This is a genomic window from Shewanella sp. DW31, from assembly GCF_015767295.1.
Classification (GTDB): domain Bacteria; phylum Pseudomonadota; class Gammaproteobacteria; order Enterobacterales; family Shewanellaceae; genus Shewanella; species Shewanella oncorhynchi.
This window is the reverse complement of the sequence record NZ_JADWMP020000011.1, coordinates 1-57,671: the sequence shown is the minus strand read 5'-3', so window position 1 is coordinate 57,671 and position 57,671 is coordinate 1. Positions and strand designations below refer to the sequence as shown.

Genomic DNA, 57,671 nt, shown 5'->3' with positions numbered 1-57,671 from the left:
ACTCACGCCGCTGATTAAGCTGAATTTGTCCTCGAGTACTCGCTGGGCGTAGTCCGTTAATTGAGTGCGGTCCATCACACTCGAGCTTAAGTTCACATAGACTGAGGGTTCGCCGGAGCCGTTGTCTTTTGAGACGACAGGATCTTTTGCATCTTCTGGGAGCCTGCGTTGGGCGCGGGCCACTGCATCACGCACATCGCTGACCCCTTCGGTTAAGTTCCAACCGAGGAGGAATTTAACTGTGATACGCGAGCTACCGTTACGTGTGGTCGAGGTGATTTCGTCAATACCACTGATCCCTGTTAGCTCATCTTCTAAAGTCTTAGTGATCTGGCTTTCCATAATCGCCGCCGACGCACCCGAGTAACTGGTGCTGATGGTGACCACAGGGCTTTCGACGTCGGGCATTTCTCGTATCGACAGTTTAGTGAACGACACTATGCCGAATACACATAGCAGTAAGCTTAAAACGATGGCAACGACAGGGCGTTTAACCGAAACATCGGATAACCACATTATTTCGTCTCCGTTGCTTTAGGACCTGAAAGCTCTGTTGCACGGGCTGAGGCTTTATTATCGAGCGTGACTTCATTGATTTGCAGGCCATCGCGCATATTGACTAAGCCCTGTACCACGACTTTGTCACCTATGTTTAAACCGCTTTCGATTAAGACTTGGTTATCGATACGTGCCCCGAGTGTCACTTCTGTGCGGTGGGCAATGTGGTCGGCGCTAACTACGTATACGTAACGTTTAGTTCCTGAATATTCAAGAGCTTGCACTGGCACCATAGGTGCTGAAATCGCTGGGAAGGTGATGGTTGACGACATCATCATGCCCGGTTTTAAGCGTTTCTTTGGATTATCGAATAGCACTCGTACTTTGAGGTTTAAGGTTTCCTCATTGACGCGGGGATCGATAGCTACCATTTTGCCAGTAAAGATTTCATTCGGCCAAGCGCGACTGGTGGCTGATACTTGCATGCCAATACTCAGTTGCGATAGGAAATGCTCAGGCACTTGTAAGTCGAGGCGCATGCTGGACAAATCATCTAGCGACATCAACTCAGTGCCCATGCTGACCATCTTGCCTTCGCTGAAATTAATCAGGCCAGTATTACCTGCAAAAGGCGCTATCAGCGAGTGGTAATGTAAATCTGCTTGTGCGGAAGATAAGCGTGCTTGGGCGATATCAACACTGGCTTTTTGTGCGTCAATCTCGGTTTGGGTAATAGCGTTACGGCTGATCAGTTTTTCAAATTCTTTGAGTTTACGTTTTTCATCATTGAGGAAAGCATTGGCCTCGGCGACGGCGGCTTGGGCTTTCATATCATCGAGTTCGATCAGTAATTGGCCTTTTTTCACCGCTTGGTTTGAGGTCACTGCGACTTGTTTAATCTTACCTGTGACTTGCGGTGCAATGATCACTGCACGTTCAGCCGCGAGTTTGCCGATAAGAGAGATAGATTGCGCTAATGGATATTCAATCACTTCACCCGTGACCACAGGAACGGTACGCATAAGATGTGGCGCGTTCTCGGGTTTAGCCGCTTGAAGGACATCACTAAAACTCACCGCTGTGGCGATAATCGCAAGCAGGGCAATGGCAATAATGGTTTTTTTCATTGTAATTATTATCTCGCGCAAAGGCAGTTTAAAAAGGTAATCGCTCTAATGGCGCTATTCTAGTGAATAACGTACGCCAGTTGGGTAAAAGTTTGTAAAGGTAAGCGAACGAAAATGAAAGAAATTGTGTTTTTTGAGCATTGAGCACAATTCAACGAGAGTTTTGCTGTTTTTTTGTGCTGTTATTGCTTTTTAAAAGCTGGACGGACTTTAGGGATGGACTTCAGTTCGCGTTTTTTCAATCGGCGCTTGAGTCGTTTCAACCTGAGGATATTGGCTTAAAATTGCCGCTAATCGTCCATCGCGGCGCATACTCTCTAAACCTTGATTAAAATCCGTCACTAACTGCGGATGATCCGCTACAGCCAAAGAGATCCCTAAATGAAATACCTCAGTCGCTATGGGTTGGCCGACTTGCTCAAAGGCCCCCTCATATTCACTTGGTCCTTTTTTAATTAAATACCTCGCTAAGTTATGGCCAATCAAGACTAAGTCAATACGCTTTAAAAACAGCTTTTTGAGATTCATCTCATCCGAATTTCCTTCCTCTGTGGTGAGCCCCGCGGCGAAGATTTCTGGTGGATTAGCGTAACCGCGACCTATACCGATAGTGAAAGGTTTAAGATCTGAAAGTTGACTGAAACTCAGCGGTGAATCTTTACGTTTATAAAACACAATTTGTACGGGTTGGATAGGTGCGGAATATTGGGCCCATTGCTCGCGCTCTTTACGATACCAGAGCCCAATGATGCCATCAGCTTGGCCAGTTTTAACGAGTAAAGCCGCGCGGGTGAAGGGATAAAACTTGAGACTGGCAGTGTAACCTTGACGTTTAAAAGCTTCTTTGACGACTTGCGCAACGCCGCCCTGTTCAGGTAAAGCATCGGCATAAAAAGGAGGATAGTTAGTGGCGACTAATTGGAGTTCTCTGCCCGCAAATGCTGGGGGATAGAAGCTGAATAGAAACAAGCAAAAGCTAGATAATCTGAGTAATTTCTTCCCCATTTCTACTCCAGCACTTAGGTGAGTCGCACTTGGCTTGAGTATAGTCAGAGTTAATTAAAACAGGCGAACTTATGGATATTAAGATGGGTGCATATTGAGCGCCATACGATTGAGCGTTGTGCAGATTTAGATCCATGGCGGGCGCCCATTTTACCCTTGCTCATTCATGCCTTATTGCCCCAGCGGGGCGCTAGCTCATTCACGTATTGGCGCAAAAGATATTAGTGAGGCAGGTTATAGCGAAACCTGCTCACCCTGATACAAACCTCGGCGGAGTTTTCCTGCGTCGATAAGTAACAGCTCACCGGATTTACCATTCTTAATGCTGCTATCTATCGCAATGATTTTATTATGATAAAGCCCAAGTACTTGTTCCTGCGATGTGTGCCCTACGACGATATGATCGACCTTGAAATAGCTCAGTATGCTATCGATATCCGACTCTTTCAGTTCATCTTTAAAGTAGCCGCGATACCAAGTTGGACCATTGGTAAAAAACAAAAAGTTGAGTAAATCGTCTTGCTTCAAATCGGCTTTTTTATCATCTAAATGCTGACGAAATAATTGGTTAGCATCGCTGATATTTAATTTACGCTCGACCCATTCAGGGCTGATGCCGCCGTGCATAAACAAGATATTATTGATTTTGACTAAAGTATGTTTGCTGCGAAGCCATTGGCCTATTTCGGTGTCTTTGTTGTAGAGCGCATCGTAGCTGCGTTTGAGTAAATCTGCCGAGACTTGGTAGCGTTCGTTGACGTAGCGTAAGTCGCCGCGAAACACCATTTGCTCGTGATTGCCCATGAGTAGATGTAAGCGTCCGCCCGCAGCTTGGGCTTCTTGGTCTAAGGAATATAAAAACCACAATACTTCATTGACTTGATGACCACGGTCAAACATGTCGCCCGTCATCACCATATGACCGTCACCAAAGGCCCAGTGGTTATCTTTGTCGATAATCTGATGGGCTTTTAGCAAGTTAATCATTACATCAAACTGGCCGTGTACATCGCTAAGGGCGACAATTTTGCTGATATGGGTGAAGGTATCTGGCTCAACCGTGACAGTTTGTGTATGAAGGTGCGGTTGGGGTAATTCACCGCAACTGGCAGGGCGAGTTAACTGCGCCTTCGCAATCGGCGTTTGTTTTAGCTCACTCTGGCAAATCCAATAGGCAGTGTCCTTTTGAGCATCATCTAAAAACACATAAGGGCCATCGGTGATGCTGCTTTCTTGAATTTTTAACTCTGTATCAGTTTCACTTGCATTGGTCGTCAGTGAGATAAACGCAAGTGAGGTAAAGGGGAGTGCGGTGACAAGCCATAACAGGGGCGTGAATTTTCTCTGTTGCTTGAGTATCCATTGGCTGGCTCGGCTAAGTCGCGTCATAGATAGCGTGATTGGGTGAGCCCCGACTGGCATCGAATTGATTTGCATTAGACCGCATCCTTGTTCTTGTTTTAGTTATTCATTTTTTCATTTTAGACACTTGAGTTGATGAGTCTTCGAACGTGCAGCTTGACGAATTCAATTTCAAGCGCTTAATCCAAACGCTTAATCGCAAGTGCCTAATCTTAAGTACTTAATGTCAAGTGCTCAACCTATTGAAAACACTAAATCATACGGATAAGGCTTAACATCGGCAAGTCGTGGGGCGGGCTAAATTAAACTTGCCCGCCTCGTGATTCAGTTATTCCATCATGGCATTTCTATCGTGCATAACTGTTGTTATGGGTATTGGCAATTACATGGCATTGACGACGGTATAACTATCAACAAACTGCTCAAAACTGACGATTTTTCCGCTGTGTATCTTCCATAAATGGGCGACTCGAGCGGTAAAATGTTTGCCCGTTTTGACATAAGTACCTGAATAAGTGCCAAAGGCAAAAACCTTATCACCCTGCGCCACATAGTCTTCGATATCGACGCAATAGTTATCCCATTCTTTTTCGAGGCGGGCGAACACATTGGCGGCTATCGCGCTAAAACCTATGTAAGTGCCCGCATAGGGAAAACCTACCGCCTCTGTCCAGCGTGCGTCATTTGCCAGTGCATGCTCAAGATTTTTGGCATTTTCGGCAGAGCTGTGTCCTGCGTAAGTACTTTTGACAAGTGCAAGATTCGCATCAGTTTGCCTTGCTGTTTCGATAAGATTTAACTGAGCAGGCTCACTCACTAAAGAGTTTGTTGGAACACCATTAAGCGTTGGCATGATTACGACTCAAACTGTGCTTCAAGATGGCTTAACCACTGGGCGGGTTGGCCATAAAAGCGGTTGATATTAATGGCGGTTATGTTGCCGTCATCATCCTCTATAGCCATTGAAGGGAAACCTTGGGCACCTATCAGATTCAGTAATGCTCTGGATTCAACAATATGCTCATATAGCTTGTCTTCACCTTGGGCATAATGTTGCGCAAAGCCTATAGGGTCGAGCCCAAGTTCAGCGGCTAACCTTGCGAGATTACCTTCATCACTGGCGCTGTGACCATCACGGTAATGGGCCAGTTGTACTGAGTGTAGATAGGCCAAACTGTCGCCACCCATAGCATCGACTGCGAGCATGGCTTTAATAGGAGGCGCCGAGTCGAGTACGATTGTGGTATCGCGCAGCAGACCATCAAAATAGTTTTCCCCAAAAGGTTGTCCGGTTAGCTCGGCAATACGCAGATCGTGGGGCATAACATAGTCGCGCCAGTTAGCATCGATTTGTTTACGTCTTGGGCCCGTGAGCATACCGCCGCCGTGGAGCTTAATGGTAAAGCCTGCTTTTGCGGCGGCATCGAGTAAAGGCGCTGCGGCATAACACCAACCACATAAAGGGTCGATAATGGCGTGCAGAGTGCGCTCTTTGGCCGTTGCTGTGCTGCTGGTTGTGCTAGTTGGATGGGTTGTTGGCTGAGTCATAGTTAAACCTTTTGGCTTAAGTTCGTCGCGACATTAGCGACTTAAGCCCTTTGAGAACATCGATTAAAATAGTTAGGTTGGTACCGTTATTTAGCTAAAAAATGGCACGCAATCGCTCACGTGCCTGTCTTTAACTGTTTTCACTTAAATGCTTGTATCTAATCGCCTAGATAGATATGGCTGGGCTTACATAGGCCAGGTCATTTCGCCCATGTAAACTTTGGCGCTGATCTCAAGCCCTGCATCGGCTGGCATTTGTGGGTATAGCGCCAGCATCTTTTGGATTAATTCGGCGGAATCTTTCGAGGCTTTTGCAGCGATTTCAAAGGCTTTTACATATTCACGAGTAAAACCGATGGCGTGGGTATTAAATCGCGCTTCGCCTAAATAGTGCCCTGGGATCACTGTGGTCGGCAGCAGTTTTTCCATTGCATCTAAATGGGTTAACCATTCCTGACGCTCAGAGGCAGTTTGAGTGTCAGCCATCCAAACATGCGTGTTATCAAATACTTCTACGCCACCTGTAATAGTTTTTGCCGATGGCACCCACAGGAAAGTGTGTTTAGGGTGTTTATCATTAAAACCTTTGATAATCACTTGCTCACCGTCGATAGTAAAAGTGTCACTGTGAATCGCCTTAGGTAACACTAATTCGCTTGGCGCATTATCTTTTAAAATCGGCCCCCAGTAGGCGAGTTTGCCTTCCATTGAGGCTTTAATCGCATCGACTGTGGTTTGAGTCGCGACGATTTGTGCATCGGGGAAATTCTTTTTAATCACGGCTAAGCCGAAATAGAAATCAGGATCGCTATGGCTGATATACACCTGAGTCAGCTTTTTACCGCTGGCCTTAATGGTGTCGACCAATGTTTGGGCATCGTTATTTTGAAATTGCGCATCGACTAACATCATTTCACGCTCGCCGCTGATAAAGCTTGATGACACGGCAAAGATGCTGTTTTCGCCCGGATTAAAATGGCTCACTTGCAATGGCGCAGCATTGACCGTGCCAAATCCTGCTAGCAGTAAAGTGGCGGCTAGGCCGATTTTAGATGAGGCCTTCAATGTGGCGTTAACTGTGTTACGTATTGCATAGGTTGATGTGTTCATTTGGGGCTCACTTATAGTCACAGGGTGAAAGAGTAAAAGGTTCGATTTAGCATTCATTGATTTGCAGCTGCTGCAAAAAGTGAGTTAAGTATAGGTTGCAAAAATCAATAGATAAATGCGAGTATCTGCCCATGTTTGTTGCATTAATCGGATGAATTGCTGCGTGTACTATTGCACTCTTAGTTATTAACTATATAGCTATTAGCTATGTGGATACGCGAGTATGTGAGTGGGCCTTCGAGTGATTGAAAGTTATTGATTGATTGAATGTGAGTGGAGATAAATCATGGATAGACTCGAAGCGGCTAAGGTGTTTGTGACTATTGTTGAGCGCGGCAGCATGATCAGCGCCGCCAATGCCTTAGATATGTCGCGTTCTATGGTGACCCGTTACTTGAGCGAAATGGAAGAATGGTCCGGCGCTAGATTGTTGCATCGTTCGACGCGCAGTCTCAGCTTAACGCCCGCGGGTGAGCAAGTGCTGGATTATTGCCATCGACTGCTCGAATTGGCTAATGAAGTACCTGCGGTAAGCCACGCCGCTGTGGCGATTCCGCGGGGATTGCTACGTATTAGTTGCTCCCAGTTTTTGGCGCATCAGATTTTAGCGCCCGTGGTACAGCAATATTTAGCCAGTTATCCGCAGGCGAGCGTGAATTTCCACGTGAGCAGCCAAACCGTCGATTTAGTCGCCGAGCGTATTGATCTGGCTATTCGCATCACCAATGAACTCGATCCCAATCTTATCGCTAGGCGCTTAGGGGAGTGTGAATCTGTTGTGTGCGCTGCCCCGAGTTATCTTGCCGCGCGCGCCGCCGTGCTGCATCCTGAGGATTTAACTCAGCATAACTGTTTAACCTATTCCTATTTTGGCGATGTGATGTGGCGGTTTTATCAAAGCGATGTGGCTGCGAAACAGGCCCAGACGCAGAACTCCGATCCTAAGTTAAACCAAGGTCAAGTATTTAACGTGCCTGTGAATGGGAATTTTAGCGCCAATGATTCCATGGTGGTGCTCAATGCCACGCTGGCAGGTGAGGGGATCGCTATGCAGCCCGTTTGGGCGGCGAAACCCTATTTAGACTCGGGTCAGCTAGTGCCTTTATTAATGGAGTTTAAGCCGCAGTCCCTCGGTGTATATGGCGTGTATCAATCCCGCAAACATATGCAGCCTGCACTTAGGGTGATGATGGACATGCTGGTGGCCTACTTTGCCAGCTTGAATTGAAATCGTGCCAGTTTGAAATAGCACCTTTGAAATAGTGCCAAAGTCTACAGCACTCATAGCGTAACTGGATGCCATAAAAAAGGAGCTTAACCCTTTCGAGCTAAACTCCTCAGATTTACACTTGTCTAGATTCTAGATTCTAGATTCTAGATTTACTTTATCATGCGCTTGTATTTCAAGCGGTGTGGCTCAACCACATCGGCGCCATAGGTGTTTTTCAACCATGCCGAGTATTCTGTGTAGTTACCTTCGTAGAAGTTCACTTGGCCTTCGTCACGGTAATCCAGAATGTGGGTCGCGATACGGTCGAGGAACCAACGGTCATGCGAAATCACCATAGCGCAACCTGGGAATTCCAGAATCGCTTCTTCCAGTGCGCGCAGGGTTTCAACGTCTAAATCGTTGGTGGGTTCGTCGAGTAATAAGACGTTACCGCCCGCTTGCAGCAGTTTGGCTAAATGCACTCGGTTACGTTCACCACCAGATAAAGTACCGATGACTTTTTGCTGATCGCCACCACGGAAGTTGAAGCGGCCTACATAGGCGCGGCTCGGGATTTCCATGTTGTTGATACGCATGATGTCTTGACCACCGGAGATTTCTTCCCAAATGGTGTTCTTATCATTCATCGAATCGCGGAACTGCTCAACCGAGGCCAGTTGCACAGTATCACCCAGCTCAATGCTGCCGCTGTCTGGCTTTTCTGCGCCGGATAACATGCGGAACAGGGTCGATTTACCCGCGCCGTTGGCGCCGATAATGCCGACGATCGCGCCCTTAGGCACAGAGAACGACAGGTTGTCGATCAAAACGCGGTCACCATAAGATTTGGTCAGGTTATTCACTTCAATAACCTTGTCACCTAAACGAGGTCCGGGCGGAATAAACAGCTCGTTGGTTTCGTTACGTTTTTGGTAATCGTTAGTGTTCAGTTCTTCAAAGCGTGCCATACGGGCCTTACCTTTAGACTGGCGGCCTTTCGCGCCTTGACGTACCCATTCCAATTCCTTGGCAATGGTCTTTTGGCGAGCGCTTTCGGTGGCTGATTCTTGCTTCAGACGGGCATCTTTCTGCTCAAGCCATGAAGAATAGTTACCTTCCCACGGAATACCTTCACCGCGGTCGAGTTCTAAAATCCAGCCAGCAGCATTGTCGAGGAAGTAACGGTCATGGGTAATCGCGACCACAGTACCAGCATATTCCTGCAGGAAGTGCTCAAGCCACGCCACAGATTCAGCATCCAAGTGGTTGGTGGGTTCGTCCAGTAACAGCATTTCTGGTTTTTCAAGCAGCAAGCGACAAATCGCCACGCGGCGACGTTCACCACCGGATAATACTTCGATTTTCTCATCCCAATCTGGCAGACGCAGGGCGTTGGCGGCGCGCTCAAGGACGTACTCTAAGTTATGGGCATCTTGGGCTTGGATAATGGCTTCGAGTTCGCCTTGCTCTTTTGCAAGGGCGTCGAAATCGGCGTCCGGCTCGGCGTAGGCTGCGTAAACGGCATCGAGGCGAGTCAGGGCATTTTTTGCCTCTGCTACCGCTTCTTCAATCGCTTCACGTACGGTTTGATTCGGATCGAGTTTAGGTTCCTGCGGCAGGTAACCGATTTTCAATCCCGGCATTGGGCGCGCTTCGCCTTCAATTTCGGTGTCGATACCCGCCATAATGCGCAGTAGTGTCGACTTACCTGAACCGTTGAGGCCGAGTACGCCAATTTTGGCGCCGGGGAAAAAGCTTAAAGAAATATCTTTAAGGATCTGCTTCTTAGGCGGAACAATTTTACCCACCCGCAGCATGCTGTAAACAAACTGAGCCATTTTTCTCTATCTTAAGTGACTAATGATGCGACTAATTCTACTCGATTGCGCGCCGAACTCAACTCGACAATGAGCCAAGTTCAAGCACTCTCTGCAGGAATTTCATGTTTCAAATACTGGGATTGTGACCGCGTTCCGAGTAGAATACCGCGCAACCCTACCTATAAGAATTGGCAGCTGGAGTAAGCAATGCTGAAAAAAGATATGAATATCGCAGATTATGATCCGGAACTGTTTAACGCAATTCAGAATGAAACTCTGCGTCAAGAAGAGCATATTGAGCTGATTGCTTCTGAAAACTACACCAGTCCACGCGTGATGGAAGCGCAAGGTTCACAGTTAACCAATAAGTACGCTGAAGGCTATCCAGGCAAGCGTTACTACGGTGGTTGTGAGTATGTGGACGTAGTTGAAACCTTAGCGATTGAACGTGCTAAACAACTGTTTGGCGCAACTTACGCTAACGTACAACCTCATTCAGGTTCACAGGCAAACAGCGCGGTTTACATGGCATTGTTAAAACCTGGCGATACCGTACTGGGCATGAACTTAGCTCACGGTGGTCACTTGACCCACGGTTCACCGGTTAACTTCTCTGGCAAACTGTACAACATCATTCCTTACGGTATCGACGAGTCTGGCAAAATTGACTACGAAGAGATGGAACGTATTGCCATAGAACACAAGCCTAAGATGATGATCGGCGGTTTCTCTGCTTATTCAGGTATCGTTGATTGGGCAAAAATGCGTGAAATCGCAGACAAAATCGGTGCTTATTTATTTGTCGACATGGCGCACGTTGCCGGTCTTATTGCTGCGGGCGTTTATCCAAACCCAGTACCACACGCGCACGTTGTGACATCTACGACCCACAAAACCTTAGCGGGTCCTCGTGGTGGCGTGATCCTATCTGCTGCTGACGATGAAGACTTGTACAAAAAGTTGAACTCTGCGGTATTCCCAGGCGGTCAAGGTGGCCCATTGATGCACGTTATCGCCGGTAAAGCGGTGGCGTTCAAAGAAGCCCTAGAGCCAGAATTTAAAGTTTACCAACAGCAAGTGGTTAACAACGCTAAAGCTATGGTTGAAGTGTTCCTTGAGCGCGGTTACAAAATCGTCTCTGGCGGAACCAGCAACCACTTAATGCTAGTTGACCTGATTGGTCGTGACTTAACGGGTAAAGAAGCCGATGCCGCCTTAGGTAGCGCTAACATTACCGTGAACAAAAACTCAGTGCCAAACGATCCACGTTCACCCTTTGTGACCTCAGGTGTGCGTATCGGTACGCCAGCCATTACGCGCCGCGGCTTTAAAGAAGCGGAATCGAAAGAGCTGACTGGCTGGATTTGTGACATCCTTGATGATGCGAACAATCCTGCTGTGATTGAGCGTGTTAAGGGCCAAGTATTGGCACTGTGTGCACGTTTCCCTGTTTACGGCTAATTTGCCTATGCATCTACGTTTAGTAGATGAAGGGCCGAGATTGATCGCCGACTGACTTGATACTTGTCACATCAGGTACTTAGCATCAGGCACTTAACATTAAGTTGTTAAGCTCAGGTAGTTAACCTCAGCCCATAAATAGGATAAAATCCCATGGCCGCATCTCGCGGCCATTTTTATTGGTAAAATCTTAAGTTTAAATCCATGGCTTTTGACTGATATTTAACAGGTAAACCCATTAACGCTTTACGATCATTCACTGGCAGGAGGCTCAATGCATTGTCCATTTTGCAGCGCGACAGATACTAAAGTCATCGATTCTCGATTAGTGGCGGAAGGCCACCAAGTGCGCCGTCGCCGAGAATGCACCGAATGCCATGAACGATTTACCACCTTCGAAGGCGCCGAGTTAGTCATGCCTAGGGTGATTAAGCGCGATGGTTCACGCCAACCCTTCGATGAAGAAAAACTCCAAGGTGGCATGTTACGCGCCGTTGAAAAACGCCCCGTGTCTATGGATGAAATCGAGCAAGCACTCAGCAAAATCAAGTCTACCCTGCGCGCCACTGGCGAGCGGGAAGTGCCGTCAGAAATGGTGGGTAACTTAATGATGGAGCAATTGATGAGCCTAGATAAAGTCGCCTACATTCGTTTCGCTTCTGTGTACCGTGCCTTTGAAGACGTGTCTGAATTTGGTGAAGCCATCGCCAAGCTGCAAAAGTAGTCATCGAGTTTTGTCGCCGATAAGGCAGACGTGTACGAGCTATTGGCGTGAAAGCACAAATTTAAAAGACAGGTTTGTAAGACTGGTGAAAGCCGGAACCTTTAACAACAGGGTTGAACATGAGCTTGAACATAAGTTGGTCCGTACTCGATACCCAAATGATGAGCCGCGCGATTCAATTGGCGCGCAAAGGCTTTTACACCACAAGACCCAATCCTAGTGTGGGCTGCGTTATCGTTAACGATAACCAAATCATCGGTGAAGGTTATCATCAAAAAGCAGGTGAGCCCCACGCCGAAGTGCACGCACTACGTATGGCTGGTGAACACGCCCGTGGCGCAACCGCCTATGTCACCCTAGAGCCCTGCAGCCATTATGGCCGCACGCCGCCCTGCGCCTTGGCGCTGATCAATATTGGCGTTAAACGTGTGGTGGTGGCGGTGGAAGATCCTAATCCGCAAGTAGGTGGTCGTGGCATTCAAATGCTGCGTGACGCCGGTATTGAAGTGGATGTGGGATTACATCGCGATGAAGCCTATGCCTTGAATGTAGGCTTTATGAAGCGGATGGAATCGGGTTTACCCAGAGTTACAGTCAAATTGGCTGCGAGTCTCGATGGTAAAACCGCGCTGTCTAACGGTGTGTCTAAATGGATAACTGGTCCAGAATCTCGCCGCGACGTGCAGCGATTACGTTTACGTTCTTGTGCACTGGTCACGGGAATTGAAACCATATTGGCGGACGATCCCTCACTCAATGTGCGTTATCAGGAACTTGGCAGCTTAAAAGACAGTGTAACCGAGGCGCAATTACTGCAGCCATTAAGAGTCATACTCGACAGCCGCGCCCGTTTGCCGTTATCGGCCGCCTGCTTGACTATCGTATCGCCGATACTCTTGGTCTCGACCGTGGCTTATCCCGCAGACTTTCAAGCACAATTGCCCTCCCATGTGAGTTGCCTCGTGTTACCTGCAATTGCAGGTCGTGTCTCATTGCCTGAACTATTAAGCTATTTAGGCCAAAGCTGTAATCACGTGTTGGTGGAAGCGGGTGCAACCTTAGCGGGCGCATTTTTAGCGCAGGGGCTGGCCGATGAGTTAGTGCTATATCAAGCGATGAAAATCCTCGGTGGGCATGGGCGTAATCTGCTGCAATTGCCCGATTATCAAACCATGGCACACATTCCTGCACTAATTTTGGTAGATGAGCGCAAATTAGGGCCAGATACCCGTTTAATCTTAAGCGTTAAGCTTGATACTTCTTTATTTAATTAAGTGAGTTAACCATGTTTACTGGGATTATTGAAGCCGTTGGCACCCTGCGCAAACTGGAGCGTAAAGGCGATGATATTCGTCTTACCGTGGCGAGCGGCAAACTGGATTTAAACGATGTGCGTTTAGGCGACAGTATTGCTACCAACGGTGTGTGCTTAACGGTTGTGCAGCAATTAGCAGACGGTTATGTGGCTGATGTATCAGCTGAAACTGTGAGTCTAACTGGCTTTGCAAACTACAAAGTGGGCACTAAGGTGAATCTTGAAAAAGCCGTCACCCCAACTACACGCTTAGGCGGCCATATGGTCAGCGGCCATGTTGACGGTATTGCAACGGTTGAGCAACGCTTAGTGCGTGGTCAAGCCATTGAATTTTGGTTAGCCGCACCCGCAGAGCTTGGGCGTTACATTGCCCATAAAGGTTCCATCACCATTGATGGCGTGAGTCTGACAGTTAACGAGGTGGACGGTAGTCGATTCCGCTTGACCATAGTGCCGCATACTGCAGGTGAAACCACGTTAATCGACCTGCAAGCAGGCGATAAGGTGAATATCGAAGTGGATTTAATCGCCCGTTATCTTGAACGCTTGATGAATTATGATGGCAAAGACAGCAAGAGCGGTGGCGTCACCATGGAAATGTTAGCCCGTGCCGGCTTTGTGCGTTAGTGCACAGGAGCAGATTATTTAACTTAAGCTTATCGGCAGCTTAGGTTATTTAGGTATAGAATTTCATAATAACAGCAAAATCATAAGGTCCTACAATGGCGCTGCACAGTATAGAAGAGATCATCGAAGATATTCGTCAAGGCAAAATGGTTATTTTGATGGATGACGAAGACAGAGAAAACGAAGGTGATTTGATCATGGCGGCCGAAATGGTCACGCCAGAAGCGATTAACTTTATGGCGAAATATGGCCGTGGGCTGATTTGCCAGACCATGACTAAAGCCCGTTGCCAGCAGTTAAACCTGCCTTTAATGGTGACGAATAATAACGCACAGTTCTCGACTAACTTTACGGTTTCTATTGAAGCGGCAGAAGGTGTGACTACCGGTATTTCGGCCCACGATCGCGCTGTAACGGTGAAAGCGGCGGTGGCTAAAGAGGCTAAAGCGTCTGATTTAGTGCAACCAGGGCATATCTTCCCGTTAATGGCACAGGACGGCGGCGTATTAACCCGCGCAGGCCACACTGAAGCTGGCTGTGATTTAGCCCGTCTTGCGGGACTTGAGCCATCGGGCGTTATCGTTGAGATTTTGAACGAAGACGGCACTATGGCACGTCGCCCCGATTTAGAAATTTTCTCCGAGTTACATGGCATCAAAATCGGCACTATCGCGGCTTTAATCGAGTATCGCAATACCAAAGAAACCACGGTTGTGCGCGAAGCTAAATGCAAATTACCGACCCGTTTCGGTGAGTTCGATATGGTGACTTTTAGAGACACTATCGACAATCAATTGCACTTTGCCTTAGTCAAAGGTGAGGTGAAAGAAGATTGTTTGGTGCGCGTGCATTTGCAAAATACCTTCAACGATTTACTCCACTCAGAGCGCGATCAGCAACGCAGCTGGCCACTCGAAAAGGCGATGGAGCGTATTTCTGCAGAAGGTGGTGTATTGGTTTTACTCGGGAATCAAGAGCATCCCTGTGAAATCCTCTCTAAGGTGAAAGCCTTTGAAGCTGAAGATCAAGGCCAAGCGCCTGCTTCTGCAAAATGGCAGGGGACGTCGCGCCGTGTGGGTGTTGGCTCGCAAATTCTCGCCAGCCTTGGTGTGACTAAGATGCGCCTGCTCAGTTCGCCTAAACGCTACCACTCACTTTCAGGCTTTGGCCTTGAAGTGACTGAGTATGTGGCGGACTGAAACCCAAAGTTACACTGAAGTAAAATTAACAATTTCTGATAATTTGCATAGGGCTCTGGGCAATTGGCTGTGATATCATGTCGCCACTTTTCGCCCCGAGCTGGGTGCTTTAGCTAAATTAGGTAAGATAATGAACGTAGTTCAAGGTAATATCGAAGCGAAAAATGCCAAAGTTGCGATTGTAATTTCGCGTTTCAACAGCTTTTTAGTTGAGAGCTTGCTTGAAGGTGCACTTGACACGCTGAAACGTTTTGGCCAAGTCAGCGACGACAATATCACTGTTGTCCGTGTACCAGGTGCGGTTGAGTTGCCGCTAGCTGCGCGTCGCGTAGCTGCCAGTGGTAAATTCGACGGTATTATCGCATTAGGTGCGGTGATCCGTGGTGGTACTCCTCATTTTGATTTTGTTGCAGGCGAATGTAATAAAGGTCTAGCTCAAGTTGCTTTAGAATTTGATCTGCCTGTTGCTTTCGGTGTTTTGACCACTGATACCATTGAACAAGCGATTGAACGTTCAGGTACCAAAGCGGGTAACAAAGGCGGCGAAGCTGCTTTAAGCCTGCTTGAAATGGTCAATGTTCTGCAAGAACTTGAACAACAGTTGTTATAGTAGGAAAAATAATGAAGCCTTCTGAGCGCCGCAAGGCCCGCCGTTTAGCCGTTCAAGCCATCTATTCATGGCAACTAAGCGGGAATAATATTGCCGATGTCGAGCATGAGTTTTTAACTGAACAAAGTCTCGACGGTGTTGATGTAGCTTATTTTCGTGAGCTATTTTCAGGCGTTGCAACGAAGAAAACCCAATTGGATGAGCTGATCATCCCGCATCTGGAACGCCCGATTGATGAAGTGTCTCCAGTAGAGAAAGCCATAGTTCGTTTAGCGACCTATGAGCTGACTTTCCGTAAAGATGTGCCATACAAGGTCGCGATTAACGAAGCGATTGAGTTGGCAAAAGCTTTCGGTGCGGACGAGAGTCATAAGTTTGTGAACGGACTGCTCGACAAACTGGTTGCACGCAAGTAATAAAGACAAACGGTATCTTAGGATACCGTTTTTCATTGCTAACAAAGGTGGCCGATGTAAGTCGTGCCAAACTGTACAGTGAAAGAATTCCAATTAATTGAATGTTATTTTAGCAACCGCGGCCCCACTCGCCGTGATGTGAATCTTGGCATCGGTGACGATTGCGCTTTAGTGCAACCTGCAGAAAACAAGTCGATCGCTATCTCCTGTGACACCTTAGTTGAAAATGTCCATTTCTTCCCCGATATGCCTCCTGCTGCCTTAGGTTACAAAGCCTTAGCGGTAAATTTATCTGATCTGGCTGCCATGGGCGCTGAACCCGCGTGGATGACGCTTGCCTTAACGCTACCCGAAGTCGATGAGACTTGGCTAAGTGGCTTTAGTGAAGGCTTGTTTGAAGCGGCCGATTACTATGGCATCGCCTTAATTGGCGGCGATACGACTCGTGGTCCACGGGCGATTAACATCACAGTGCACGGCCAAGTCCCACAGGGTAAGGCACTCACGCGTCATGGTGCTAAAGCCGGTGATTGGATTTATGTCACGGGCACGCTCGGAGATTCAGCCTTAGGTCTGGATATCATTCGAGGCGCACAACAGGCCAGAGCCGAGCATAAAGAATTCCTGATTAATCGCCATTATCGTCCAACACCAAGAGTCTTAGCGGGCCAAGCTTTGCGTTCGCTTGCCTCCAGTGCAATCGATCTTTCCGACGGGTTTATCTCGGATATCGGTCATGTGCTTAAGGCTTCGGCAGTTGGTGCTGTGGTGGATGTTAATTGCATCCCGCTTTCACGCGCGATGCAAGATACCGTCAGCGAGGAGCATGCCTTAGGTTATGCGCTGACGGGGGGCGAAGATTATGAATTGCTGTTCACCGTTCCTGAAGCGCAAAAAGGTGCGCTTGAGACGGCATTAAGCCATGCAGGAGCAAAGTTTGTTCGTGTTGGACAAATTTGTGCGGGCAGTAAGCTCAAGTTGCAACTCAATGGTGAGCCGTTTACACCGCCTTATCACGGTTTCGAGCACTTTTAAGCTAAGAGCATGTTAATGAAATGGTTGTCAAAGGATCAGGTGCTAATGCGCCTGTCATTAAAAAATCCTGTCCACTTTTTGGCACTTGGATTTGGTAGCGGACTCGCCGCTAAAGCGCCCGGAACCTTTGGTACCTTAGCTGCTATTCCCCTCTATTTATTGATGGCGCCCTTACCACTTACTTGGTATATCGGCTTAACCTTAGTGGGTGTATTCGCAGGATTTTATATCTGTGGTAAAGCGGCGCAAGACATGGGGGTTCACGATCACGGTGCTATTGTGTGGGATGAAGTGGTTGGACTACTGATCACTATGCTAGCGGCACCAAGTGGTTGGGGTTGGTTGTTAGTGGGCTTTGGTTTATTTCGCTTTTTCGACATCATCAAACCTTGGCCTATTCGATGGCTCGATGCTAAAGTTCATGGTGGCTTTGGCATTATGATTGACGATGTGTTAGCGGGCGTGTTTTCGTTTATTTGTCTGCAAGGGCTAGTCTGGTGTGTTAGCTAACATTATCGTTAACCCGACATGTTAGTTAGCATGGCCAACAACTACCCCTTAGTTTTTGATATAGCCCCTTAGCTTGTGATATAGAGTGTGTAGATTCAAGCGTTTAGCGACCTCATCCGTTATCTGATCCATACTACTATTGCAGCAGTTCCCTTGCGTTCGCGAGGGTATTGCTGGTGATAGTATCGCCACCTAACAGTCTTGCAAGCTCTTGGATACGCTGCTCACGATCGAGCGATTTCATTGTGGTCTCAGTACTGCCTGCCTTATTAAATTTATCGACGAACATGTGTTGATGACCATTGCCCGCAACTTGCGGCAAGTGAGTCACGCACAGTACTTGGGTCGATTCCCCTAAGCTGCGTAACATGCGGCCCACCACTGCTGCGGTGGGGCCGGAAATCCCGACATCCACCTCATCGAAAATCAATGTCGGTGTGGCAACTTTCTTCGCGGTAATCACTTGGATCCCTAGCCCTATCCGTGAGAGCTCACCGCCAGACGCGACTTTCGAAATCGGTTGCAAGGGTTGGCCAGGGTTAGTGGTTACCATAAATTCGATATTGTCACTGCCATTGGCTGACATTTGCTCGGGGTGGAAATTGACTTCGATCGTAAATTTACCCTTAGGCATATTCAGTTCGTGGATTGACTGAGTCACCAGTTTGTCGAGTTCTTTAGCATAGCGGGCACGGCTTTGGCTGAGCTTTTGCGCATTGCTAAGATAAGCGGCTCTACTTGCCTCGACTTGAAGCTGAATTTCTTCAAGTTTACTTTCATCACTGTCTAAGGTGCTTAGCTCAGCCTTTAATGCTAAATGATGCTCGGCCAGTTTATTCGGGCTAACATGATGCTTACGCGCCAGTTGCATGGCTTTTGATAGCCGTTCTTCTAAATAGGCAAAGTGGGTTGGATCGAGTTCAAGCTTACTCAAATAGTGCTGTAATTCGCCTGCACTTTCTTGCACTTGGATTAAGGCATCATTGAGCATAGTGTTGATATTGCTTAATGCAGGATCGTAGCTTTGCAGGTCTTCGGCGAGGGAAATGACTCGATTGAGCAGCGACTCTATGTTGTTCTCTTCGCCTTCAGTGAGTATATCTAAGCTCGCTTGACAGGTATCAATCAACTCAGTGCCATTGGCTAAGCGTTTGTGCTCTTGCTCAATCTCATCGAACTCATCAACTTTAAGATCAAACTCATCGAGTTCTTCTACTTGATATTGCACTAATTGCTTACGGGCAATACGTTCATGCTGGGAGGCTTCGAGTTGCTTTAGATCGGCCTCAATTTGCTTGCAGCGTTGAAAACTGGCGGCAACCGTATCGATAAGCAATCTGTGGTTGGCATAACTGTCGAGCAGGGTGAGTTGATGTTCACTTTTTAACATTGCATGGTGCGCATGTTGACCGTGAATACCGATAAGCAACTGACCCAGTAATTTTAGCTGCGTCAGCGGCACTGGATTACCATTGATGTAGGCGCGTGAACGGCCATCGCTACCAATAGTCCGACGTAGGATGCACTCATCATCGAGTTCAAGATCGTTATCTTCTAACCAACGTTTTGCCAGTGGAATATCATCCAAGGAAAAGCGGGCGCTGACCTCGGTTTTATTGGCTCCGGGGCGAACACTACTGGCATCGGCGCGATTGCCTAGGCATAGGCCTAGCGCATCGATGGCAATCGATTTACCCGCACCGGTTTCACCTGTGATGCTGGTCATACCGGGGCGAAAATCCAGTTCTAAAAAACGGACGATAGCGAAGTTATTAATGCTGAGTTGGCAAAGCATAGTGAATTCCTGTCGAAAAACATACCAAACCACTGTATTGATAAACAGTATATACTGATTTTATATACAGTAAAGTGGCTTGGGTAAATAATCGGCATTATCGGCAGTAAATATTTTTAATTAACTGATTATGCATAGGTTCTTACTAAACTTTCTAAGATAGGTAAACTGAAGAAAGTGACTAAGGTGCCAAATAGAATGCCTTGAGCACTGGTTGAAGCCTGAGTGTTATAACGCTGGGCGAGTAAGTACACGCTAGCCGCGGTGGGCAGTGCGCTCAAGATCACGCCCATGATCAGGTAGTCACCACTTACTCCAAAACGGTTAAGCATAAAGTAGACGAGTGCCGGTTGGATAGCCAGCTTGAAGAGGTTGATAAGGCTCAGTTCGATAAAATTCTTGGGGCTAAATACGCTGCTATCTTTCTGGTAGCGCATCGCTTTGGCGAGTACCATGCCGATAGCAAATAGGGCGCAGGGGCTTGAGGTATTGCCTATTTGCTGGATCATTAGCGCCAGCCCTGACGGCAGTTTTATCTCTAGCGCCGAAATGCCGACGCCAATTAAGCTACCAATAACGATAGGGTTTTTACCGACCGCCATTGCCATTATGATTAAGGCGTGGTGTTGTCTTTGGGTGTTAGTGGCCAGTTCCATCGAGACTAAGGCGACGGCAAACATCAGCACGGATAATAAGCTGGCAATCGCGGCGGCGACTAAGGCACTTTGCTGCTGCGGAAAGAGGATGATGAGCAGTGGAATACCAATAAATGCCGTATTACCAAAGGTGGCATTGAGGGCTCGAATGGCGGCAACTGCATGCTGTTTAGGGTTAGCAATCAGCGAGAATCCAAGGCAGACAAGATAAGTGATCACCATAGCTGTGCTGTAGCCCGCAATAAATCCCCATTGCAAAATTTCATCAATCGGTTGCTGCGCGAGGGCGATAAGCATGATCGCGGGGAACGCAATGTAGTAGACATATTGGTTCAGCACTTGATCCGTATCGATGGGCAAGAGTTTTAGTTTTTGCACTAGTGTGCCGAGCAACATGATCCCGAAGACGGCAAACAGAGGGGTTAAAATGGTCATTTCCCTCACTCATCCTTACGATTAAATTTGAATAAACTCGCCCACCGTCGTCATTTTACTGTCGCTATGATTCTTGGTGGACAGAGTTACAGCACTTGCTTCTTTTTATGTCACTTTAGAGCCAGATTTAGCGCCAGCGCAGTAAAACTCGCCACAAAATAACATACCATTTCAATCTAAGGCTATTGCGCTATGGTCGTATAAGTGAATAATTCAATGTTTAAAACACAATCACTTAGTGAATTTAGCGTTTTAACGTCAATACCCAATATGTGAAATTAGGATATGCAATGAGTGATGATTTAGGCGCTGAACTACAACTTGTCTATCTTTTTGTGCATTTAGTCAATGCGGGCAGTTTTTCGCAGGCGGCGAAGGAGCTCGATATGCCCATCGCCACTGTGAGCCGCAAGTTAGCGAAGTTGGAAGAGAAGCTCGATAAACAGCTCTTTATGCGCAGTACCCGCAAGTTACGATTGACGGAGGAAGGGCTGGCGCTCTTTCAACGCTACCAGAGTGTGGTTGCTCAATTTGATGAACTAAGTGGTTTAGGCAGTGATAAACCCGAGGGAACCCTGCGCATCGCCGCACCGATTTCGATTATTTCCATTGTGTTTATTCAGGCATTGAATGAGTTTGGCCGTTTGTATCCAGATATCCGTTTGCACATTTCCCAGAGCAATGAGTTAGTCGATTTGATCGACAAAGGCATAGATGTGGCGATTGTTGGCGGTGCTCAGCCTGATTCTTCTTGGGTGTCGAGTACCTTAGGCGAGCTCGACTATTGCCTGTTTGCCACACCAGAATATTTGGCTCAGGCACCTAAACTTGAGCATCCCGATGATCTTGAAGCCCATCAACTGATAAAAGTCTGGCCGCTGTTTAATTGGCATTTAAAGCATCCAAGCGGCGAGTCTTTTTATTTTAATGGCCCGACTAAGCTCACCCTCACGGACTTACACGGAGCGATTCAGGCTACTTTAGGCCATGGTGGGATCTTGTATGGTCCTGAACTATTTGTAAAACAGCAGATTAAAGAGGGAAAACTTAAAGTATTACTGCCTGAATGGATTGGCGAACAGAGGCGAATTTCGATTTTATATCATCAGCGCAGCCAGCAGCCGCTAAAGGTAAGAGTCTTTATTGAGTTTATGCAGTCAAAGGCGCCAGAGTTATTTTCTATGCGTTGATTTATTGAGGAGAACTGATTTTTAGCGTCTTTTAGGTTTTACGGTGTTTTTGCTCATGGTGTTTTGCGTTTGTTTTGCATCTTGCAGGCTGGAGCGTGTCGCGGGCAGTATGCCGAGTTCTAAGAAGTATCCCACTAAACGCCGTAGTTCAAATAAAGAACCGATACGCTGTTGATCTTTGATGGTCAGTTTCCAACTGTCGGTTCGTCCTTCGCTATTGGTTAAGATAAATCCTTGATAAACAATCTTTCTCATTGGAATAACTCAATCTTTATTGATGCTATTTATAGCAACTGGATATCTTTGACGGGATTCGTTGGTGAGGGTGTAAAACGATGATCCCTTTCTTATTCTGCATGGATAATAGGTGCTTGAGTAACCCCAAGCACCCCCATCAATTAAGCGACGCTGATACCGATATTTGATACGCCAGCTTCGATAATGTCTTTGCGTAAGCTTTTGACCAGTTCCGCTGTGATCTTCGGATTTTCTTCAATAATTTCCAGCAGAGAATTTTGTAATTCTTTCTCTTCTTCCATGACTTCATGGGCGAAAACGAAATCATCTAATGCTTCATCCACCAAATCGACATCGCTGATCGCTTCGATGTAGTTAGCCACTGTGCTGGATGATAATTTGCTGATATTGACTATATCTTCTTCAATTTTGCCTTGAATCGCACCTAGTAAGGTCGATATAGCGACCACAGCATCCATGGCAGGATAGACGCCATAGGCTTCAAAATCAGCAGGATCTGGGGTGTTATCTTCCAGGCGTTGCAGATGCACATCGACATTGAATTTGAGCTTGGAGTCGTACTGGGATTGCCACAATAGTTCTAATGCGGTACTCAACACAGTAGGATCGCCAAACTCACAGACTTCGGAAAACAGTTGATAGTTGGGCAACATACGTTGGCAAAGTGCAGTGGCGAAGAGTTGTTTTTGTGGCAGTGTTAACGCCTTGAGACGTTTAAAGAAGCCCGTTTTTTTGGTCATCTGTTATTTCCGCTGATAGCTGTGATATCACTTGATTTGCCGCAGATTCTACCTTAGTTAACTCATCAAGTAACTCTAGTATTTCGGGTTCGAGATCTTCAACCGATGTTTCACGTTTTAGTGCCGATTCAATTTCTTGGCATAACCTTTGGGTTGTTGGCACGCCGCAGTAGCAGCTCGCACCATGCAGCTTATGGATAGTACTGAGCATGACTGGGTGCTCGTTTTGACTTAGCGCCGTTTGAATCGTCGCCACGGTTTGCGGCAATGAGTCGAGCAACATTCTGAGCATATCTAAGGCGAGATCGGCCTTGTGATTGGCTTGGGTTAAGCATAAATCCCAGTTCAGCGTATGCAGGTCAAAATGGGTGAACTTAGGCCGAGTGATCCAGCGATGAATAATATCTTTGAGCGCCGCTTCATCAATAGGTTTAGGCAAATATCCGTCCATACCACTGCCTAAAATCAGTTCGCGTTCTTCGGCAATGGCATGGGCTGTCACGGCAATTATCGGCGTGTTGCGGTTCATCGAGCCTTGGCGAATTTGCTTCGTGGCGCTAATGCCATCTGTGCCAGGCATTTGGATATCCATAAAGATCAAGTCGAAGGTGCGAGTCTTCGCCTGTTTAACTGCCTCATCACCGCTGTTGACGGCAACCACAGTCGTCACTAATTCGCTGAGTAAAGTATCAATTAGTTTTAAGTTGGCAAAGTTATCATCTACCGCTAGCACGGTTAAGGATTGGCGAGCTACCGGTGTGGATATTGTCGCAGGGGCTATGATGTCGTACTCCATCGGTGGATAGAGTAAGTTGCGCGCAAGCTGATGCTCACTGACGGGCAGAGACAACACCACATCGGCATTCGGGCGAATAAATTGGGTTAAGGCATCCTGTTCTTGACAATCGTATAGCACTATAAGGCAATCTGTTTTGGTCTTCGCTAAGTTTAGTGTACTTACCAGTTGTGCTGAATCGCTAAACCCATGGCAACTCAAGAGAACATAGTCGTATGGCGCTTCAGCCGTGGTGAGCGTAGTCAACAAGCTTGGGATATGCTGATGATGGGTGACTTTTGTATCCCATTGATTCAATTGGCGGCTTAATACTGCGTGGGTGAGTACTCGCGGTTCGTAAAACAGTATAGTTTTGTCTTTGAGTTTTTCGAGCGGCAGTGAGTCACCGATTTGGAATTGACCTAAGCCGAGCGGCAAACTGAACCAGAAGTTTGAGCCTTTTTCTGGGGATGAAGTAAAGCCGATTTGGCCGCCCATTTGATTCACTAAACGTTTAGTGATCACTAAACCTAAGCCGGTGCCACCAAAGCGGCGCGAAATCGACGAGTCTGCTTGGCCAAAGGCTTGGAATAAAAAGTCCTGTTGGCTTTCATCGATACCAATACCTGTGTCGACCACATCACAGCGCAGTACCACTTGTTCATCCGATTGGCTCTGCAGTTCGATTTTGACCATCACGCTGCCAGAGTCAGTGAATTTAATCGCGTTACCAACCAAGTTATTGATGATTTGGCATACGCGCATGGCATCGCCATTGACATTGTCGGGCACGTTGGGGGCGATATCGACGACGAGTTCTAGGCCTTTGGCCTGGGCGCTGCCCGAGATTAAGGTAATCGTATCGCTTATGGTTTCCCTAAGGCCGAAGGGCATGTTTTCTAACACCATTTTACCGGCTTCGAGTTTAGAAAAATCGAGAATGTCGTTGATGATACCCAGCAGGTTAGTGGCGCTGCGTTCTATGGTCTTGATGTAATCGACTTGGCTCGAATGCAATGGTGTTTTGACTAATTGCCGCGCAAAACCGATAACGCCATTAAGCGGCGTACGTAACTCGTGGGACATATTCGCTAAGAATTCTGATTTAATTCGGCTGGCTTCTAGGGCGCGTTTTTTAGCTAAATCTAACTCGACGTTTTGGATTTCAATCTGCTCTAAGGTTTCCCGCAGATCCGACGTTGCTTGGTCGATATTTTGCTGCATCTCATCATGGTATTCCGATAGCGACCCCGCCATGGCATTGATACCGCGTTTGAGTAAGTCCAGCTCACCAATCAAGTTGCCATCTAAGCGGGCGTCCAATTTACCTTCACGGATTTTAGCGACGACGCGCACCATTTCAGTAATGGGCTGAGTGACGTTTTTCACTAGCCGGAAAGTAAATAGCAGGTTTAACTGCACGCCGATCAACACGATAATAAAGGCGGCGACTGCGGCTCTATGTTGCTCTAACAAGGCGCGTTCTTTATTGATTATTATCGAGATATAACCTAAAAGATGACCATCGTCTGTCTGGATATCGTAATTAGCGGGAGCAGCAATGGGGCCTGTGGCAAAAATGGGCGTCCGTAAAATAAGGCTGTCGTCCACATGTTCAATTTCGGTTTTATGCAGCGTGTTGAGGGCTTCTTTGTAGCGCATAATCTCAAAGTCTTTGTGATAGTGGGAGGTCACAAAGAGTTGATTATTTGCATCGAAAATCGCGATGGATTTTACTAAGGTGGATTTGTTGAGCTGTGCCGCCGCGAGTAAGCGTTTGGTCGCCTCGCGATCATTCGCCACTAAGCCGATCTCACTGGCAATCGACAGGGGCTCGATAATATTGCTGCCCTGTTCGACGAGCGTATCTTCGAGCTCATAAAAACGGTTTATGGTAAAGTAGCTGCCCAGAAGGATACCGACCAAGATTGTTGGCGCGAGCGCCAGCACAAGAACCCAAGAACGTAGGCTGTATTTGGTCATGTTGTTGACAGGGTTCATAGCAGCGGCGGTGTTTCCTGTGACAGAGACTAAGATAATTTTATAAGACTGCCAGAAAGAGGGCGGTCTTTGCCAGTATTTTATTGATTTAGAGGCCGAAATGGCGCAATTTTTTAAAGCAAAACCAAATAGTTCCAAACAGTTGTCGGCTAAGTTATCGCTGAGCGTAGAACAGCTCGATCACTTAGGTGCTGGTATAGCACAACATCAAGGTAAAGTCGTGTTTATCCCTGGAGCTTTGCCCGATGAAACCGTGACGGTACAGCTCACCGAGCAAAAGAAAAATTATGCCCGTGCCAAGTTGATTAAAGTCGATTCATCAAGTCCTGAGCGCGTCGAGCCCGAGTGTCCACACTACCACACCTGCGGCGGCTGCGACTTACAGCATATGTCATTATCGGGTCAGCGTGAGCATAAAGAAGCCGCGTTGCTGGATATTATGGCTAAGTTTGCTGGCACTGAAGGCGGCTCGTTATCGCCCGCACTCACGGGGGAAGGTTGGCATTATCGTCGCCGCGCCCGTCTTGCAACTTTATTTGATAAAAATACCAAACATTTAAGCTTGGGTTTTCGTGCCGCCAGTAGCAGCAATGTGGTGCCTATCAGCCAGTGTCAGGTGTTAGCTAAGCCGTTATCGGACTTGATCGTCCCCTTTGCTAAGTTGCTGAACCAATTGTCAGCTAAAGCCAGCTTAGGCCATCTTGAGTTGATTGCCGCTGATAATGGTCATTTCGCAGTGCTGCGGATCACTAAGGCGTTAAACGATAAAGATCTCGCTAAGTTGTCCGTCTTTGCCGAGCAGCATCAGATCCATATTTGTCTGCAGGACAACGAAGGCCAATTCCAAGGCGTCGGTGCTGAGTTAGTGTTACCGGTTTATCAACTGTTAGATGAAAATGCGCAGTCAGATGCGGTGAGCTTAAGTTTCACCCCAGGTAACTTTGTGCAAGTGAACGGACAGATTAACAAGGCGATGGTCGCTCAAGCGATGGATTGGTTAGCGCCAGCGCCAGATGAGCGCATTTTGGATTTGTTCTGCGGCATGGGTAATTTCAGTTTGCCCTTAGCGAAAATGGGCGCTGATGTGATTGGCGTCGAAGGGGTTGCCGAAATGGTGACTCAGGCACGGGTGAACGCGAAAGCTAACAATCTGGATAAACTGACCTTTTACCACGGCGATTTAAGTGCGGATTTATCCCTTGAGCCTTGGATGGGCAAGATTGATAAATTACTGCTCGATCCCGCTCGTGCGGGGGCATTTGAAAGCTTGCAATGGCTAAAGAAAATGAAGCCGCGCAAAGTCGTGTATGTTTCGTGTAATCCTGCGAGCTTGGCTCGCGATAGCGCTGTACTGTTAGAGCGCGGTTACCGATTACAGCAATTGGGACTTATCGACATGTTCCCACAAACACACCATATCGAAGCCATGGCACTGTTTGAATTAACCAAGTAATTTGCGCTGGCAAAGTAAGCAAAGCGTTTGAATAACGTAAAAAATGTGATTATTACGTCGGTTGGGTTTGACAAGTTCGCGCCAATGCTGAAGATAGGAGAGCTGAAGTGGTGCCCACTTTCTCTCTGAGCACGGATAAGGAAATAAATTAGATGGTCTCTGTTCGCGAAGCGCACTTTAATGATCCCGATTTTCACTTAGAAGATTGGGTAGCTCGCTATGTTGGTCATGCCGATGAAGCGCAGATGCTGCTCTCTTTGATAGGGCAGATTGACGCCTTACCCGCCAAGAGTCCTGCGGCGAAGAGAGAACTGCTCGAACGTGCTCGAGAGATGATTGAAATCCTCGCACCGCTAAACATGGATATTGAAACCCTGCAGGCGGCAATTTTGTTTGTGGTGCTCGATGCAGGGTTACTGACCGAAGAAGCCATCCAAGAGAAATTTGGTGAACCGCTGGCGCGTTTAGTCGCGAGTGTCGTGACCATGAACGCCATCGGCGCCTTGAAAATCAATCCTAATAGTCGTTCAACCGAGCCGCAAATCGACAATATCCGCCGCATGTTATTGGCTATGGTTGAAGATGTGCGCGCTGTGGTGATTAAGCTTGCCGAGCGTGTGTGTTTACTACGGGCGGTGAAAAATGCCGACGAAGAAACTCGCGTGCTGCTGGCCCGTGAAATTGCCGATATTTACGCGCCGCTGGCTAACCGTTTAGGGATTGGACAATTGAAGTGGGAGCTGGAAGATATTTCTTTCCGCTATCTGCATCCTGATACCTATAAAGACATTGCTAAGCAATTAGATGGCAAACGACTGGATCGTGAAGTTTTTATCGACAAGTTTGTCAGCCAGTTGCAACAAAGATTAGATGAAGATCAAATTCGCGCTAAGGTCTATGGCCGGCCGAAACATATCTACAGTATTTGGCGCAAGATGAAGGGTAAGCACCTCAAATTTGATGAGTTGTTTGACGTGCGCGCCGTGCGTATCGTGACTGAGCGTTTGCAGGATTGTTATGGTGCATTAGGTGTGGTGCATACGCTTTGGCACCATATTCCACGGGAATTTGACGACTATGTCGCTAACCCTAAGCCTAACGGGTATCAATCGATTCATACCGTGGTGGTGGGGCCTGAGGGCAAAACCGTTGAAATTCAAATTCGTACCCAAGACATGCATGAAGATGCTGAACTCGGTGTGGCCGCGCACTGGAAATACAAAGAAGGCAATCATTCCGGTAAGCAAAGCGGCTACGAAGAAAAAATTAACTGGCTACGTAAAATTCTGCAATGGCAGGAAGACGTGGTCGAAAGTGGCAACTTGGTTGAAGAAGTCCGCAGCCAAGTGTTTGAAGACAGGGTCTATGTGTTCACCCCAAGCGGTGAAGTCGTCGACTTGCCACTGGGCTCAACCGTGCTCGACTTTGCCTATTACATTCACTCCCAAGTGGGACATAAATGTATTGGTGCTAAGGTCGATGGCCGTATTGTACCGTTTACCTATCAGGTTGAAACGGGTGAGCGTATCGAGATCATCACCTCGAAACAGCCCAATCCTAAGCGCGACTGGCTTAACCCTAACTTAGGTTATATCCGTACCTCGCGGGCGCGTTCTAAAATCCAGCATTGGTTTAAGCAGCAGGACAGAGACAAGAATATTGTCGCCGGCAAAGAAATGCTCGAATCCGAACTGGCGCGGGTGAGCCTTAAAATTAAAGACGCGGCCATTGCGGTCGAGCGCTTTAATATGGCGAGTATGGATGACTTACTGGCGGCAATTGGCGGCGGTGATGTGCGTCTGCATCAAGTGGTTAACCATATTCAAAGCCGTTTGCGACTCGATGAAGTGTCAGAGGAAGATGCGGTCGAAGAATTAGTTAAGAAAGGCCAACATAAGCCGACTTCCAGTGGCCGTGGTCAGGTTGAAGTCAACGGTGTGGGTAATTTGCTTAACCATATCGCCCGTTGTTGTCAGCCTGTTCCCGGTGATGAGATCTTAGGTTTTATCACTAAGGGCCGCGGAATTTCTGTGCATCGCGCCGATTGTGAACAAGTGAAAGAGCTGATGCGGGTTCACCCTGAGCGCGGTGTCGATGTGGTCTGGGGCGAAAATTACTCCGGCGGTTATCGAATGCGTCTGCGGGTATTAGCCCACGATCGCAGTGGCTTATTGCGTGACTTAACCTCAGTGCTGGCGGCCGAAAAATCCAATGTACTGGCCATGAGTTCGTCATCGGACACTAAAAATCAGACCGCCGCGATTGAGTTGGAACTGGAGCTTTATAACCTCGATGGTTTATCGCGGGTGTTATCTAAACTGACCCAAGTCGATAGTGTGATCGAGGCAAGACGACTTTAAGGCTAGCAACGCCTTTCGAAGCGAGCGATATCTAGAAGCCATCTAGAAGCAAGAGATAAAGGATTGGGGCGGTAGGGAGGCTGTTCATCGTTCTGAGCAATGGTTTGCCATGGCATTTGCTCCCCAACGCGCAGCCAGTCCATCCGTGGATGCTCGACCGCCCCGTCCATGGGGCGGACGGTCGTCTCGCCAATCACCATGGCTCACCTTTCAAGTATTAGTGTAACCCGTAGGTTCAAAAACTAAGTCATAAGTATTCTGTTAAATTGTTCAACCTGATTAGACTTGAGCGAAGTCATTCGATTGAACATAAGAAACTTTTGGATATTTTCGTGTTACTACGAGATGGAGAGCCCTCTCTTTCAGATAACTTTTTCTACTCCAAACCACGCGAGTCGCCTACAAATAGCAGATCAAATTCACTAACCCACTACAATTACGAACTAAGAGTTTCAGGCTGGCATAAGGACATTGTCTTTTCTAACCAGTTTAAAAACTCCAATTCATTGCTTCCCAGTCTTTCTGTGTGGCTGAGCAGTACATAACGATGTCCAGATTGAGTAAATCCAAATGGAGCCACCAGTCTCCCGTTTTTCAAGTCATCGATTATCAGAGGATATGACCCTATAGCAGCCCCTAAACCGTCAACTGCCGCCTGTAAGCAGAAATAAAAATGCTCAAAGGATTTAGACTTATTGATATTAAAGGCATGTGTTGAACGTGATGACCAATCTGACCATGCAGAAGGTCTCGTTTCACTATGAAGCAAAACGATATCATCTAAGTTGTGCTGAGCTTTGTTCCAATATTCAGGCGAAAAAACAGGGCCAACCCACTCATTGACTAAGTTGTGTGTCGTATATTCTGGGCTAATATCGAAGTCATCACGCCGGATGGCTAAAGATAATCCTGTTTCACATAAATCCACAGGCCCTCCTGCTGTTGATAGTCGAACATCAATACCCGTAAGCTGGAAAAAACTGGCCAGCCGAGGCATCAGCCAGCGCATAGTTAATGTGGGCTCACAGGAAACTTCAAGATGCTTATTGCTTTCCCTCGTTAGCTTCTTAACTCCATTATCTAGAGCATTAAACGCAATATCAGTGTACAGCTTGAGTAGCTCACCTTCTTGCGTGAGACACATTCCTCTACCTTGTTTGTAAAACAGTAACTTCGACAAATGGCTCTCTAGCAATTTAATTTGCTTACTCACTGCTCCGTGAGTGATATGAAGTCTTTCTGCTGCCTTACTGTAACTCGATGACTCTGCCGTAATATGAAATACATAGAATGCTTTTAAATGTCTCATCTGTGACTTTTTCTCACATTTAGGATGCCTTTTTTTCGATTATAACTTACCAATAAATCTATACAATTATTTTAAAATCATGAACAGTTAGGATAGAAAATGGAGTTAATAAGTTTTGCAGTATTTGGGCTTTTAATCGTAGTAAGCCCTGGTGCTGACTTTGTTTTAGTATTTAAAAACAGTGCAATTTTTGGCAGAAAAGCGGGCATATTAACGGCTCTTGGGATAGGGATTGGTGTTTGTGTGCATATTACCTATTCAGTGATAGGGATTAGTCACTTAGTTTCTCAGAATGCGGTTTTATTTAGCATAGTGAAGTACATTGGTGCGGCGTATTTAATTTATCTCGGTGTAACAGGGTTAGTCAGTTCTAAGTTGAAATTAGACTATGAAAACTCAACAGACCAACCCACACATACTCGAAAGTACATATTTCAAGGTTTTTTGTGTAATGTATTGAATCCTAAAACAATGCTTTTCTTTCTAAGCGTCTTTAGCCAACTAATCTCAGCCAATAATGAAGGTATGTCTTTCGTTATTAGCTATGGCGTTTACATTGCACTTCTACATATGGCTTGGTTTTGTATAGTCGCTTACCTAGTCACATCTGTACAAGCGAGTCACATAATTCAAAAGTTTGGTCATAGAATTAATCAGGCGTGTGGTTTGGGTCTAATTGCTTTTGGTGCAACATTATCAATAAAAGCCTAAATTCCAACTCTCACATAATAAGTAAGTATTGTACTGGTACGCTAAATTTAGTCACTTAGATAGAGGTGTAATCTGTCTTTACTTCCATATTTTTGGAATGACTAAATGTAAGTCAAATTATCCTCTGCGCGCTGAGTGATTAATCGGTCATAGCTCACAATGATGCAATAGCTTTTTAGCTAAACGAGCAGCGAGAGGGTTAGTTAAGATTGGCATTGTTGCACCAGTGACCTACTAAAACATGTTTTAGTAGAGCCCTCAGGGATGCTTCTTTTAAAATAAATAGGCGGCGAGTCACTGGGGCACAATGACAATAAATATCGCGCAACAGGTAATACAACGAGCTTTGGGAAAAGATGTGTAATCGGCTATTACAAGCCGACTCTAGGAGAACTAACTCGAAAACATATTGCTGCTCCTGCTTTTCCCTATCCCAAGTTCAGGTTAATCCACAAAGCCATGTTAATTGATCATGAATATGGCTCATGTTGTATGTGAAATAAAACCGTTTTTGTTCATGTGCCGAACCACGTATAAATGACTCCAAGCGAAATATTAGACAAGCTTGAAGTTGCACCCTAGCTAAGCCATCAGGACTTAAGTCATCGGCACTTAAGTTAAATAGAACCTCAGACAGAACTCGAATAATGTCTATCAGAGTAGGGTCGAGAAGCTAGAAGAGCAGGGCATAAACTCAGGTTTGAAATCAGACAACGGGATACTGGATCACTATGAATAAGCATTTTACATTTACGATTAACAGCATTTGTCTTGATGAAAATTATCATCCCTCAGACAAGACGCGTATCACCACCAACTTTGCTAATTTGGCCAGAGGCAGTCATCGCCAAGCGAACTTACGCAACGCGTTAAAGATGATTGACAACAGTTTTAATGCCTTAGCGCATTGGGATAACCCCAAAGGTGATCGTTATACTGTCGAACTCGAAATTATCTCCGTTAATCTGGATATTGACGGCAGTGGTCAAACCTTCCCATCGATTGAAGTTTTGAAAACCAATATTGTTGATCATAAAACTAATAAGCGTATTGAAGGTATTGTCGGCAATAACTTTTCATCTTACGTACGCGATTATGACTTTAGCATATTACTGGCAGAACATAATAAGGGCCAAGCCAAATTTAGTATTCCAGATGATTTTGGTGGTCTACATGGCAAGCTCTTTCAGTCTTTTGTTAATTCTGATGCTTACAAACAGAATTTTAATAAGCCACCGGTTATCTGTCTCAGTGTTTCGGATAATAAAATCTACCATAGAATTGAGAATCAGCATCCCGTATTAGGGGTTGAATATCAGCCAAATGAATCGTCTTTAACTGAGCAATATTTCAAAAAAATGGGCTTACAGGTGCGTTATTTTATGCCACCAAATAGCGTGGCGCCTTTAGCTTTTTATTTCGTTGGTGATTTACTCAATGATTACACCCATCTTGAGTTGATAAGCACCATCAGCACTATGGGAACTTTTCAAAAAATCTATCGCCCTGAGATTTATAATGCCAATGCTGTTGCAGGGAAATGCTATCAACCTAATTTGAAAAACTTGGATCATTCACTGACTCAAATTGTTTATGATCGAGCAGAACGTAGCCAATTGGCTAATGAGCAAGGCAAATTTGCCGCGGAGTACTTTATCAAGCCCTACCAAACGTTTTTTGAACAATGGTCTGCTAATTACCTTTAGTCGCTCTGCACTTAATCGTCACGCTCAATAATTAACCCAATACGGCATCATTATTATGACAACAAGACTTAATAAAACACCGCTTAACAAAACATTGCTTAACCAAACCCTGTTACCGACTTCAACGGCAGGCAGTTTGCCTAAACCTGTGTGGCTGGCAGAGCCTCAAACACTTTGGTCTCCATGGAAATTGCAAGGAGAGGAATTAATTACCGGTAAACACGATGCACTGCGTTTGTCATTACAGGATCAACAGCTAGCGGGGATTGATATTGTCAGTGATGGCGAGCAAACGCGGCAACATTTTGTCACTACCTTTATTGAGCACCTCAACGGCGTTGATTTTTCAAAACGTAAAATCGTTAAAATTCGTGATCGCTATGATGCGAGCGTGCCCACGGTTGTCGGCCCAGTGAGCCGCCAAAAGTCGGTGTTTGTTGAAGATGCCAAATTTTTACGCAAGCAAACTACGCAACCGATTAAATGGGCCCTACCTGGCCCTATGACCATGATAGATACGCTTTATGATGATCATTATAAAAGCCGCGAAAAGCTCGCTTGGGAATTTGCCAAAATTCTTAATGAGGAAGCCAAAGAATTAGAAGCTGCGGGTGTTGATATTATCCAATTTGATGAGCCTGCCTTTAATGTGTTTTTTGATGAGGTAAACGATTGGGGTATTGCGTGTTTAGAAAGAGCCATTGAAGGGCTTAAGTGCGAAACGGCGGTGCATATTTGTTATGGTTACGGCATTAAAGCCAATACAGATTGGAAAAAAACCTTGGGCTCAGAGTGGCGCCAATATGAAGAAGTGTTTCCTAAACTGCAAAAGTCTAATATCGATATTATCTCGCTAGAATGTCACAACTCCCATGTGCCAATGGAGCTACTTGAACTCATTCGCGGTAAGAAAGTCATGGTCGGCGCGATTGATGTCGCCTCCGACACGATTGAAACCGCAGAGGAAGTGGCTGACACCCTACGAAAAGCCCTTAAATTTGTCGATGCCGACAAGCTTTATCCTTGTACTAACTGCGGCATGACGCCTTTATCCCATCAAGTCGCAAGAGGCAAACTCAACGCCTTGAGTGCAGGTGCAGAGATCGTCAGAAAAGAGCTCTTGGCATTAAGATAAGACGCGTTAAGTGTTGCTGTCTGTTTTACTGCAGCATGTTTTACAGCAGCATAAGTCTAGCTTTGTTGAAAAGGTATCGACGTCGGTATTAAAAAAACGGGATTGGCATTCTGATGCCAATCCCGTTTTCATTTTTAAGCTCATACATTTAGTGCTTAGGTTTATGCATTGTCTTAGCGCTTATTGGCCAAGCTTTGGCGTGCGTGGCGGGATCATGCGCCTGTCACCTGTTGACTCAAATGCACCTGCAAATTTAAGCAGGTTATTATCGTCATACGCACGACCTGCGAAGGTCAAACCGACTGGCATGCCAATATCGGCCATCACGCCCATAGGCACAGTCACAGTTGGTACACCTAAGTGACGAATCGCAAGGTTTCCGTTTGCCACCCAAACTCCGTTGCTCCAAGCGATATCGGCTGAAGCCGGATTCACATGCGCATCGGCAGGGCCGACATCGGCCACGGTTGGGAACAGCACGGCATCAAGCTTTAGCCCGTCCATCCAGTCTTCGAGATCTAGCTTACGCGTCTTCTCTAAGCCACGCAGACCATCGGGAATACTGTCGATCTGGTCATAGGATTTAAGACCACGCTTAGCCATTTTGACGTACTCTTCCATGCCTGCCGCTAAGTCATCTTCACGGTTTGGCAAGGTGCCTAAGTCGTGCGGGAAAATCAAATGCCCAACAACATCAGCAAGTTTGTTGAGTTTAGGGTCATTGTTAGCACGCAGGAATTCATCGAATGCCCAACCCGAGAGTTCCCATAATTCATCATGGAGGAATTGAGGCGAGACGATACCGCGGTTAAACACGGTCGGCGCACCTGGGCGGTCACCTTCGCAATTTGATACCAACGGGAAATCGACTTCAATCACTTCGGCGCCAGCGGCTTCCAAGGCTTTGCGTGCCGCTTCCCATAGATCGATAACCGATTGGCGGGTATGAATACGTTGACCCGTTGGGCCACCGATACCTGGGTTTTCGCTGGTTCCCGCCAATTCATCCTTATTGATGTACATGCGCGGCACACCAAAACGCTTACCTTTGAGCGTGTCGGCTTGAGCGGCAAGCTCCAGATAAGATGCTGGACGGACACTTGATGCTTTAGGGATTTGTACCCAAGGTTGCAGACGCCAGAGATCGCCACGGGTGATAGGATCGTCGGCCACAATCACATCCAACACTTCAAGCATATCGGCCATAGTGCGGGTATAAGGCACGACAACATCCATGGTCGGCGTTAACGGCCAGTTACCGCGCACCGAAATCACGCCCCGTGACGGAGTGTAAGCACACAAACCGTTATTGGACGCAGGACCTCGACCGCTCGACCAAGTTTCTTCAGCAAGACCGAAAGCCGAATAACTTGCCGCCGTGCCTGTGCCCGCCCCATTAGAAGAGCCCGAAGCGAATGGGGCAGTAAGATATTCAGCATTGTATGGGCTTTCAGCGCGGCCATAGTGACCACGCTGCATACCGCCATTGGCCATAGGTGGCATATTGGTTTTGCCTAGGCAAATGGCACCCGCGGCGCGTAGGCGCTCAACGGCGAAGGCATCGTACTGCGCCACTAAATCCTTAAAGGCTGGACTGCCAGACGCCGCTGTCAGTCCCTTCACCAAATAGCTATCCTTAGCGGTGTAAGGAATACCCTCAAGTGGGCTCAGTATTTCACCACGGGCGCGGCGCGCATCTGACGCCTCAGCTTCTTTGAGCGCATCGGGATTGTGTACCACTAACGCATTGAGCTTAGTCTTTGTCGCAGGGCCGTCATACGCCTCAACCCGCGCGAGGAACGATTTAACCAACTCCACTGCGGTGGTGCGGCCAGATTCGAGCGCTGCACGCAGCTCGGCAATAGAAACTTCAGTGACTTCAAACATCTTATGCCCTCCCGCAGAAAGCCAATTGTGGTGTAATAACAGTGACATCAATCGTCATTCTGTTCTCCTTGGGTTACTTTCCAGCAGGGATTTGCTGAGTAATACAATGGATATTGCCGCCACCTAATAAAATCTCACGGGCCGGCACACCCACAATTTCATGCTCTGGGAAGATTTCCTGCAGTTTTTGGGCGGCGATATCATCGGTTGCAGGATCAAGCAACGGGAACACGATGCGATTATTGGTGATTAAAAAGTTCACATAAGAACCCGCTAAACGCTCACCCGCCGTGCGTGGCACGCCAGTGCCTTCGGTCACACCTTTTGATTCTTCTTCGGTGCAATACAGCGGCCCCGGTTGTGGCAATAGATGGATTTTTAACTTACGGCCTTTGGCATCCACGGTATTTTGCAACACCTCTAGCGCCGCTTTTGAGCGTGGATACTGGGGATCTGTCTCATCATCGGTCCAGTGCAGAATGACTTCACCAGGACGGGCAAAACAGCACATATTGTCGATATGACCATCGGTCTCATCCATATACACGCCATCTTGCAACCAGATAAACTGCTTAACATTCAAATAGTCACGCAGTAAGTCTTCAATCTGTTCTTTTGTCAGTTCAGGGTTACGGTTGGCATTGAGTAAACATTCTGCACTCGTCATACAGGTGCCTTCACCATCGACATGGATGGAGCCACCTTCGAGGATCAGCGGCGCGCTGTAACGGGCAAAACCATGCTGCGCAAGCATTTGCTGCGCGACTTGCTCGTCCTTATCCCATGGGAAGTACAAACCACCGTTATGGCCGCCCCAAGCATTAAAACCCCAGTCAACACCACGGCATTCGCCATTATCATTCACAACTACGGTTGGCCCTGTATCGCGAGCCCAGCAATCGTTACTGTCCATTTCAACCAAGGTGACGTGCGATGGCATCACTTTTTGAGCTTCAGCTAAAAAGGCTTTAGGTACACCCATATACACGGGCGTTGCACCACCAATGGCATCGGCCACTTTAGCAAAGGTTGCTTGAGCATAAGCCCCAGCAGAGCGCCAATTATCGGGACGATATGGCCAAATCATCCATACGGCTTGCTGCGCCGCCCATTCGGCGGGCATATAAAAACCATCTTGGGATGGCTTAGTCGTTAACGGCGTGGCATCCACATTCGCGTTTGTCATGAATTTTGTCTCCAGTAATGCTCAAATCTATAAGGGAGTACGCCCCATTTTGGGCGACAGAATAGAAATACACCTAACATAATCAAATAAATCGAATGACCGTATTTATCACGCTGCGCTCATTACGAGCATTTATCACATGCATTCATCACATGTATAGTTAGGCCGAAATTGTTAGGTCTTCACTCAGTGAGTTTTAGCTTCATTGAAATATTGCTGCGTATCTTATCATTTAAGATGGCTTGCGCTAAATACTTGTATGCAGGACATAGATGAGAATTTGTTGGGTCGTTAAATCGTCGATTTATTGCTCTTTGGGTGAATTTCACCACTACATGGCGCGAATGCACTTTTAGTTAAAATAAGACCTATTAAATAAGAACCCTAAGATCTGATCTCAGCATCAAAATAGCGCTTTTATTTTACCTCGCTTATCATCGCGTTATTATAGCCTTTTACTAACAAGCACTGCTGAGGCGTATTCTTTTTGTTCATCCTCAGTATTTAGCCTGTTTTAGCATTTATCTTTAAAGGAGGTAAGCATGACTTCCCACACTGCGCCATTTACTTCATTTTCAACCACGGAACCTTCTACAACGGGATTTTCTATAACAGATGTTGAGCCGCTGCTTAACATTATGGAAAAACTGCGTGATCCGCACACGGGTTGCCCGTGGGATAAAGCACAAACCTTTCAAACCATAGTGCCTTTTACTTTAGAGGAAGCCTATGAAGTTGCCGATACCATAGAGCGTTTAGCCTGGGATGAGTTACCCGATGAACTTGGGGATTTATTATTTCAAATCGTATTTTATTGTCAGCTCGGTAAAGAGCAGGGGCTGTTTGATTTTGCCACAGTGATTGAGAAAATCAGCGACAAGTTGACCCGCCGTCATCCCCATGTGTTTGGCGAACTAAATCCGCAAATAGGCGATAGCGCCCAAGCGATGAAAGCCAATTGGGAGGCGATTAAAGCGACTGAGCGTGAACAAAAGGCCCAGCAAGTGGCGGGTAAAACCCAAACTGATACAGTGGTTTCTGCGTTAGACAATATTCCGAGTACCCAACCTGCGCTGTCGCGCTCAATCAAAATTCAGCAAAGGGTGGCGCGAGTCGGTTTCGATTGGGCCGAACTTGAGCCCGTGGTCGCTAAAATCCACGAAGAAATCGATGAAGTCTTGCATGAAGTGAATCAACCCGAGCAAGATCAAGCGAAAGTGCAGTCCGAAATTGGCGACTTGCTGTTTGCCGTGGTGAATTTAGCTCGACATCTTAAGGTCGATCCAGAACAAGCGTTGCGCCAAGCCAATCTTAAATTTGAACGCCGTTTTCGCGGTGTAGAACAGTTGGCGAGTGACAGCGGTAAAAGCATGGAAGAGCACACATTAATGGAGCTCGATGCCTATTGGGACCAAGTAAAAGCGACAGAGACGAGATAAACGGCAAATTATCCCGATTGGTGTTTGTCGAATCGCGCCGCCTTTGGTATACTACTGCCCCGTCCTAGTGCTTTCTTACAAGCACGTATTTTCAAACTCATTTTCTCAGGTTCAGCATGACTACAAGGTATATCTTCGTTACTGGTGGCGTTGTTTCATCACTAGGTAAAGGCATTGCAGCAGCATCATTAGCTGCAATTTTAGAGGCCCGCGGTCTCAATGTAACCATCATGAAACTGGACCCTTACATTAACGTTGATCCGGGTACCATGAGCCCAACCCAACATGGCGAAGTATTTGTTACTGAAGACGGTGCAGAAACAGATCTCGACTTGGGTCACTACGAGCGTTTCATCCGTACTAAGATGAATCGTCGTAACAACTTCACTACCGGTCGTATTTACGAAGAAGTATTACGTAAAGAACGTCGTGGCGATTATTTGGGCGCAACCATTCAGGTTATCCCACACATCACTAATGCGATTAAAGAAAAAGTATTAGCCGGTGGCGAAGGCCATGATGTGGCTATCGTCGAAATCGGCGGTACTGTGGGTGATATCGAATCCTTGCCGTTCCTAGAGTCTATCCGTCAGCTCGGTGTTGAGCTGGGCCGTGATCGTACTTTGTTCATGCATTTAACCTTAGTGCCTTTCTTAGGTGCAGCAGGCGAAGTGAAAACTAAGCCAACTCAACACTCAGTGAAAGAGCTGCGTTCTATCGGTATTGCACCAGATGTGCTGGTTTGCCGTGGTGATCGTGCGATTCCTGCGAATGAAAAAGCCAAAATTTCGCTGTTCTGTAACGTCGAAGAGCGTGCGGTTATTTCATTAAAAGATGTTGATAGTATTTATAAAATCCCAGCTTTGTTACGTTCACAAGGTTTGGATGACTTAGTGGTTAAGCGTTTCGGTTTAGAATGCCGTGAAGCGGATCTGTCTGAGTGGGAAAATGTGATTTATCAAGAAGCTAATCCAAACGGCGAAGTCGTTATTGGTATGGTGGGTAAATACATTGAACTGCCAGATGCCTATAAGTCAGTTAACGAAGCATTAAAACACGCTGGCCTTAAAAACCGCGTATCTGTGACCATCAAGTACATTGATTCACAAACCGTAGAAGCTAAAGGCGAAGAAGTCTTACAGGGCTTAGACGGTATCTTAGTACCAGGCGGTTTTGGCGAGCGTGGTGTTGAAGGTAAGATACTGGCGGCAAAATTTGCCCGCGAAAACAATCTACCGTATTTCGGTATTTGTTTAGGTATGCAAGTTGCACTGATTGAATTTGCGCGTAATGTTGCAGGTATGGCTGATGCACATTCAACTGAATTCAATAAAGAAACACCATTCCCAGTGGTGGGTTTGATCACTGAATGGATTGACGAAGAAGGTAATGTTGAGCAGCGCCATGAGGCTTCTGACTTAGGTGGCACTATGCGTTTAGGCGCTCAATTGTGTCATTTACTCGAGGGTTCAAAAGCGGCTCAAGCCTACAAAGGCAACAGCTGTGTAGAACGTCACCGTCACCGTTACGAAGTGAACAACAAATACAGAGAGCGTTTAGAGCAAGCTGGCATGATCTTCAGCGGTTTGTCTTCTGATCGTAAACTGGTGGAAATGATCGAATTAAAAGATCACCCATGGTTTGTTGCAGGTCAATTCCATCCTGAATTCACCTCAACGCCGCGCGATGGTCACCCATTGTTCGAAGGGTTTATTGCTGCGGCAAGTGCGCATCAAAAACGTGATCTGAAGTAAGAATATTTAAGGCCGGACCCGCGACAGTGGGGCCGGCCTTTTGTTACACTCATCAGACTTGAAACATAAGAACTTAATACCTCTGGGTATAAACAGCATGCGTATCCGTTGCATCTGTATGGACGCAAACCGTAAATGGAATTTTGTTATTTTCTGCGGTATGTGACTTCCATTTATTCCCATAGGTATTGGTTTTTTCTTTTATCTTTAAACTTAAATCGAGGGTGTTATGGCTAAGATTATTAACGTGATTGGTCGCGAGATTATGGATTCTCGTGGTAACCCAACTGTTGAAGCCGAAGTGCATTTAGAAGGTGGTTTTGTGGGTATGGCAGCGGCGCCTTCTGGCGCATCTACCGGTAGCCGCGAAGCGTTAGAATTACGTGATGGCGATAAAAGCCGTTATTTAGGCAAAGGCGTATTAACGGCTGTTGCCAACGTAAACGGTGTCATCCGCGCTGCATTATTAGGCAAAGATGCGACTGCACAAGCTGAGCTTGATCAAATCATGATCGACTTAGATGGCACAGAAAACAAAGACAAGTTAGGCGCAAACGCGATTCTGGCTGTGTCTTTAGCGGCTGCTAAAGCAGCAGCAGCATCTAAAGGTATTCCTTTATACGCGCATATCGCTGAATTAAACGGTACACCAGGCCAATATTCTATGCCTGTGCCTATGATGAATATCTTAAACGGTGGCGAGCACGCGGATAACAACGTTGATATCCAAGAATTCATGGTGCAACCTGTTGGCGCGAAAACCTTCCGTGAAGCACTGCGCATGGGCGCTGAAATCTTCCATACGCTGAAAAAAGTATTGCACGACAAAGGCCTAAGCACTTCTGTGGGTGACGAAGGTGGTTTTGCACCTAACTTAGCGTCAAACGCTGATGCGTTAGCCATTATCAAAGAAGCGGTTGAACTGGCTGGCTACAAGTTAGGTACTGATGTCACGTTAGCGCTGGATTGCGCTGCATCTGAATTCTACAAAGACGGCAAATACGATTTAGCGGGCGAAGGCAAAGTCTTCGACTCGAACGGTTTCTCTGATTTCTTAAAATCATTGGCTGACCAATACCCAATCGTGTCTATCGAAGACGGCTTAGACGAATCAGATTGGGATGGTTGGGCTTACCAAACTCAAATTATGGGCGATAAGATCCAATTAGTGGGCGACGATTTATTCGTTACTAACACTAAAATCTTAACCCGTGGTATTGAAAACGGTATTGCTAACTCAATCCTTATCAAGTTTAACCAAATTGGTTCATTGACTGAGACTTTAGCGGCTATTCGTATGGCGAAAGAAGCGGGTTATACCGCCGTGATTTCACATCGTAGTGGTGAGACTGAAGATTCAACTATTGCTGACTTAGCCGTAGGTACTGCTGCTGGCCAAATCAAAACCGGTTCACTGTGTCGTTCTGACCGTGTTGCTAAATACAACCAATTGCTGCGTATAGAAGAGCAATTAGGTGAAAAAGCGCCATACCGTGGTTTGAAAGAGATCAAAGGTCAGGCGTAATTTAATATTTGATGTAAAAAGGCCACCACTTGGTGGCCTTTTTTGTTGTACTATCTGCTGTATATTTTTTTAATCCAAGATACTGACGCTAATTCCTCCATGAAATTTTTTGTCATTGCACTCATAGTGCTACTCGGTGTACTGCAATTCCGTCTTTGGTCGGGAGGTAATAGCCTTCCTGAATATTTCGTCCTGCAAAAACAAATTGCCGCCCAGCAAGAAGGTAACGCCAAACTCAATGAGCGTAACCAAGTGCTGAAGGAAGAAATCATCGATCTGAAAAGTGGTACAGAAGCCATCGAAGAGCGCGCACGTAACGAACTTGGCATGGTTAAAGAAGGCGAGACCTTCTATCGCGTCGTGGGTGGTGAGCGCTCGGTATCGAGTCCATCTCAGTAATATGGAGTTAGGATGACAGAGCTAGGACATTTAGATCTTGGATTAAATGAACAATCCAATTCCGATAGTCAATCTGATCTGGTAACACAAATTGAATTGCAGCGCCAAGCTGAGCATGTCACTCAAGCTGTGGTTGCCATTGTTCCCGCCGCAGGCATAGGTAGCCGTATGGGCGCCGACAGACCTAAGCAATATCTTGAGGTGTGCGGCCAGAGTATTCTTGCCCATACTTTAGATAAGCTCTTGTCCCATCCGCACATTTCTCAAGTGATCGTTGCCTTACATTCGAACGATACTATCTTCGATACCTTGCCACAGGCCGTGCACCCCAAATTGATTACAGTATTAGGTGGCGGTGAGCGCGCTGATTCTGTGTTGGCGGCGCTGCAAATTGCGCCCGAGCACAGTTGGGCCTTAGTGCATGATGCGGCAAGACCTTGTTTAACCGAGACGGATATCGACAAGTTACTCGCATCCAGAGTGCAATTCCCCCAAGGTGCTATTTTGGCTATGCCTGTGCGCGATACCATGAAGCGAGCGAATAAACAGGGTGAAATCAGTGCCACTGTGTGTCGCGATAATTTATGGCATGCATTGACGCCGCAGTTATTTCCAGCGCAGCAATTAAAAAATTACCTCAATGCGGCTCTGGCTGCAGGTGCGGTAGTCACAGATGAGGCTTCGGCGATGGAATGGGCGGGGATATCACCCGGACTCGTTTCGGGCCGTGCTGATAATATAAAAGTAACGCATCCCGACGATTTAGGGCTAGCCGAACTGTTTTTGATGCGTGCCGTTAAATAGTCATAATCAAAGTAAAATAATACGTTAGGAATATTAAATGAAAATCCGTATCGGCCATGGTTTCGATGTGCATAAATTTGGTGTGGCGCGGCCACTTATCCTTTGTGGCGTGGAAGTACCCTATGAAACAGGCCTAGTCGCACATTCAGATGGTGATGTGGTACTGCATGCGATTTCCGATGCCATCCTCGGTGCTTTAGCGCTCGGTGACATAGGAAAACATTTCCCCGACACAGATGCCGCCTATAAGGGTGCCGATAGCCGCGTATTGCTGCGTCATTGCTATGCTTTAGCGAGAGCGAAAGGCTTTGTGCTAGGCAATCTTGACGTCACTATCATAGCCCAAGCTCCTAAAATGGCACCGCACATAGAGGCAATGCGCCAGATATTAGCCGCCGATTTAACCGCGGAACTTGACGATATTAATGTCAAAGCGACCACGACTGAACAGCTTGGATTTACCGGGCGTAAAGAAGGTATTGCGGTAGAAGCCGTGGTACTTATGGCCCGCAAACACGATTAACTTAAGAGTAAAAAAGTCCCATGAGCGAATTACATTATCTGTATGGTAAGCCTTTAGGTACAGCAGATCTAAGAACCCAAAATAGCGATTTTATCGTGAAAGAGATTTTGCCTTTTAGCCCGACGGGTGAAGGTGAACATCATATGCTGCATGTACGCAAAGAAGGGCTAAATACAGTACAAGTCGCTGAAATGATTGCTAAGTTCGCTAAGGTGCATCCGAAGGAGGTCACCTACGCTGGGCAAAAAGATAAAAATGCCATCACAGAACAATGGTTCGGTGTGCGTATTCCTGGTAAAGAAACGCCTGCTTGGAAGGAGCTCAATAGCGAGCGTTTGACTATATTGTCGAGCAGCCGTCACAGCAAGAAACTGCGAATTGGTGCCTTAGTCGGTAACCGCTTTATTCTTACCCTGAGAAATGTCACCCAAGTGGAAGACATTATCAGTCGTATCGAAAAGGTCGCTCAAGTGGGTGTGCCCAATTACTTTGGTGAGCAGCGCTTTGGTCACGATGGTAAAAACTTAGTGTTTGGTCGCCAAATGATGGCGGGTAAAAAAGTGAAAGACAGAAATAAGCGCAGCATGTATTTGTCTGCCGTGCGCTCAAATCTGTTTAACACTGTGGTGTCGTACCGTTTAGCCAACCATGGCACTAAGCCTTTAGCGGGTGATTGTGTGATGTTAGCGGGCAGCAAAAGCTTCTTCGTGACGCCTGAATGGGATCTCATCGTATTGAAGCGTCTGATTGAAAAAGACATTCAACTCTCTGCACCATTGTGGGGGCGCGGCATGATGCTACCCCAAGGTGAAGCTGCTGCGGTGGAAACCTTAGCCATGAGTGAGTTAGCTGACGATTGCTATGGTTTAGAGCACGCCGGATTAGAGCAAGAACGCCGTCCGTTATTGCTTGAGCCCCAAGGCCTTAAATACGAACAAACCGCCGATGGCTTAGTGCTGGAGTTTGTGTTGCCTGCGGGCAGTTTTGCAACATCGTTATTGAGAGAGTTAGTTAATTATCAAGATGTTAAAGAGCAGCAATGGCAAGCGACATTGGTGCAGGAGCCTGAGGTAATTAACGCTAACGTAGTGGCTAACACTGATACTGTTAAGACTGAAGCAGAGTCATGATCCGTATCCTTGTTAGCAATGACGATGGGATTAATGCTCCAGGTATCAAAGCCTTATCTGAGGCTTTGGCTGAAATAGCGACTGTGCTGACTGTGGGGCCGGATCGAAATTGCTCTGGTGCGAGCAACTCATTAACCTTGACTAATCCATTAAGAATTAATAGGTTAGATAATGGCTATATTTCCGTTCACGGTACACCGACAGATTGCGTTCATTTGGCTATCCGAGAATTATGTGATGGCGAACCTGATATGGTGGTGTCTGGCATCAATGCGGGGGCAAATATGGGTGATGACACCTTATATTCGGGGACAGTTGCCGCCGCGATGGAAGGACGCTTTTTAGGTTTTCCTGCAATAGCGATTTCGCTTAATGGCCGTAAATTCGAACATTATCAATCGGCTGCTGTTTATGCTCGGCGGATAGTTCAAGGTTTGTTGGCCCAGCCTTTGGCAAAAGATCAGATCTTAAATGTGAATGTGCCTGACTTGCCACTTGATCAAATTAAAGGGATCAAAGTGACTCGCCTCGGTGCTCGTCATAAGGCCGAAGGCATAGTACGAACGCAAGATCCTGCCGGACGTGAAATCTTCTGGCTTGGTCCACCGGGACAAGAGCAGGATGCCACAGAGGGCACTGATTTTCATGCTATCGCCAATGGCTATGTTTCAATTACGCCCTTGACGGTTGATTTAACCGCCTACGGACAACTAACGGCATTGCAAAATTGGGTAGATAAAATATGACTCGAGTTGCCTTAACATCGGCGGTGAATTTAGCTAAAAAGCTTCAAGATGCGGGGATCCGTAATCAAGCCGTGTTAAAGGCGATATCGCATACGCCGCGAGAAATGTTTCTCGATAATGCGCTAGCCCATAAAGCTTATGAAAATACGGCTTTGCCAATTGGACAAGGGCAAACCATTTCGCAGCCTTATATCGTTGCCCGTATGAGCGAACTCTTACTGCACAAGATGCCACAGCGGGTGTTAGAAGTGGGGACTGGATCGGGCTATCAGGCAGCCATTTTGGCTCAATTGGTGCCTCAGCTTTGTACTATCGAACGGATCAAAGGTCTACAAATTCAAGCAAGACAGCGTTTAAAACGATTAGATTTGCATAATGTGTCGTTTAAATATGGCGATGGTTGGTTGGGATGGGCTAATCGTAGTCCGTTCGATGCCATTATGGTGACTGCGGCGGCGGCGACTATACCAGAAGCTTTATTGTCTCAGTTGGCTGATGGAGGGGTGTTAGTCTTACCTGTGGGAGAGGATACTCAACAATTGATGCGTATTACGCGCACTGCTGACCGCTTTAGTTCTGAAACCATTGAAACGGTTAAATTTGTACCTTTAATTAATGGAGAGTTAGCTTAACCTTGTGTTGTGCTACTGTGTTAAGCGAAGTGCTTGTTTTGCACAGAAGGCGTCATTTTCTCATCATAAACAGTAATACAACCTTACCAAGGAGTTTTTTATTGTTGAATGCGGGTTTACTCTTAAACCTTTGCTTTATATTTCTGCTTGTAGGCTGTAGCTTTCAGGCCAGCAGACCCGCACCCGTCGAAAATATTTCCCATAGTTACTCTAAAAATAGCAAAGGCCACATTAAATCGAATTCATATAAAGTTAAAAAAGGTGACACTCTCTACTCTATTTCTTGGGCTGCAGGGAAAGACTTTTCTGAAATAGCTAAACTTAATCAATTAGATAACCCTTATACAATTTACCCTGGACAGATTTTATATTTAACTAATGCTAAATCTAGTAACCAATCAAAATCTACGACTTTAGATGGAAATATAACGGATAATTTAGATGCTAACTCAAGTAAAAGTGATAAAAAACAATTAGATGATAAGGTTTATCAGTCTAATGCTAAGTCAAGTGACGATCTGAAAAAAACACTTGATCAGAAAGCTAAGCCCGCGTACCTTGTAACAAGTTCCCAACAAGATGTTAACCAACTAATGATTCCACCCACCTCAACACTGCCAGCCAGTGTGAGTCAGTGGCAGTGGCCAGTAAGAGGAAAGTTAATCGGAACTTATTCTGCCAATGAGCAGGGAAATAAAGGTATTAAGATCGCGGGAAATCGGGGAGATATCATCAAAGCTGCTGCAGATGGGCGGGTGGTATACGCAGGAAGTGCTCTTAGGGGTTACGGTAATTTAGTGATTATTAAACATAGTGACGATTACCTTAGTGCTTATGCTCATACGGATAAGATCTTAGTCAAAGAAAAGCAACATGTCCTCGCAGGGCAGACAGTTGCAAAAATGGGCAATACAGGTGCCAATCGGGTAATGTTACATTTTGAAATTCGTTACCATGGACAGTCTGTAAACCCACTTACTTATTTACCTAAACAATGATTGTTTGGGGCCTTGTTGGCAAATGGAGGATAGGAAATTGCACTAATTCAGCAGTTTAATTAGGTTTGGGAGATTTGATCATGAGCCGCATAAATAGCACTGCCGCAGAAGCACTAGTAGATTTTTCCGTAGAAACCGTAGACTTTGATCTTGAAAAAGAAGAAGTTGCCACCGATCTAGTCCAAGAGCTAGGAATAGAACAACAGGTCCAAGATGACCTTCAAAAAAATCTTGATGCCACTCAACTTTATCTAGGTGAGATTGGTTTTTCCCCACTGCTTAGCGCAGAAGAAGAAGTTTACTTTTCCCGTAAGGCCTTAAAAGGTTGTGCAAAATCCCGTAATCGCATGATCGAAAGTAATTTACGTCTCGTCGTAAAAATTGCACGTCGTTACAATAACCGCGGCTTAGCACTGCTTGATCTTATCGAAGAGGGTAATTTAGGTTTAATTCGTGCCGTAGAAAAGTTTGACCCAGAAAGAGGTTTTCGTTTTTCAACCTATGCGACTTGGTGGATCAGACAGACGATTGAACGCGCTATCATGAATCAAACTCGTACTATTCGTTTGCCGATTCATGTTGTTAAAGAACTCAACGTATACTTGCGTACTGCCCGCGAGTTAGCACAAAAACTGGATCATGAACCTACAGCTGAAGAAATTGCTGAAAAACTGCAAGTTTCTAGCTCTGATGTGAGCCGCATGCTTAAGCTGAATGAAAAAATTACCTCTGTTGATACGCCTTTGGGGGGCGATAACGAGAAAGCATTATTAGATGTACTGGCCGATGATGATAGTGTTGGCCCTGACTATAAAGTGCAAGATGAAGACATCTCTAACTCGGTGGTGAAATGGCTTAACGAGTTGAACACAAAACAAAGAGAAGTATTAGCCCGTCGTTTTGGTTTGTTAGGTTATGAACCTTCTACGCTTGAAGATGTGGGGGCTGAAATTGGTTTAACCCGTGAACGTGTTCGTCAAATCCAAGTGGAAGCATTAAAACGCTTACGTGATTTATTGGGTTCTCAAGGTTTATCTGTTGAAGCTTTATTTAGAAACTAATGTCTGTCTTCTGGTGCCTTTCAGAGAAGCTATCCAGAAAATGCACTTAGTGTGAGATCACGTCATAAAGTAAAACGCCCACTATAGAGTGGGCGTTGTTATTTTTAGGCTTTTATTTAGATCACCTGATGTCTAGCTCAAGCGTTTCAGCTCATAGAGCAAATCAAGCGCTTGTTTTGGCGTTAAGTTATCGGGATTAATGCTACTTAATTTAGTCAAAGCTGGATTTTCAACCGGTTCAGGTAAAGCGAGTAAGCTTTGAATGGGCGTCCTCCTTCCTTCTGGTTGATGATCGCGACTCTCCAATTGTTGCAATTTATGTTTCGCTGCTTTAATCACTTTGTTTGGCACGCCGGCAAGCGCCGCAACTTGTAAGCCGTAGCTTTTACTGGCTGCACCTTCCTGTACCGCATGCATAAAGGCGATTGTATCTTCATGCTCAATGGCATCAAGGTGCACATTGTAAACACCTGCCATTAAGTCAGGTAATTGAGTTAGCTCAAAATAATGGGTGGCGAATAGGGTCATAGCCCCGACTTGCTGGGCTAAATATTCCGCCGCCGACCAAGCTAGCGATAAACCATCATAGGTGGATGTTCCACGGCCGATTTCATCCATTAACACTAAACTACTGGCAGTGGCATTGTGCAGAATGTTGGCAGTTTCAGTCATTTCTACCATAAAGGTTGAGCGGCCAGAGGCCAGATCGTCTGATGCGCCAATACGGGTAAAGATGCGATCAATTGGGCCAATCAGGGCGCGATCTGCTGGCACAAAACAACCAATATGGGCCATCAGCGTAATCAAGGCGACTTGACGCATATAGGTCGATTTACCGCCCATGTTGGGTCCGGTGACAATCAACATACGTCTTTGATTGTGCAAGGTCACTGGGTTAGCGATAAACGGCGTTTGGCTAACACGCTCCACCACTGGATGGCGACCTGCGTCTATTTGTACGCCGATATCTTGGCTCAGCTCTGGACAAGTGTAGCCTAAGGCTTCGGCACGCTCGGCAAAGTTACTCAGTACATCAAGCTCAGCCGCTGCTCTAGCAAAAGCCTGTAATTCATGTAATTTCGGCAGAATAAGATCGAATAACTGTTCCCATAACTGCTTTTCGAGTGCCAGCGCTTTACCTTGGCTCGAGAGGACTTTTTCTTCGTATTCCTTAAGTTCGGGCGTGATATAACGCTCCATATTCTTAAGGGTTTGACGTCGTTGATAATTGAGCGGCACCTGCGAGGATTGCAAGCGGCTCACTTCAATGTAATAGCCGTGTACACGGTTATAGCCGACTTTAAGTGTGTTGATACCTGTACGTTCTTTTTCTCTGGCTTCGAGTTGTACTAAGTAATCACTCGCTCCTTCGCTAAGACCGCGCCATTCATCTAGTTCGCTGTTGTAGCCTTCACGGATCACTCCGCCATCGCGGATAAGCATGGGAGGATTATCGACTATCGCGCGCTCAAGTAGGGCTTGCTCAGCGGGGAACTCACCTAAGTGTTGCCGTAATTGAGTCGTGTGTGGCGCGCTCAGTGTACTTAAACTCAGTTGTAATTCAGGCAATAAGCCCAGTGCTTGACGTAAACGTGCAAAGTCCCTTGGACGGGCAGTACGCAGGGCTAACCTTGCCATGATACGTTCGATATCGCCAAGTGCCTTTAACTGCTCATGCAAACCTTCGTGGGCTGCGGTATCGAGGAGTTCAGTCACCGCCTGTTGGCGCGCCTTGATTTGCTTAGGATCTCGCAGAGGCTGATGGATCCAGCGTTGTAACATACGGCTGCCCATAGGCGTTGCGGTATTATCCAATACTGCCGCTAAGGTATTATCGCGGCCACCGGCAAGGTTTTGAGTTAATTCTAAATTTCGGCGAGTTGCCGCATCGAGTACTATGCTATCGGTTTGATTGAAGCGGATAATGGCATTGATATGGGGCAGTGCCGTGCGCTGTGTGTCTTTGACATATTGCATCAAGCAACCCGCAGCTTGCAGTGATAAACGTGCATCTGCGATACCAAAACCATGTAAGTCTTTAGTTCCAAACTGGGCCAGTAGTAACTTGATACTCGTATCGTAATCAAATTCCCACTCGGGGCGACGGCGTTTGCCTTTAAAACCGTTAAGTAGACCTAGTTCACCAAAGTCTTCACTGTAGAGAATTTCAACGGGATTAGTGCGTTGCAATTCCGCTTCTAATGACTCTCGCGTGTCGAGCTCTGCAATCACAAAACGTCCGGATGAAACATCTAATGTGGCATAACCAAAACCGACTTTACCTTGATAAACCGCGGCTAACAGATTGTCTTGGCGTTCCTGCAGCAACGCTTCGTCGGTTAAAGTGCCTGGCGTGACAATTCGCACCACTTTACGTTCTACTGGCCCTTTAGATGTCGCGGGATCGCCAATCTGTTCGCAAATCGCAACTGATTGACCAATTTGAACTAATTTTGCAAGATAGCCTTCCACAGCATGGTAAGGAAGTCCCGCCATCGGAATAGGATCGCCACCACTTTTACCGCGCGCAGTGAGTGAAATGCCTAACAGCTCAGAAGCGCGTTTAGCATCGTCATAAAACAACTCGTAGAAGTCACCCATGCGATAAAACAGCAACATATCGTGATGTTCTGCTTTCATCGTCAAGTACTGACGCATCATAGGAGTATGTTTTTCTAAATCATCGGTATCAATTACATTCATTAAATCGTTATCGTCCGTTGTGACTGCCTAAAGGCGATACAGTTTGTGTGGTTAAGGGTGATTAAGCGCTATGGAAGCGGAAGACTGCTGTACAATTTTCAGCTAAAAAGACCACGCAAAATTTGTTGCGCCAATCTTAGCAATAATTTAGCGAAAATTGAGCCCTTAACGATGGATATTGATCAAAGGGAGCTATTATCTGATTTGATATTCGCTAAAACCTTGGCCATATTAAAAATCCTATCAGCTAAAAATAATTCAGTCACAGGTATTGATACTGTATGATTGTACAGTATACTAGTCAGCAGAATTAAGACAAAAAGCGCGGCTTTTTGAATTACCCGTTTGTAAATTGAATATCACTTTTGACAGCTTAATGCTTGTCTTGATGAGGGAACAGGAATGAAGGTCGATCCAAATAAAGAGAAAGCACTTGCTGCGGTATTGATCCAAATTGAGAAACAATTTGGTAAAGGCTCCATCATGAAGCTGGGCGAAGATCGCTCTATGGATGTTGAGACCATTTCTACCGGTTCTCTGTCTCTGGACGTTGCTTTAGGTGCTGGCGGTTTGCCAATGGGTCGTATCGTTGAGATCTATGGTCCTGAATCATCAGGTAAAACAACACTGACTTTAGAAGTGATTGCCGCCGCGCAACGTGAAGGCAAAACCTGTGCCTTTATCGATGCAGAGCATGCATTAGACCCTATTTATGCTAAAAAATTGGGCGTAGATATTGATAACCTGCTGTGTTCGCAACCGGATACCGGCGAACAAGCGCTTGAGATTTGTGATGCTTTAACTCGTTCAGGCGCTGTTGACGTTATCGTAGTTGACTCAGTGGCGGCATTAACGCCTAAAGCTGAAATCGAAGGCGAAATTGGTGATTCTCACATGGGTCTAGCGGCGCGTATGATGAGCCAAGCCATGCGTAAACTTGCGGGTAACTTAAAGCAATCTAACACCTTACTTATCTTCATCAACCAAATTCGGATGAAAATTGGTGTGATGTTCGGTAACCCAGAAACTACAACCGGTGGTAACGCGCTGAAGTTTTATGCTTCTGTTCGTCTAGACATTCGCCGCACTGGTGCCATTAAAGACGGCGATGAAGTGGTCGGTAACGAAACTCGCGTTAAAGTGGTGAAAAATAAGGTTGCAGCGCCGTTTAAGCAAGCTGAGTTCCAAATCCTTTATGGCCAAGGTATTAACCGTACTGGTGAGTTAGTAGACTTAGGCGTAGCCCATAAGTTGATTGAAAAAGCGGGCGCTTGGTACAGCTATAAAGGTGACAAAATCGGCCAAGGTCGTGCTAATGCTGGCAAATATCTGACTGAAAACCCAGCTATTGCTGCTGAAATTGACAAGACGCTACGTGAGTTGCTTTTGAGTAATCCGAGTGCCTTGGCTGCCAAAGCTGATGATAGCATTGAGGACAATATTGATTTAGAGACAGGCGAAGTATTCTGAGTCAGTCAGCCCATCAAATTGCGGTCGCGCTGTTAGCGCGCCGCGATTATTCCCGTTTACAAATCCGCGATAAATTGCTCGAAAAAGGTTTCGAACTTAACGATATCGAACCTGTACTCGATGCTTGCGAATCCTCCGGTTTTATTAATGATGCTCGTTATGCCGAACTGTTGGTGCGAAGCCACATCAGTCGAGGCCACGGTGCAATACGCATCCGCCAAGCAATCGCACAGAAAGGCTTATCTAAAGACTGCATTGAAGCCGCTTTGGTTAATTGTGATTGTGATTGGTTTGAGCTAGCAAAAGATAAAGCCACCAAAAAATACGGTGTACCTCGCGTAACAGAAGTGAAGGGCTCTAAAGCTCGGGATCTCATCGCAAAGGAAAAGGCCAAACGAGTGCGTTTTTTAATGGGTCAAGGCTTTAGCTACGATCAAATCACTTACGCACTAGATTCAGATCCCAATGATCTCGATGAAGATTATTAAATTTGGAGCTAAGACTGTAAAAGCTCATCTAAATATCATCAATGAGTCTTGTCCATTTCGTACTTCACATTAGACTCACTTGCTTAAATATTGTCCGTGCCGCGATAAACTTACGCCGTCTTTATTTGTGCTTTATCCTGTCGTTTTGCTTCTAGTGACTCTGGTGTGGGCGATTCACGCTAAAATATTAAATTCCTGATGTGTATATCACCAATCAAGACTGGTCGTCCTTCCTTAGTCTGCTTATAATGCTGGGCAAATAGAAATACGGCTAGCCTAAGGCGTAGCTGGTAATGCTTACCCAATTCAGGATGATTTCATGTATCAAACTACAGCAGAGCTCAGAAGCGCTTTCCTCGAATTTTTCCGCAGCAATGGTCATCAAGTTGTGGACAGTAGTTCATTAGTGCCAGGCAACGATCCCACTCTTTTATTTACCAATGCAGGCATGAACCAGTTCAAGGACGTGTTTCTTGGCATGGACAAGCGCAATTATACGCGTGCGACCACTGCTCAACGTTGTGTACGCGCTGGTGGTAAACATAACGATTTGGATAACGTTGGCTACACAGCACGTCATCACACCTTTTTCGAAATGCTAGGTAACTTCAGTTTTGGAGATTATTTTAAAGAAGAAGCGATTCGTTTGGGCTGGACTTTTTTAACTGAAACGTTAAAGCTGCCGAAGGAACGTCTGTGCGTCACTATTTATCAGACAGATGATGAAGCCTTTGAAATCTGGAATAAAAAAATTGGTGTCGCTGCCGAGAACATCATACGTATCGGTGACAATAAAGGTGCTGCCTTTGCGTCAGATAACTTCTGGCAAATGGGTGATACCGGTCCTTGTGGTCCATGTACTGAGATTTTTTATGATCATGGTGATCATATTTGGGGCGGACGTCCTGGCAGTCCTGAAGAAGATGGTGATCGTTTCATCGAAATCTGGAACATCGTTTTCATGCAGTACAACCGTCAAGCATCGGGTGAAATGTTACCTTTGCCTAAGCCCTCGGTTGATACAGGCATGGGGATTGAGCGTATTGCTGCGATTATGCAGGGCGTACATTCTAACTACGAAATCGATATTTTTCGTACTTTGATTGCTAAAGCCGCAGAGGTCATTGGTGTTAGTGACTTATCTGAAAAGTCGCTGCGAGTCATTGCCGATCATATCCGTTCATGTGCATTTTTAATTGCCGATGGCGTTATGCCGTCGAACGAAGGTCGCGGTTATGTGCTGCGCCGTATTATTCGCCGCGCAGTTCGCCATGGTAACAAGTTAGGTGCGACCGAAGCTTTCTTCTATAAGCTGGTTCCGTCTTTGATTGCGGTGATGGGCGATGCAGCAAAAGGGTTAGCTGAGACTCAAGCGATTGTTGAAAAAGCACTGAAAGCGGAAGAAGAGCAATTTGCCCGTACGCTTGAACGTGGTTTAGGCATTTTAGATACTGCCTTAAACGAGTTGAAAGGTGACACTTTAGACGGTGAAACCGTATTTAAGCTGTATGACACCTATGGCTTCCCAATGGATTTGACCGCTGATGTCTGCCGTGAGCGCAACATCATTGTCGATGAAGCTGGTTTCGAAGTCGCCATGGCTGAACAACGTAGCCGCGCACAAGCTGCCGGTAACTTTGGTGCAGATTATAACGCTGCGCTGAAAATTGATGCTGAAACTGCATTCAGTGGTTACACCGAATTAGCGGGTCAAGCTAAGGTCACCGCGATTTATCAAAATGGTGAGTCAGTGACGGCGATCAAAGCGGGTGATGAAGCCGTTGTCGTGCTCGATGTAACCCCTTTCTACGCGGAATCTGGCGGTCAAGTAGGCGATAAAGGCCAATTGGTTGCGAACGGTATTGAGTTTACGGTAAACGATACGCAAAAGTATGGTCAAGCAACGGGCCATCAAGGTGTTTTGGCTACAGGTAGCTTGAGCGTTGGCCAAGTTATTGAAGCGAAAGTGGACAAAAAACTGCGTCACCGTACTCAGTTAAACCATTCTGTTACGCATTTACTGCATGCCGCACTGCGTCAAGTGCTCGGTACTCATGTCTCGCAAAAAGGTTCTTTGGTTGATCCAGAGCGTTTACGTTTTGACTTCTCTCATTTCGAAGGCGTAAAAGCTGCTGAATTAAAAGAAGTTGAAGAATTAGTTAACACTCAAATTCGTCGTAACCATGAGCTGAAAACCGCTGAAATGGGCATAGATGAAGCTAAAGAAAAAGGCGCTATGGCACTCTTTGGTGAGAAATATGATTCACAAGTGCGTGTTGTGACTATGGGCGATTTCTCTATCGAATTATGTGGCGGTACTCATGTGGGTCGCACTGGCGATATCGGCTTATTTAAGATCACCTCTGAAGCGGGTATTGCTGCAGGTGTGCGCCGTATAGAAGCCGTTACTGGTGCTGCAGCTATGGCTTATGTGGCGCAGCAACAAGCTGAACTGGAAGAAGCCGCTGCCTTATTGAAAGGCGATGCCAACTCAGTGGTGGCTAAGTTAAAAGCGCAGCTCGATAAGATGAAGCAACTCGAAAAAGAAATGGCGCAGTTGAAAGATAAGCTAGCGGCCGCAGCGAGTGCAGACTTAGTGGGCGATGCCGTTGTAGTTAATGGCGTTAACGTACTGATCAAAAAATTAGACGGCGTTGAGGCAAGTTCACTACGTGGCTTGCAAGATGAATTAAAACAGAAATTGAAATCGGCCATTATCGTTCTTGGTACAGCGCAGGAAGGAAAAGTTAACCTGATCGCGGGTGTGAGTAACGATCTGATCGGTAAAGTCAAAGCGGGTGAGCTAGTCGCTATGGTCGCTTCACAAGTAGGCGGTAAAGGCGGTGGTCGTCCTGATATGGCTCAAGCGGGCGGTAGCCAACCAGAAAATCTGGATGCGGCATTGGCTCAAGTATTACCTTGGATTACTGAGCGTCTAGCTTAAGAGGTTGCTGTGCCCCAAAAACGAAAGCTTAGTGGTAGCAAGCTTTTTGTGAAAAAGTTCGGCGGCACTTCGGTGGGTTCTATTGAACGTATCGAAGCGGTCGCTGAGCAGATTACAAAGTCAGCTCACAATGGTGAGCAGCAAGTCTTAGTTTTATCCGCGATGGCGGGTGAGACGAATCGCCTGTTTGCACTTGCAGCACAAATTAATCCGCGCGCCTCGGCGCGCGAGTTAGACATGCTAGTCTCGACGGGTGAGCAAGTGAGTATTGCTTTGATGTCTATGGCGCTACAACGTCGCGGCATAAAAGCGAAATCCCTTACGGGCGATCAAGTGCAAATTCATACAAATAGTCAATTTGGCCGCGCTAGCATTGAGCGAGTTGATACTGAATATTTGCAGTCTTTGCTTGCCGATGGTGTTGTGCCGATCGTTGCAGGGTTTCAGGGCATCGATCCTCAAGGCGAAGTGACCACCTTAGGACGCGGTGGTTCAGATACCACAGCAGTAGCCTTAGCGGCAGCGTTAGAAGCCGATGAATGCCAGATTTTTACCGATGTGGCAGGGGTATTTACCACAGATCCGAATATTGATAGCAGTGCACGTCGCCTCGATGTGATTGGGTTTGATGTGATGCTCGAAATGGCAAAGCTTGGCGCTAAAGTATTGCATCCCGATTCTGTTGAATACGCCGAGCGTTTTCGCGTACCGCTGCGAGTATTGTCGAGCTTTGAAGCTGGGCAGGGGACGTTAATCCAGTTTGGCGACGAGTCGGAATTAACGATTGCCTCGTTAGTGCAAGGTATCGCGATTAATAAGGCACTGGCAACGCTGACGATTGAAGGGCTGTTTACCACCAGTGAACGCTATCAAGCGTTGTTAGGCTGCTTAACTCGATTGGAAATCGATGTGGAATTTATTTCTCCATTGAGGATCCATGAGGATGATCCTTCGGGTCGCGTCAGTTTTATGCTCGCTGAGGCTAAGGTCGATACTCTACTTAATGAGCTCGAAGGCTTAAGTGAAAGCCTCGCACTCGGGCCATTGATTATCGAACGTCAACGTGCAAAAGTATCTTTAGTTGGCAAAGGTTTACAGGCAAAAATGGGATTATTGACTAAGATGTTAGAAGTCTTGGGTAATGAAACTATTCATGCTAAGTTACTCACGACGTCAGAGAGTAAATTATCAACCGTTATCGATGAAAGGGACTTACACAAGGCGGTTCGGGCGTTACATCACGCTTTCGAGCTAAATAAGGTGTAATTAAATAACCGTTTGAGTATTGAATACTATTAATTTGTACTAAGCTGACCTTATAATAAGCCCATCTACCGGATGAGTGCCGTGTGTAAGCTGAATTAAGAAATAAAGGAGCTATCGAATGCTGATTTTGACTCGTCGTGTTGGCGAAACACTGATGATTGGTGATGAAGTCACAGTTACAGTGCTAGGGGTAAAAGGCAATCAAGTGCGTATTGGTGTGAATGCACCAAAAGAGGTTTCTGTTCATCGCGAAGAAATCTACCAACGCATTCAATCTGAAAAATCAGGTACACCATCGGAAGGTGGTAACTTTTAGTACCTTGTTTTGGCAAGCGTACTACGGCAACAGAAGAGTCAGTTTTTTAACTGGCTTTTTTATTTTTTAGACCGAAAGATTGGCGTAAATCAATACATTGGCTTGATATAACAGCAATGTGATTAAAAACAGTTCAAATGGAATCTGTTTCGGAAAAAGGGTTTGACTTATTTTCGTCAAACAGTAATATGTGCGCCAAGAAAACGGAGAGGTGGCCGAGTGGCCGAAGGCGCTCCCCTGCTAAGGGAGTATGGGCTTTAACTCCCATCGAGGGTTCGAATCCCTCCTTCTCCGCCATT

Annotated in this window: 49 protein-coding genes and 1 tRNA gene (1 of these 50 running past the window's edge); 33 read left to right on the top strand and 17 right to left on the bottom strand. The window is 46.3% G+C overall.

Features of this window, described 5'->3' with window-relative positions; translation table 11 throughout:
* From GWI56_RS11060 to GWI56_RS11030, 7 genes are all read right to left on the bottom strand, one after another.
* On the bottom strand, positions 1–516 hold the 5' end (the start) of the coding sequence (locus GWI56_RS11060) for a multidrug efflux RND transporter permease subunit (RefSeq protein ID WP_198572921.1). It extends 2,625 nt beyond the left edge of the window; the window shows 516 of its 3,141 coding nt (coding positions 1–516); its start codon is at positions 514–516; its stop codon lies off the left edge, out of view.
* Positions 516–1,625, bottom strand: a complete 1,110-nt coding sequence (locus GWI56_RS11055; RefSeq protein WP_198572920.1) for an efflux RND transporter periplasmic adaptor subunit — start codon at positions 1,623–1,625, stop codon at positions 516–518. The genes GWI56_RS11060 and GWI56_RS11055 overlap by 1 nt, the downstream gene beginning before the upstream one ends.
* A gap of 210 nt (positions 1,626–1,835) precedes the next feature.
* Positions 1,836–2,630, bottom strand: coding sequence for a transporter substrate-binding domain-containing protein (locus GWI56_RS11050; protein WP_198572919.1), 795 nt, complete (start codon positions 2,628–2,630; stop codon positions 1,836–1,838).
* Positions 2,631–2,864: 234 nt separating this feature from the next.
* The gene (locus GWI56_RS11045) at positions 2,865–4,067 is read right to left on the bottom strand and encodes a metallophosphoesterase (protein WP_198572918.1); all 1,203 of its coding nucleotides are present in this window, start codon (positions 4,065–4,067) and stop codon (positions 2,865–2,867) included.
* Positions 4,068–4,374: 307 nt separating this feature from the next.
* Positions 4,375–4,845, bottom strand: a complete 471-nt coding sequence (locus GWI56_RS11040; RefSeq protein WP_198572917.1) for a nuclear transport factor 2 family protein — start codon at positions 4,843–4,845, stop codon at positions 4,375–4,377.
* 2 nt (positions 4,846–4,847) lie between these two features.
* On the bottom strand, positions 4,848–5,540 hold the full coding sequence (locus GWI56_RS11035; RefSeq protein WP_198572916.1) for a DsbA family protein: 693 nt from the start codon (positions 5,538–5,540) through the stop codon (positions 4,848–4,850).
* A 186-nt stretch (positions 5,541–5,726) separates the two neighbouring features.
* Positions 5,727–6,650: an MBL fold metallo-hydrolase gene (locus GWI56_RS11030; protein WP_198572915.1), complete on the bottom strand. Its 924-nt coding sequence runs from the start codon at positions 6,648–6,650 to the stop codon at positions 5,727–5,729.
* A gap of 286 nt (positions 6,651–6,936) precedes the next feature.
* On the opposite strand from GWI56_RS11030, the gene GWI56_RS11025 reads away from it, so the two are divergent.
* Positions 6,937–7,878, top strand: a complete 942-nt coding sequence (locus GWI56_RS11025; protein WP_198572914.1) for a LysR family transcriptional regulator — start codon at positions 6,937–6,939, stop codon at positions 7,876–7,878.
* A gap of 152 nt (positions 7,879–8,030) precedes the next feature.
* Here the strand turns inward: GWI56_RS11025 and ettA are convergent, their stop codons facing one another.
* Positions 8,031–9,698: an energy-dependent translational throttle protein EttA gene (ettA, locus tag GWI56_RS11020; RefSeq protein ID WP_028761391.1), complete on the bottom strand. Its 1,668-nt coding sequence runs from the start codon at positions 9,696–9,698 to the stop codon at positions 8,031–8,033.
* 189 nt (positions 9,699–9,887) lie between these two features.
* Here ettA and glyA point away from each other — a divergent pair, with 189 nt between their 5' ends.
* The 9 genes from glyA to GWI56_RS10975 all read left to right on the top strand — a co-directional run bounded on the left by glyA (position 9,888) and on the right by GWI56_RS10975 (position 17,577).
* Positions 9,888–11,141 carry a serine hydroxymethyltransferase gene (glyA, locus tag GWI56_RS11015; protein WP_011788583.1) on the top strand — a complete coding sequence of 418 codons (1,254 nt, stop codon included), beginning with the start codon at positions 9,888–9,890 and terminating at the stop codon, positions 11,139–11,141.
* A 274-nt stretch (positions 11,142–11,415) separates the two neighbouring features.
* Positions 11,416–11,865 (top strand): transcriptional regulator NrdR, encoded by a 450-nt coding sequence (nrdR, locus tag GWI56_RS11010; RefSeq protein ID WP_006082643.1) that lies wholly within the window; start codon positions 11,416–11,418, stop codon positions 11,863–11,865.
* Positions 11,866–11,984: 119 nt separating this feature from the next.
* Entirely contained in the window at positions 11,985–13,139 is a 1,155-nt protein-coding gene (gene ribD / locus GWI56_RS11005; protein WP_198572913.1) for a bifunctional diaminohydroxyphosphoribosylaminopyrimidine deaminase/5-amino-6-(5-phosphoribosylamino)uracil reductase RibD, read from the top strand.
* An 11-nt stretch (positions 13,140–13,150) separates the two neighbouring features.
* Positions 13,151–13,807 carry a riboflavin synthase gene (locus tag GWI56_RS11000; protein ID WP_113939349.1) on the top strand — a complete coding sequence of 219 codons (657 nt, stop codon included), beginning with the start codon at positions 13,151–13,153 and terminating at the stop codon, positions 13,805–13,807.
* 95 nt (positions 13,808–13,902) lie between these two features.
* Positions 13,903–15,006 carry a bifunctional 3,4-dihydroxy-2-butanone-4-phosphate synthase/GTP cyclohydrolase II gene (ribBA, locus tag GWI56_RS10995; protein ID WP_028761388.1) on the top strand — a complete coding sequence of 368 codons (1,104 nt, stop codon included), beginning with the start codon at positions 13,903–13,905 and terminating at the stop codon, positions 15,004–15,006.
* A 130-nt stretch (positions 15,007–15,136) separates the two neighbouring features.
* Positions 15,137–15,616: a 6,7-dimethyl-8-ribityllumazine synthase gene (gene ribE, locus GWI56_RS10990; protein ID WP_006082639.1), complete on the top strand. Its 480-nt coding sequence runs from the start codon at positions 15,137–15,139 to the stop codon at positions 15,614–15,616.
* An 11-nt stretch (positions 15,617–15,627) separates the two neighbouring features.
* Positions 15,628–16,032 carry a transcription antitermination factor NusB gene (gene nusB, locus GWI56_RS10985; RefSeq protein ID WP_006082638.1) on the top strand — a complete coding sequence of 135 codons (405 nt, stop codon included), beginning with the start codon at positions 15,628–15,630 and terminating at the stop codon, positions 16,030–16,032.
* Between the two features lie 78 nt (positions 16,033–16,110).
* Positions 16,111–17,067, top strand: a complete 957-nt coding sequence (gene thiL / locus GWI56_RS10980) for a thiamine-phosphate kinase (RefSeq protein WP_198572950.1) — start codon at positions 16,111–16,113, stop codon at positions 17,065–17,067.
* 15 nt (positions 17,068–17,082) lie between these two features.
* Positions 17,083–17,577: a phosphatidylglycerophosphatase A gene (locus tag GWI56_RS10975; protein WP_198572912.1), complete on the top strand. Its 495-nt coding sequence runs from the start codon at positions 17,083–17,085 to the stop codon at positions 17,575–17,577.
* 136 nt (positions 17,578–17,713) lie between these two features.
* Here the strand turns inward: GWI56_RS10975 and recN are convergent, their stop codons facing one another.
* Complete coding sequence (gene recN / locus GWI56_RS10970) at positions 17,714–19,372, bottom strand: DNA repair protein RecN (protein ID WP_198572911.1); 1,659 nt, start codon at positions 19,370–19,372, stop codon at positions 17,714–17,716.
* Between the two features lie 128 nt (positions 19,373–19,500).
* Complete coding sequence (locus GWI56_RS10965) at positions 19,501–20,463, bottom strand: AEC family transporter (protein ID WP_198572910.1); 963 nt, start codon at positions 20,461–20,463, stop codon at positions 19,501–19,503.
* Between the two features lie 290 nt (positions 20,464–20,753).
* Between GWI56_RS10965 and lldR the strand changes: the two genes are divergently transcribed.
* Positions 20,754–21,653 carry a LysR family transcriptional regulator LldR gene (lldR, locus tag GWI56_RS10960; RefSeq protein WP_105251752.1) on the top strand — a complete coding sequence of 300 codons (900 nt, stop codon included), beginning with the start codon at positions 20,754–20,756 and terminating at the stop codon, positions 21,651–21,653.
* Between the two features lie 21 nt (positions 21,654–21,674).
* Here the strand turns inward: lldR and GWI56_RS10955 are convergent, their stop codons facing one another.
* The 3 genes from GWI56_RS10955 to barA all read right to left on the bottom strand — a co-directional run bounded on the left by GWI56_RS10955 (position 21,675) and on the right by barA (position 25,427).
* Complete coding sequence (locus GWI56_RS10955) at positions 21,675–21,908, bottom strand: DUF3319 domain-containing protein (protein ID WP_131523583.1); 234 nt, start codon at positions 21,906–21,908, stop codon at positions 21,675–21,677.
* Positions 21,909–22,051: 143 nt separating this feature from the next.
* Positions 22,052–22,651, bottom strand: a complete 600-nt coding sequence (locus GWI56_RS10950) for a YjaG family protein (RefSeq protein WP_198572909.1) — start codon at positions 22,649–22,651, stop codon at positions 22,052–22,054.
* Positions 22,626–25,427 carry a two-component sensor histidine kinase BarA gene (barA, locus tag GWI56_RS10945; RefSeq protein ID WP_198572908.1) on the bottom strand — a complete coding sequence of 934 codons (2,802 nt, stop codon included), beginning with the start codon at positions 25,425–25,427 and terminating at the stop codon, positions 22,626–22,628. The genes GWI56_RS10950 and barA overlap by 26 nt, the downstream gene beginning before the upstream one ends.
* Positions 25,428–25,527: 100 nt before the next feature.
* Between barA and rlmD the strand changes: the two genes are divergently transcribed.
* The gene (gene rlmD / locus GWI56_RS10940) at positions 25,528–26,880 is read left to right on the top strand and encodes a 23S rRNA (uracil(1939)-C(5))-methyltransferase RlmD (RefSeq protein WP_198572907.1); all 1,353 of its coding nucleotides are present in this window, start codon (positions 25,528–25,530) and stop codon (positions 26,878–26,880) included.
* Positions 26,881–27,032: 152 nt separating this feature from the next.
* Complete coding sequence (relA, locus tag GWI56_RS10935; RefSeq protein WP_028761378.1) at positions 27,033–29,240, top strand: GTP diphosphokinase; 2,208 nt, start codon at positions 27,033–27,035, stop codon at positions 29,238–29,240.
* Positions 29,241–29,676: 436 nt separating this feature from the next.
* Here relA and GWI56_RS10930 read toward each other — a convergent pair whose 3' ends face one another.
* Positions 29,677–30,549: a LysR family transcriptional regulator gene (locus GWI56_RS10930; protein WP_198572906.1), complete on the bottom strand. Its 873-nt coding sequence runs from the start codon at positions 30,547–30,549 to the stop codon at positions 29,677–29,679.
* A gap of 99 nt (positions 30,550–30,648) precedes the next feature.
* Between GWI56_RS10930 and GWI56_RS10925 the strand changes: the two genes are divergently transcribed.
* The 3 genes from GWI56_RS10925 (at position 30,649) to GWI56_RS10915 (ending at position 34,101) form a co-directional block, all read left to right on the top strand.
* On the top strand, positions 30,649–31,260 hold the full coding sequence (locus GWI56_RS10925; protein WP_198572905.1) for a LysE family translocator: 612 nt from the start codon (positions 30,649–30,651) through the stop codon (positions 31,258–31,260).
* 731 nt (positions 31,261–31,991) lie between these two features.
* A complete protein-coding gene (locus GWI56_RS10920) occupies positions 31,992–32,966 on the top strand; it encodes a DUF1852 domain-containing protein (RefSeq protein ID WP_198572904.1) in 975 nt (324 codons plus the stop codon).
* A 55-nt stretch (positions 32,967–33,021) separates the two neighbouring features.
* A complete protein-coding gene (locus GWI56_RS10915) occupies positions 33,022–34,101 on the top strand; it encodes a methionine synthase (RefSeq protein WP_198572903.1) in 1,080 nt (359 codons plus the stop codon).
* Between the two features lie 180 nt (positions 34,102–34,281).
* Here the strand turns inward: GWI56_RS10915 and GWI56_RS10910 are convergent, their stop codons facing one another.
* Entirely contained in the window at positions 34,282–35,988 is a 1,707-nt protein-coding gene (locus GWI56_RS10910) for an amidase (RefSeq protein WP_198572949.1), read from the bottom strand.
* A 73-nt stretch (positions 35,989–36,061) separates the two neighbouring features.
* A complete protein-coding gene (gene aguA / locus GWI56_RS10905) occupies positions 36,062–37,174 on the bottom strand; it encodes an agmatine deiminase (RefSeq protein WP_198572902.1) in 1,113 nt (370 codons plus the stop codon).
* Positions 37,175–37,716: 542 nt separating this feature from the next.
* Between aguA and mazG the strand changes: the two genes are divergently transcribed.
* The 11 genes from mazG (at position 37,717) to rpoS (ending at position 48,185) form a co-directional block, all read left to right on the top strand.
* A complete protein-coding gene (mazG, locus tag GWI56_RS10900) occupies positions 37,717–38,613 on the top strand; it encodes a nucleoside triphosphate pyrophosphohydrolase (RefSeq protein WP_198572901.1) in 897 nt (298 codons plus the stop codon).
* 116 nt (positions 38,614–38,729) lie between these two features.
* Positions 38,730–40,367 carry a CTP synthase gene (locus GWI56_RS10895; protein WP_012587102.1) on the top strand — a complete coding sequence of 546 codons (1,638 nt, stop codon included), beginning with the start codon at positions 38,730–38,732 and terminating at the stop codon, positions 40,365–40,367.
* Positions 40,368–40,596: 229 nt separating this feature from the next.
* Positions 40,597–41,892, top strand: coding sequence for a phosphopyruvate hydratase (eno, locus tag GWI56_RS10890; RefSeq protein ID WP_105251763.1), 1,296 nt, complete (start codon positions 40,597–40,599; stop codon positions 41,890–41,892).
* A 99-nt stretch (positions 41,893–41,991) separates the two neighbouring features.
* The gene (gene ftsB / locus GWI56_RS10885) at positions 41,992–42,291 is read left to right on the top strand and encodes a cell division protein FtsB (RefSeq protein ID WP_105253074.1); all 300 of its coding nucleotides are present in this window, start codon (positions 41,992–41,994) and stop codon (positions 42,289–42,291) included.
* A gap of 12 nt (positions 42,292–42,303) precedes the next feature.
* A complete protein-coding gene (ispD, locus tag GWI56_RS10880) occupies positions 42,304–43,095 on the top strand; it encodes a 2-C-methyl-D-erythritol 4-phosphate cytidylyltransferase (protein ID WP_198572900.1) in 792 nt (263 codons plus the stop codon).
* 37 nt (positions 43,096–43,132) lie between these two features.
* Entirely contained in the window at positions 43,133–43,618 is a 486-nt protein-coding gene (ispF, locus tag GWI56_RS10875) for a 2-C-methyl-D-erythritol 2,4-cyclodiphosphate synthase (RefSeq protein ID WP_198572899.1), read from the top strand.
* A 20-nt stretch (positions 43,619–43,638) separates the two neighbouring features.
* Positions 43,639–44,748, top strand: a complete 1,110-nt coding sequence (locus GWI56_RS10870; protein ID WP_198572898.1) for a tRNA pseudouridine(13) synthase TruD — start codon at positions 43,639–43,641, stop codon at positions 44,746–44,748.
* Positions 44,745–45,494, top strand: coding sequence for a 5'/3'-nucleotidase SurE (surE, locus tag GWI56_RS10865; RefSeq protein WP_105251808.1), 750 nt, complete (start codon positions 44,745–44,747; stop codon positions 45,492–45,494). The genes GWI56_RS10870 and surE overlap by 4 nt, the downstream gene beginning before the upstream one ends.
* Positions 45,491–46,126: a protein-L-isoaspartate(D-aspartate) O-methyltransferase gene (locus GWI56_RS10860; protein ID WP_028761363.1), complete on the top strand. Its 636-nt coding sequence runs from the start codon at positions 45,491–45,493 to the stop codon at positions 46,124–46,126. The genes surE and GWI56_RS10860 overlap by 4 nt, the downstream gene beginning before the upstream one ends.
* Positions 46,127–46,227: 101 nt before the next feature.
* On the top strand, positions 46,228–47,124 hold the full coding sequence (locus GWI56_RS10855) for a peptidoglycan DD-metalloendopeptidase family protein (protein WP_198572897.1): 897 nt from the start codon (positions 46,228–46,230) through the stop codon (positions 47,122–47,124).
* 80 nt (positions 47,125–47,204) lie between these two features.
* Positions 47,205–48,185, top strand: coding sequence for an RNA polymerase sigma factor RpoS (rpoS, locus tag GWI56_RS10850; RefSeq protein WP_028761361.1), 981 nt, complete (start codon positions 47,205–47,207; stop codon positions 48,183–48,185).
* Between the two features lie 132 nt (positions 48,186–48,317).
* On the opposite strand, the gene mutS is transcribed toward rpoS, so the two are convergent.
* Positions 48,318–50,888: a DNA mismatch repair protein MutS gene (gene mutS / locus GWI56_RS10845; RefSeq protein WP_198572896.1), complete on the bottom strand. Its 2,571-nt coding sequence runs from the start codon at positions 50,886–50,888 to the stop codon at positions 48,318–48,320.
* A gap of 402 nt (positions 50,889–51,290) precedes the next feature.
* On the opposite strand from mutS, the gene recA reads away from it, so the two are divergent.
* From recA to GWI56_RS10815, 6 genes are all read left to right on the top strand, one after another.
* The gene (gene recA / locus GWI56_RS10840) at positions 51,291–52,358 is read left to right on the top strand and encodes a recombinase RecA (protein ID WP_198572895.1); all 1,068 of its coding nucleotides are present in this window, start codon (positions 51,291–51,293) and stop codon (positions 52,356–52,358) included.
* Positions 52,359–52,432: 74 nt separating this feature from the next.
* Positions 52,433–52,846 (top strand): regulatory protein RecX, encoded by a 414-nt coding sequence (locus GWI56_RS10835; protein WP_198572894.1) that lies wholly within the window; start codon positions 52,433–52,435, stop codon positions 52,844–52,846.
* Positions 52,847–53,165: 319 nt separating this feature from the next.
* Complete coding sequence (gene alaS, locus GWI56_RS10830; RefSeq protein ID WP_198572893.1) at positions 53,166–55,790, top strand: alanine--tRNA ligase; 2,625 nt, start codon at positions 53,166–53,168, stop codon at positions 55,788–55,790.
* A gap of 9 nt (positions 55,791–55,799) precedes the next feature.
* On the top strand, positions 55,800–57,056 hold the full coding sequence (locus tag GWI56_RS10825; RefSeq protein ID WP_006082603.1) for an aspartate kinase: 1,257 nt from the start codon (positions 55,800–55,802) through the stop codon (positions 57,054–57,056).
* Between the two features lie 118 nt (positions 57,057–57,174).
* Positions 57,175–57,372: a carbon storage regulator CsrA gene (csrA, locus tag GWI56_RS10820; RefSeq protein WP_006082602.1), complete on the top strand. Its 198-nt coding sequence runs from the start codon at positions 57,175–57,177 to the stop codon at positions 57,370–57,372.
* Positions 57,373–57,577: 205 nt separating this feature from the next.
* Positions 57,578–57,669: transfer RNA gene (locus GWI56_RS10815), tRNA-Ser, on the top strand.
* The last annotated feature ends 2 nt before the right edge of the window (positions 57,670–57,671 follow it).

Coding starts and splice junctions, on each gene's coding strand:
- GWI56_RS11055 (WP_198572920.1), bottom strand. CDS start 1,625: ATGAAAAAAACCATTATTGCCATTGCCCTGCTTGCGATTATCGCCACA.
- GWI56_RS11050 (WP_198572919.1), bottom strand. CDS start 2,630: ATGGGGAAGAAATTACTCAGATTATCTAGCTTTTGCTTGTTTCTATTC.
- GWI56_RS11045 (WP_198572918.1), bottom strand. CDS start 4,067: ATGCAAATCAATTCGATGCCAGTCGGGGCTCACCCAATCACGCTATCT.
- GWI56_RS11040 (WP_198572917.1), bottom strand. CDS start 4,845: ATGCCAACGCTTAATGGTGTTCCAACAAACTCTTTAGTGAGTGAGCCT.
- GWI56_RS11035 (WP_198572916.1), bottom strand. CDS start 5,540: ATGACTCAGCCAACAACCCATCCAACTAGCACAACCAGCAGCACAGCA.
- GWI56_RS11030 (WP_198572915.1), bottom strand. CDS start 6,650: ATGAACACATCAACCTATGCAATACGTAACACAGTTAACGCCACATTG.
- GWI56_RS11025 (WP_198572914.1), top strand. CDS start 6,937: ATGGATAGACTCGAAGCGGCTAAGGTGTTTGTGACTATTGTTGAGCGC.
- ettA (WP_028761391.1), bottom strand. CDS start 9,698: ATGGCTCAGTTTGTTTACAGCATGCTGCGGGTGGGTAAAATTGTTCCG.
- glyA (WP_011788583.1), top strand. CDS start 9,888: ATGCTGAAAAAAGATATGAATATCGCAGATTATGATCCGGAACTGTTT.
- nrdR (WP_006082643.1), top strand. CDS start 11,416: ATGCATTGTCCATTTTGCAGCGCGACAGATACTAAAGTCATCGATTCT.
- ribD (WP_198572913.1), top strand. CDS start 11,985: ATGAGCTTGAACATAAGTTGGTCCGTACTCGATACCCAAATGATGAGC.
- GWI56_RS11000 (WP_113939349.1), top strand. CDS start 13,151: ATGTTTACTGGGATTATTGAAGCCGTTGGCACCCTGCGCAAACTGGAG.
- ribBA (WP_028761388.1), top strand. CDS start 13,903: ATGGCGCTGCACAGTATAGAAGAGATCATCGAAGATATTCGTCAAGGC.
- ribE (WP_006082639.1), top strand. CDS start 15,137: ATGAACGTAGTTCAAGGTAATATCGAAGCGAAAAATGCCAAAGTTGCG.
- nusB (WP_006082638.1), top strand. CDS start 15,628: ATGAAGCCTTCTGAGCGCCGCAAGGCCCGCCGTTTAGCCGTTCAAGCC.
- GWI56_RS10975 (WP_198572912.1), top strand. CDS start 17,083: ATGAAATGGTTGTCAAAGGATCAGGTGCTAATGCGCCTGTCATTAAAA.
- recN (WP_198572911.1), bottom strand. CDS start 19,372: ATGCTTTGCCAACTCAGCATTAATAACTTCGCTATCGTCCGTTTTTTA.
- GWI56_RS10965 (WP_198572910.1), bottom strand. CDS start 20,463: ATGACCATTTTAACCCCTCTGTTTGCCGTCTTCGGGATCATGTTGCTC.
- lldR (WP_105251752.1), top strand. CDS start 20,754: ATGAGTGATGATTTAGGCGCTGAACTACAACTTGTCTATCTTTTTGTG.
- GWI56_RS10955 (WP_131523583.1), bottom strand. CDS start 21,908: ATGAGAAAGATTGTTTATCAAGGATTTATCTTAACCAATAGCGAAGGA.
- GWI56_RS10950 (WP_198572909.1), bottom strand. CDS start 22,651: ATGACCAAAAAAACGGGCTTCTTTAAACGTCTCAAGGCGTTAACACTG.
- barA (WP_198572908.1), bottom strand. CDS start 25,427: ATGAACCCTGTCAACAACATGACCAAATACAGCCTACGTTCTTGGGTT.
- rlmD (WP_198572907.1), top strand. CDS start 25,528: ATGGCGCAATTTTTTAAAGCAAAACCAAATAGTTCCAAACAGTTGTCG.
- relA (WP_028761378.1), top strand. CDS start 27,033: ATGGTCTCTGTTCGCGAAGCGCACTTTAATGATCCCGATTTTCACTTA.
- GWI56_RS10930 (WP_198572906.1), bottom strand. CDS start 30,549: ATGAGACATTTAAAAGCATTCTATGTATTTCATATTACGGCAGAGTCA.
- GWI56_RS10925 (WP_198572905.1), top strand. CDS start 30,649: ATGGAGTTAATAAGTTTTGCAGTATTTGGGCTTTTAATCGTAGTAAGC.
- GWI56_RS10920 (WP_198572904.1), top strand. CDS start 31,992: ATGAATAAGCATTTTACATTTACGATTAACAGCATTTGTCTTGATGAA.
- GWI56_RS10915 (WP_198572903.1), top strand. CDS start 33,022: ATGACAACAAGACTTAATAAAACACCGCTTAACAAAACATTGCTTAAC.
- GWI56_RS10910 (WP_198572949.1), bottom strand. CDS start 35,988: ATGTTTGAAGTCACTGAAGTTTCTATTGCCGAGCTGCGTGCAGCGCTC.
- aguA (WP_198572902.1), bottom strand. CDS start 37,174: ATGACAAACGCGAATGTGGATGCCACGCCGTTAACGACTAAGCCATCC.
- mazG (WP_198572901.1), top strand. CDS start 37,717: ATGACTTCCCACACTGCGCCATTTACTTCATTTTCAACCACGGAACCT.
- GWI56_RS10895 (WP_012587102.1), top strand. CDS start 38,730: ATGACTACAAGGTATATCTTCGTTACTGGTGGCGTTGTTTCATCACTA.
- eno (WP_105251763.1), top strand. CDS start 40,597: ATGGCTAAGATTATTAACGTGATTGGTCGCGAGATTATGGATTCTCGT.
- ftsB (WP_105253074.1), top strand. CDS start 41,992: ATGAAATTTTTTGTCATTGCACTCATAGTGCTACTCGGTGTACTGCAA.
- ispD (WP_198572900.1), top strand. CDS start 42,304: ATGACAGAGCTAGGACATTTAGATCTTGGATTAAATGAACAATCCAAT.
- ispF (WP_198572899.1), top strand. CDS start 43,133: ATGAAAATCCGTATCGGCCATGGTTTCGATGTGCATAAATTTGGTGTG.
- GWI56_RS10870 (WP_198572898.1), top strand. CDS start 43,639: ATGAGCGAATTACATTATCTGTATGGTAAGCCTTTAGGTACAGCAGAT.
- surE (WP_105251808.1), top strand. CDS start 44,745: ATGATCCGTATCCTTGTTAGCAATGACGATGGGATTAATGCTCCAGGT.
- GWI56_RS10860 (WP_028761363.1), top strand. CDS start 45,491: ATGACTCGAGTTGCCTTAACATCGGCGGTGAATTTAGCTAAAAAGCTT.
- rpoS (WP_028761361.1), top strand. CDS start 47,205: ATGAGCCGCATAAATAGCACTGCCGCAGAAGCACTAGTAGATTTTTCC.
- mutS (WP_198572896.1), bottom strand. CDS start 50,888: ATGAATGTAATTGATACCGATGATTTAGAAAAACATACTCCTATGATG.
- recA (WP_198572895.1), top strand. CDS start 51,291: ATGAAGGTCGATCCAAATAAAGAGAAAGCACTTGCTGCGGTATTGATC.
- alaS (WP_198572893.1), top strand. CDS start 53,166: ATGTATCAAACTACAGCAGAGCTCAGAAGCGCTTTCCTCGAATTTTTC.
- csrA (WP_006082602.1), top strand. CDS start 57,175: ATGCTGATTTTGACTCGTCGTGTTGGCGAAACACTGATGATTGGTGAT.